The organism is Helicobacter sp. 13S00401-1 (genome assembly GCF_002272925.1).
GTDB lineage: Bacteria > Campylobacterota > Campylobacteria > Campylobacterales > Helicobacteraceae > Helicobacter_I.
The window spans coordinates 57672-115342 of the sequence record NZ_MLAR01000004.1; the positions used below are offsets into that span (position 1 = coordinate 57672).

Here is a 57671-nt window from a genome sequence, read left to right on the forward strand (position 1 = left end):
CTACACCTTTATATACATAAAGGTCACACAGAGATAGGGGAAGGTAGAAGGCTTGCTAAAAGTTTATCGATGAGGTTTTCTCAAGTTATGCCTGTTGAGTGGAAGGCGTTGCCAACTGATGAGTTGCCGCCTTGTTATAATATTTTAACACTTCCTTATGAGGTTTTTGCTAAAGAGAGGGGAAGCTGGTCTAAGTATATGTAGCTTATGCTTAAAAAGCATGCTTTGTGTTGTAAATAGAAATATTTAACTTTGCGTATATGATAAAATGGACGCTAACGTTTTTAGGTAAAAGGAGATTTAATGCCAAATAGTGAAAAAGAGCCAAATGACATTCTTATGAGTGGTAAAAATACAGAAGCCAAAAAGAGTAAAAAACTAGTTTTTTTGCTTATAGTGGCTATTGTTATCGTGGTGATTTTGATCATTGCTATTTGGACTTTAAGTAGGGAAGTGAATAAACCAGTAAGTAATATCATTCCAGTTGATAAGTCTATGGAAAAGCTACCTAGTCAGAGTATGGATACTACTAAGATGACAACAAACTCTAAAGATGACTTGCACTTAATGCCACTTGATAATCAAACTAAGTCAAATGGTGCAGATAGCAGTACAGATATATCTAAAACATCTATGGATTCTAATGCTTCATCTATGAATGCTACTCCACTTGGTGCTTCAAATCCTGAAAACACTCCAAGCCCAGTTGCTACTCCAACTAGTTCTAATGTGGAATCTAAAAATCCTCTAGATACTAAGTTTAGCAGTCTTGAAGATGATCCAAAGTTTAAAGCCTTGCTTAGTAAAGAAGAAGAAAAGAAAGCACACAACACAGCCAAGCATGAGTCTTTAAAGCCTCTTATATTAAAGCATGAAAATGACGTGCCTAAAGAAGTTGGTCTTATGAGCCAAAAAGCACATGAGCCAAAAGAACATAAAGCACATAATGCTATGCCTAAAAATGCAAAAGAGCAAAAAGCAAGCGATCTTATGCATAAACAAATGCATAAAAAGATAGCAGATGAGAAGCCTAAAGCCCAAGCGCACAAAGAAGCAAACAAACAAGAGGCAAACAAACAAGTAATTAAAGAGCCAAGTAAGCAAGTAAAACCAGTTAATGATATCCAAGCTAAAAAGCCTTTAAATGTAGTTAATGGAGTAGTGGCAACTCAGCCTGGAATCTATCTTCAAGTGGGTGTGTTTAGTCAAAAACCAAACGCTAAGTTCATAGAAAAGATCTCAAAGTATGGCTATAAAGTAAAACAAGGCACAGTTGAAGATAAACCAGTTACTAGATATTTACTAGGGCCTTATAAAAGTAAGCTTGATGCCACAAAAGATGTAGAAAAGATAGGACAAGAACTAGAGATAGGAAAACCAGTTTATTACGAAATAAAATAGATTAGCAAGGCTGATAACGATGAAACTAAAAGTACAAAATGCACCCTATGTAGCAAACCAAATCATACAAGATCTAAGCAGATCTCCTTTGGTTAGGCTAGGGGCTAGCAGCAAGCTTTCAAAGACGGCTGAGAATATAATCTTAGAAGATATGAGGCTAGAGCTAAGGATAGAAAATGAAACTAGAGATATCTTAGAAGAGTATCAAGATGATATAGATGATATGCAGCTAGATGAAAGAGATCTTTTTAACAAGATAAAAAGACAGCTTTCAGCAAAGTATCATTTTGAGCTAGATGAAAAAGATAGATACTCCAAACTAAGCCATGAGATACTAGATAAGTTGCTAGAAGAAGATGAGATAAGCTTTGTTGTTAGTTATAACGATATAAAAAATATCATACACGCTTCATTTGATAAGTTTATAACTTTTCAAAGCACAGCAAGAAATGCAGTGTTAGAAAAGCTAGAAAACTATAAGCGAAGGTTGATACCTGGAAGTGATGAGTATGAAGTGATATTTAATAGATTATATGAAGAAGAGATGGCAAAAAAAGGGCTTATATGAGTGAGTTAAAACCTATATATTTATATTTTTCTAATGGTTGTTTTTTAGAAGCAAGAAGTTTTGGAAGTGAGGGCACAAAAGTAGGTGAAGCAGTTTTTAACACTTCCATGACAGGCTATCAAGAAATAACTAGCGATCCAAGTTATGCTGGACAGTTTATAGTCTTTAGTATGCCAGAGATTGGTATAGTCGGCACTAATAGTTTTGATAATGAATCTTTTAAACCAAGATGCAAAGGCATCATAGTAAGAAATGAAAATGAGTTTCACTCATCTTTTAGAAGCGAAGAGGGACTAAGGGTCTATCTTAAAGAAAATGGAATCTTAGGCATAACTGATATAGATACTAGAGGTCTAGTTAAGATGCTAAGAAAATATGGTGCTTTAGAGATGATAGCTTCAACTACTATAAGTGATAAAGATGAGTTAAAAGCAAAACTAGATTCCTCTTTAAAGATAAGCGAGATAGACTACATCAAAGAAGTAAGCACAAAAGATCCTTACTCTCATACTAAAACTAACTTCAACTATGAAAGCTGGGACTATAAAGAAAAAGATGGGCTTAGTAAAACTATAGCTGCTATAGATTTTGGTATAAAGAAAAACATACTTCATGAGCTAGTAAACGTGGGCTTTAAGGTAGAAGTTTTTCCTCAAGACTATGATGAAAAAGCACTCATACAAGACTATAAAGATAAAAAACTACATGCTGTGTTTTTATCTAATGGCCCAGGTGACCCACTAATTTTAACTAATCAAGTAGAAAAGATAAGAGCTCTTATAGAAGCTAAAATCCCTATCTTTGGAATCTGTCTTGGTCACCAGCTTTTAAGCATAGCACATGGCTATCCAACTTATAAGCTAAAGTTTGGTCACCATGGGGCTAATCACCCAGTTAAAAACGAACTAGGTCTTGTAGAGATAACTTCTCAAAATCATAACTATAATGTCCCAGAAGAGATACAAGAAGTAGCCTTTGTAACCCACAGGAATCTTTTTGATAATACCATTGAAGGAGTGTGTTATAAAGATGGAAATATCTTTTCAGTCCAACACCACCCAGAAGCAAGCCCAGGACCTAAAGAAGCTAGTAATATCTTTGCAAAGTTTTTTGCACAAGTTTCACTTTAACATGCAAGTATTAAGCTAACTCCTATGTCAAAAGTACTAAGTTTTTTATACTCAAAGATTGCTTTTTTTGTCTTAGTGGTATTTATATCTAGTGTTTTTTGGCACACTTTATTTGGCGCTAGCACGGGCTTTGATTTAAGTCAGATCTCAGAGCTTTTAAATATAGCTAAAAATAAGGGCTTAAAAGCTATCCCTACAGGTAGTGAGCTTTCTAAGATCCAAGCAAGCCGTCTTTCAACTGATACAAAAATGAGCAAAGATCAAATAGAACTAGGAAAGATGCTTTACTTTGATCCACGCCTAAGTGGAAATAAAGAGCTTTCTTGTAATAGCTGTCACAACTTAAGTCTAGGCGCTACTTCACAGGTAAGAAAAGAAAACAACCCTGCCTTGTTAAATGCTCCTACACTTTATAATGTCGTTTTTAATAATATCATGCACTATAACGGCGATATAACCGATACCAGGTCTAATAACCCAGGGAAAAAAGATACCACTCTTAGTGCTTTAAGTAAGGCTATACTAGCTTCTTTTACTAGTAAGGATGAGTTAAATAACACTACTAAAGGCATGATGAAGTCTTTAGATGATATAAAAAACTATAAGTATCTATTTAATAGGGCCTATGGTAGTGATGTAAAAGTTACCCCAGCTTTAGTAGCAGATACTATAGCTAGCTTTGTAGCAACACTAACTACACCTTCACGCTTTGATGATTTTTTACATGGCAACTTAAAAGCACTTAGCCAAGATGAGCTAGAAGGACTAGTGCTTTTTATAAAACAAGGTTGTATCAGCTGTCACACTGGGGTTAATCTAGGTGGTACTATGCAACCTTTTGGAGTGCTTAAACCTTACAAGTTTGCAAGTCTTGGAGGCTTTAAAGGCGACGCACATGGCAACGTAAAAGTACCTACACTAAGAAATATAACTTTAAGTGAGCCTTATTTTCATAATGGTGGTTATAAAGAGCTTCATAAAGCCATAGATGAGATGGCAAGAATCCAAATAGGCATCAACTTATCTAGTAGGGAAACTAAGTTAATAGCTGACTTTTTAAGTTCACTTGATGGATATATAAAGCCAGTTAGGCTACCACTTTTACCTTCAAGCTATCATGATATAGATGAAAAAAGCTCTATAGATGATCTTAGATAATGCAGTTTTTCATACATAAAGATGCAGGTAGTGAGCATATAGTCTTGAAAGAAGAAGATTATCACTACATTTTTAGAGTGCGTAGGTTGCAAAAAGATTCTGTCTTTAAAGTTTTTAACTATGCAGATAGAATCTTTACTTATAAGGTAGTGGATGTTAAAAAGGGCCTTTTGGTTAAGATAGATGAAAGTGAGATCATAAAACAAGCACCTTTAGGAGCTCATATCATCCTAGCTTTAATAGACTTAAAAGATATATATGAGCTACTAAGCTTTTTAAATGAGATAAATGCAGCAAAACTTAGTATATTTCAAGCTAGCTTTTCACAAGGTAATAGGACTTTAAACCTTGAAAAAGCAAGCAAGATAGTAAATCTTTCATGCATGCAGTGCGGACGTTTTGTGCCTTTGGAGTTAGAAGTTTTAAAAGACTTAAAAGAGGTTTTAAACTTGTATCCAAACGCTTTAGGGCTTAATAAAGACACTAAGCTTTTAAGTGAGATTCCAGCCATTAAGCCTCCTTTAATCATAGGGCCAGAAGGTGGTTTTAGTAAAGATGAGTTAGAGCTTTTAAAAGATAGGCTTTACTCTTTAAACTCTCCTTTTATATTGCAAGCGCATAATGCAGCAAGGCTTGCAGCAAGTTTATTTTCATCTAGTTTATAAGAGCTTAACTTTATAGAATCTATTTTTTAGATTCTATAAAAAACTGTTTTAACGTTAGTAGTAGACGCAGTCCACAGTGTAGTAATCTTATAAGTTGCAAGCACTTAAGCTTTTTTATTAGATGTTAAGTTTACGGCAAGATTGTCACAGGGTGTTTTACACCCTTCGTAATAACAGATTGCAAAGATTACAAAAAAAAGTAATACTGCCTATGATATATCATTGTTTTTATTGCCTTAAGAGTTGCTACTTAGCTTGTAGATAAAAAACTTAGTGCTAGCTTAAAAAAAGAGAATTTAGCACTAAAAGTTTATAGTGCAAATGAATATATTTAATATAGCTATAAACTCATTCTTTATCTGTAGATATCCCAGTCCATGGCTTAAAGTTGGGTAAGTCTAAATCAAACTGCATAAGCACTTTTCCTAAAATATGCGTTATTTGCATATCCATAAGGTCTTTAGAAGAAGCATTAGATTCTATAAAATCTTGTTTTAGTTGATAGAAGCTTAAAAGTGGTGGGATTATTACGTAGCCTAGTTTTGAGCACTTATACATATTTTTAAGATGGATTTGAGATAAAGGCATCTCTCTAGGCACTAAAACTACTTTGCGTCCTTCTTTTATGCACACATCAGCCGCTCTAGTTATAAGCGAGTTTGAAAGGCCTACTCTAAGGCTTGCAAGTGTTTTCATGCTAGTAGGCACCACTATCATCCCAGCTGTTTTATAAGTCCCACTAGCAATGCAGGCTCCTAGATTACTATCATCATGGATATAAGTACTTAGTGGGTAGAGGTCTTTTTTAAGACTTAAACTAGTCTCAGCTTTAAAAGTAGTTTTTGCACTTTTAGAGACTATGAGATGGGTTTTAACCTCCTTAAACTCCTTTAAAAACTGTAGTAATTTGTAACTTAAATATACTCCACTAGCCCCTGTAACACCTACTATTAATTCCATTTTTACGCCTTTATATTTTTACACTAATAATTTATGCTTAAATGAGTAAAAATGTAAAAACTAAACTACTATATGTAACTATTAGTTACTACATATACTCTATGAACTCTTCGTGTAGGTAAAAATTATGAATTTTTCCTAACTTTTAAGTAAGGTAGAAATCATACCAACATAAAGGATAGCAAAAATGCATATAAACAAGAAGAAAGCACCGTTGTTTTTTGACTTTTTACGAGTCAGGCGAAATATTTCCATGGTCTTAACAATAGTGATATTTATAACTTACTATGGAATCATGATTTGTGTTGGCTTTTTCCCGGACTTTTTGGGCATACGCATAGGGGATAGTTCTGTTAGTTTGGGGATAATTTTTGGGCTAAGCTTTATAGTCTTAAGCATTATCTTAACTGGGGTTTACACCTATATAGCAAATACATTTTTTGATAGGGAGCTAAAAGAGGCACTAGATCAGATGAAGCAAAACCATCTTATAGATGATAAGGGTTTAATTATTGATGAAGTAAGGAGAAAAGATGTTAAAGCAACTACTTAGACTGGGGTTTTTTATAACACTAGGAGGGATATTTAGTGCCATGCAAGCAGCACCAGCCTTAGAAGGGGAGGTGGTTAGGGCACCTTTAAATGTAACAGCTATTGTTTTATTCTTCGTATTTGTTATAGCAACTTTATTTATTACTTACTACTCAGCAAGACAGACTAGATCAAGGGATAGTTTTTATACAGCAGGTGGGGATATAGGCGGCTTTAAAAATGGTCTTGCTATAGCTGGGGATTATATGAGTGCGGCTAGCTTGCTTGGAATCTCAGCCCTTGTTTTTACTAATGGCTTTGATGGACTAATCTATGCTATAGGATTTTTAGCTGGCTGGCCAGTAGTGCTATTTTTGATAGCTGAAAAGTTTAGGAATCTAGGAAAGTTTACTTTTACAGATATAGCAGCTTTTAGGTTACAGCAACGTCCTATTAGAACTGTAAGTGCGATATCTGCTTTAATCGTTGTTATTTTTTATCTAATCGCTCAGATGGTTGGAGCAGGTGAGCTTATAGAGCTACTTTTTGGCCTTCCTTACTCATGGGCTGTGATCATAGTTGGAATCTTAATGATAATCTATGTGACTTTTGGAGGCATGCACGCTACTACTTGGGTGCAAATCATTAAAGCAGTCTTACTTTTAATAGGTGTTAGCATACTAGCTTTCTTAGTTTTAAAAGTTAGTAAGTTTGACTTCACTGACTACTTTGCCAAAGCTGTGCAAGTGCATCCAAAAGGTGAGGCCATCATGCAGCCAGGTAGTTTTATAACTGACTGGGTATCAGCTATATCACTAGGGCTTGCTTTGATGTTTGGAACTGCTGGGCTTCCTCATATATTAATGAGATTTTTCACTGTAAAAAGTGCTAAAGAAGCTAGAAAGTCAGTCTTTTGGGCAACTACTTTTATAGGCTATTTTTACATAGTGGTCTTTATTATAGGTTTTGGTGCGATTGCTTTTTTAACTGGCAAGACTAAGGCTAGTAATATGATAGCTATAGAGTTAGCCCAGCTTTTAGGGGGAGATGCACTTTATGGCTTTATCTCAGCAGTAGCCTTTGCAACTATCTTAGCTGTTGTTGCAGGCCTTACTATAAGTGGGGCTAATGCCATAGCGCATGATTTATATGCTAATGTTATAAAAAATGGCAAAGCCGATCCTGCAAAAGAGCTAAAATATAGCAAGATAACAACTATAGTTCTAGGTATCATAGCTATCATACTAGGCATAGTTTTTAAAGGGCAAAATATAGCCTTTATGGTAGGACTTGCTTTTGCCATAGCTGCAAGTGTAAACTTTCCTATACTTATCATGTCTTTATACTTTAAAGGGCTTACTACAAGAGGCGCTTTTTGGGGTGGGATCATAGGACTTATAGTCGTTGTGGCTTTAACCGTACTAGGACCAGGTGTTTGGATAAAAAGCTTTGGCTTTGAAAGTGCTATCTTTCCTTATAGCACACCAGCAATCTTTTCTATGCCTATAACTTTTATCTTAGTTTACATACTTTCTAAACTAGATAGCTCAGATAGAGCTAGGATTGATAAAGCAGGTTTTGAAGCTCAAAAGTTTAGAGCAGATACTGGTATAGGCGCAAGCACTGAGATAACTCACTAGTTAAAATTAACCTAAAAGTTTTTAACTTTTAGGTTAAAACTAAGGTGTCTTTATGCTAGGTTATAGCTTAGATTCTATTAAGGAACTAAGCTTTTTGTAGCACCTAAGTGCTTATGTAAATAGAATCTATTTAATGTGTGCAAGCATATAAAGCCATAGTAAGTAGTCTATCTACATAGCCTATCTCATTATCATACCAGGCTAGGACTTTTACATTATTACCTAAGGCTATAGTTTTATCTGGAATGTAAATAGCATTAAATCTAGAGCCCAAAAAGTCACTACTTACTCTTTCGTCATTATCTATTTCTATGATTCCTTTCATAGAATCTTTTGAAGCCTTACTAAAAACTTCATTTAGCTCTTCTTTATTTGTGTCTTTTTTAAGCACTGCACTTACGTCTATTAGACTAACATCAGGTGTTGGCACACGCACGGCAAAGCCATCTAACTTGCCATTTAACTCAGGCAAGATCTTACCTATAGCTGAAGCTGCTCCAGTTGAAGTTGGAATCATATTTAGCGCACTTGCCCTTGCACGCCTTTTGTCTTTGTGCTTTACATCTAAGACGTTTTGGTCATTTGTGTAGCTATGAATTGTAGTCATTAGTGCTTTTTCTAGTCCAAAAGTATCATGAAGTACCTTTATAACTGGTGCTAGGGCGTTAGTAGTACAACTTGCATTAGATATAACGCTTTCTCCTTTATAGTTTTTATGATTTACTCCATAAACAAACATAGAAGTGTTTTTAGCAGGGGCTGAGATAACTACTTTTTTAACATTATGTTGTAAGTGAAGGCTGGCATTTTCAAGGTCATTAAACTTTCCAGTACACTCTAAAACACAAGTTGCCTCACCGAAGTTAAGGGCTTTTATATCTCTGTTGCTTAAAACCTTTACTTTTTTACTTTTTCCTATGCTTAAAGTTTCTTCATCTACTTTTTGTGCTTCATAGCTTCCATGCACTGAATCATACTTTATTAAGTGTAAAAGCATATCTATGCTTGCAGTCGTGTTTAAGGCAACCAACTCCATATCATCCCTCTGGCCTATAAGTCTTGCACAGCCTAGCCCTATCCTTCCAGTCCCATTTATCGCTACTTTGATCTTACTCATTTTTCACCTTTATGTTTAGTTTCTTCAAGGATGTGTGGTTTACATGCCTTGATTTTGAATAAAGATTATAGATAAAATGCTACCACTTTATATCAAAAGTTAAAAATACACAAGGAGAACCCTATGAATAAGGCAGATTTTATAGAATCTATGAAAGAGATAGGAGGCTATGATAAAAAAGTTGATGCAGAAAAAGCACTAAAGGCCTTTATTGGTGCAGTAGAAAAAGTGTTAGAATCTAATGAAAGCATAGAGTTAGCTGGATTTGGTAAGTTTGAAAACAACCTTCAAAAAGGCAAAACTGGAAAAGTCCCAGGAACTGATAAGACTTACAAAACAGAAGATAAGTTTGTTCCAAGATTTCGCCCAAGCAAAACTCTCAAAGATAAAATTTCCAAAGTAAAATAAATCATCATTCAACTTTGTATTATCTAGTCTAGCAACATAGATTAGGTAAAATGCGTCGTTTATATCTCCTACTATATATGAGATATAAAATCAAATACTTAAGGAATGGTATGGAATTTTACTCATATATTAAAGGCCTGCATCTGATATTTTTAATATCATGGATGGCGACACTTTTTTACTTGCCTAGACTTTTTGTGTATCACGTAGAAAATATAAATGTGTCAGACTACGTCAAGGTAGTGCGAATACAAGAGCATAAACTTTACTACTACATAGGATGGCCAGCACTTGTTTTAACTGTAATCACAGGTATAGTACTAATAGCAATGCAACCAAGCATCATGACTTCAGGTGGCTTTATGCACGTTAAGTTATTATGTGTTGTTTTGCTTATCATCTATCATTTTGTGTGCGGAAACTATGTGAAAAAATTTAAAACTAATAACGTCAAAAGAACTTCTAAGTTTTTTAGAATCTTTAATGAAATACCTACGATACTACTAATCATAATAATATATATGATAGTAGTTAGACCATTTTAAAGTTTTTAGCCTATGAAGTTATGGGGAACTAGATTTGCCAAAAGTCAATCAGAGCTTTTAGAGCTTTTTAACGCAAGCATAGATTTTGATAAAACGCTTTATAAACAAGATATAAAAGGATCTAAGGCGCATGCACTAGGCCTTTTTAAGATAAAAATCTTAACTAAGGAAGAGTTAGATTGCATAACTTCTGGTCTTGATGTCATACAAAAAGAGATAGAGGAAGGAAACTTTACTTTTAAACTAGCTCATGAAGATATACATATGAGTATAGAAACTAGGCTAACTGAGTTAATAGGCGAAGTTGGAAAAAAGCTTCATACTGCAAGATCTAGAAACGATCAAGTAGCCTTAGATTTTAGTCTTTACTGTAATGAAGAAAATATCAACTTACAACATTTAATCTTAGAGTTAATCACAACTCTAACTAATATAGCCAGCCTTCATACAAGCACTTTAATGCCAGGCATGACTCATCTCCAACATGCCCAACCTATAAGCTTTGGCTTTCATATGATGGCGTGGGTTGCTAGTCTTAAAAAAGACTATCTTCGTTTTAAAAGTGCCTTAGAGCGTAATGATGAGTGTCCTTTAGGAAGTGCAGCCCTAGCAGGCAGTGTTTATGGGAATGATAGAGATTTTGTAGCTAAAACGCTAGGCTACAAAAGAGCTAGTATGAATGCAATGGAAAGTGTTAGTAGTCGTGATTTTGCCCTAGATTTAGACTATGCTATAGCAGTTTTGATGATGCACATCTCAAGGATGGCAGAAGAGCTTATACTTTGGAGTAGTTATGAGTTTAAGTTTGTAACCTTTAGTGATGAGTACTCAACTGGAAGCTCTATTATGCCTCAAAAGAAAAACCCAGATGTTGCTGAGCTTTTACGTGGTAAAAGTGGACGAACTTTTGGGAATCTAATGGCACTTTTAACCATACTAAAAGGCTTGCCACTAGCTTATAATAAAGACATGCAAGAAGATAAAGAAGGAGTTTTTGATAGCGTAGAGACTGCAAAGATTAGTCTTTTAATCTTAGATGCTTCACTTAAAACTTTAAGTATACATAAAGAAAACATGCTTGCTATGTGTCAAAAAGGCCATTTAAACGCAACAGATCTAGCAGACTTTTTAGTAAAAACTCATGGCATAGCTTTTAGAGACGCACATCATATAGTAGGAAGATGTGTTTTAAGGGCTGAGAGTTTGGGTCTTGATTTAAGTAAGATAGATTTACATGAGTTAAAAGACCTACTTCCTAGTGATGTAGATTTAAAAGCTTTAAAAGAAACGCTAGATTTAAAAGCTTGCATGGAAAGACGTGATACTTTAGGTGGTACTGCCTCATCTCAAACTGCCTTACAGATAGATGAGATAAACTCATGGTTAAGATGTGAACAAGATTCTAAAAAGACACTTTGATGAAAAACGATAAGAAATCTACAAAACAGCAAGATATCATCAACATGTTTGATGATATAGCTCCAACTTATGATAAGGCTAATAGGCTTTTAAGTCTAGGTATAGATGTAAGTTGGAGAAAAGAGGCTTGCAAAGAGGCTTTTTTAGCTCTTGAAAGTAGACATGTAGATATAGCAGATGTAGCTTGTGGTACAGGTGATATGCTAGTTCACTGGCAAGAAAGTGCTAACTTGCATAATATAGAGATAAACTCTATTGCTGGTTTTGATCCTTCTTCTGGCATGCTTGAAGTTGCTAAGAAAAAGATTCCATCTATGAAGTCTAGTCTTTATATAGCAAGTGCTACTAATCTTCCTTTAAAAGATAACTCTGTAGATATAGTTTCAATCGCCTATGGTCTAAGAAACGTAGTAGATAGAAAAGAGGCCTTAAAAGAGTTTTATAGAGTTTTAAAGCCTAATGGGGTTGTGGTCATCTTAGAGTTTACTAGTCAAAAAAAATTTAATCTTCTAACTTATCCTATGCATCTTTATACAAAGTATGCTCTTCCTATTATAGGTGGGCTAATCTCTAAAAACTTCAAAGCTTATAAATATTTACCAGATTCTATAGATAGCTTTATAACTAAAGAAGGCTTAAGTGAGGAGCTTTTGGCAAGTGGACTAGAGAGTGTATTTGTGAAAAGCTATTCAGGTATTAGCGCCTTAGTTATTGCAAAGAAAATTTAAAACTTAAACCTTTTTTAAGTTTTTGCTTAATATTTGTTTAAGCTTCTATTTTTAATGTTATAATCCTACTAGATTGAATTTAACACTAAATAAAAGGTACTTTTGATGCGAATTTTGCTTATAGAAGATACATCTTCCCAACATAAAACTTTGCATGAATCTCTAACTAATAAATATCAACTAGACATCGCAGAAAATATGAAAGATGGAAAGTACTACATAGGTATAAGAAACTATGACTTAGTTTTAAGTGCGTGGGTTTTATCTGATGGCAGTGGAAATGATATCATAACAAGCGTTAGAGAAAGACATGGACAAGTGCCAGTGATCATTTTCTCAAACTCCGTTCAACACGAGCTTGAAGCGCTTAACTGCGGTGCTGATGACTATGTTAATACCCCTATTAATAATGAAATATTACTAGCAAGAATAGAAACTAGACTAAAACTTATAAAATCAAACATTATAGAGATAGAAGACCTTGTAATAATCCCCGATGAAGAAAGAATCCTCTTTAAAGGTAAAGAAGTTGAAGTTAAAGGCAAGCCTTTTGAAGTACTAACCCACCTTGCAAGACATAAAGATCAAATAGTTAGTAAGGAGCAACTTTTAAATGCTATATGGGAAGAGCCAGAGCTTGTAACTCCAAATGTCATAGAAGTAGCCATCAATCAAATCAGACAAAAGATGGACAAAATCTTAGGCATAGACACTATAGAAACAGTAAGGCGTAGAGGCTATCGTTTCTGTTATCCTAAAAAGTAACTTTTTTAAAGCTATCTATTACTTAGGCTTGCAAAGCAAGTCTCACTCTCTTTTTTACTAGCCTTTAATTACAACTTATAACTAACACTTTTTAATCTAACAAGCCCTTAAGGACAAAGATTTTATAATCTATCCCTTACTAAGATAGCAGAGGAACACACTTATGGAATTTATGCAATCAGATAGTGAAGTAAAAAATCTCCTAGAGTTAGAACGCTCAGTTCTAAGCTCCATACTATTAGATTCAAGTAGTTTGGAATCTATAGAAGATATATTACAAGAGGGTGACTTTTATGAACCCTTGCATGCTACTATCTACAAGGCCTTTACACACCTAAATATGGATAATAATCCCATAGATATATATTTTTTAAAAAAAGAGCTTAATAAACTTTTACCTAATCATAAGATAGATGATTCAGTACTTATGAACATCTTTTCACAAAGTCCAGTTGTTCCTTTAAGTGATTATGCAAAGCTTATAAAAAGATATAGTATGAAGCGTTCCATCGCTAAGCTTAGCTCTGAGCTTGGTAGTAAGGTACAAGATTCTAGTCTTGAAGCAAGTGATATCTTAGAGTATGCTGAAAGGCAGCTTTATACACTAGCAGTTGGAGATACTACAACTTTAAGTGAGTTTTCAACCCCTCAAGATAGCTATGAAACCATACTTAAAAGTTTGGTTAGAGCTAAGGAAAGAAGTGGGGTTACTGGAGTTGATACAGGCTTTTACTATCTTAATAAGATAACAACTGGCTTTAACCCAGGTGAGTTGATAATAATAGGTGCTAGGCCTGCTATGGGGAAAACATCATTTCTACTAAGCCTTGCTTTAAACATGATAGAAAAGGGTAATGAAGTAGCTATCTTTAGTCTAGAGATGCCTTCAGAGCAACTTATATTAAGAGCTATATCTATAATAAGTGGTGTTCCTTTGCAGGTGCTAAGGGCAGGGACTTTAGATGATGAACAAAACGTAAAGTTTCAAATGGCACTAACTAAACTAGAAAGTCAAAAACTTTTTATTAGTGAAAAAAGTAATGTAAATATAGCTAATGTAAGAAGCTCACTTCGCCGCTTAAAGATGCAAAATCCAAACTTAAGCATATGCTTTATAGACTATTTACAGCTAATGGAAGGAGATTCCAAACTTCAAAAGGTTGATATGATAGGCGAGATAAGTAGGAACTTAAAGCTTTTAAGTAAGGAGCTAAATATGCCCATAGTTGTACTTTCTCAGCTTAACCGTTCTTTGGAAGGTAGGGATGATAAACGCCCTATGCTTAGCGATCTTCGTGATAGTGGGGCTATAGAGCAAGATGCAGATGTCATTATATTTTTATATAGGGATGATATCTATAAAGAAAGGGAGTTTAACGCTAAGCGTAAAAAGCTAGAAGAAGCTGGCAAGAAAGAAAAGCTAGAACAGTTTATTAAAAAGCCTATAGAAGATGCAGAGCTAATAGTTGCCAAAAACAGAAATGGAGAAGTTGAAACTGTGTATGTTGAGTTTATAAAGCAACTTACACTTTTTAAAGATAAGCCTAGGAAAGATTATATAGAGCATCCAGAAGGTACTTTTAGTATAGATGATGGCAGTTTAGAAGTTGAGATATAAGATAGTTTTAAGCCCTAGGGCTTTATATCTTGCCTTTCACATGCAAGCTCTAAGCTTGTAAGTAAGCTAGTTATCTCACTTCCTAAACTAACTATATGTTCTTCATCTATATCATTAAATCCTAAGTCTAAAAAAAGCTTGATATTTTTAGGGGTGTAGGTTTCTTCTACTATATCTTTTAACTCTCTAGCATATTCACTTATAGCTAAAAGCTCCATAGTCTCGCACTTTCTTAAGCAAAAGGTGGTGTCTTTGTTTATGCTTATTAGATAGCCAAGCAAGTAAACTTCAAGTTTTTTTTCATAGAGGGCACTTTTTTGATGATGTTCTGAAAAAGAAAAGCGCCTACCAGTTCCTGATATAAGTTTTTTATCTAAGACGTTAGAGACTATAAAGCCTAAGACCTCATCTATGCTAGTTGGATAGATCTCATAGCTTGTCTTAATGGCACTAGAATCTCTTAATTCCTTAAAGTGCCAAAGGAGTTTAACCCAGGTAAACTTTTTTTTATAAATGCAGTAAGACAAGATTCCAAAAATCATATTTTTTAAGTTGTTAAAGTAAAAAGTTCTATATATAAAGGCATTAAAACACTCTAGTTTTAGGGTCATATTATCTTTTTCGTTTTTAGTAAGGCAGGCTTTTTCTAGCTCTACTTTTAGGGATTTTAGGGCTATTAAAGCAGTGCTTAGATCACTCATAGTTATGGTATTTTTTACTAGTTCGTGTATATTGCTAGCTTTGATGATTTCTTCTTTAGTGCTTTCTTTAAACTCTATACTAGATAAATCATAGTTTTTATTAAGCAGGTGTCTAAAACCTATACCATGGTGTAGCCAGTAGATTAGATCTTGAAATAGAGTAAATCTCTCCTCATCTATAATGCATCTTATATAGCTAAAAAGTTGATTATCAAACTGGTTGATATAGCCTCTATTAAAGTAGTGACGTGGATCAAAAGACTTATGCACATAAACAAAGTTTGTATACCACTCATAAAAAAAGTGCTGCTCATATTTGCTATTTGCCTTGATTGTGTAGTTAAATAAGCGTCTATGCACAGCTAAAAACTTATCTAAGTAGATTCCATTATTCTTACTTTCTGTTATAACTTCTAGTATTTTATAGATAGTAGTTTTTAACTTAAAGATTATATTTTGTTCACTCATTTCCATAGACTTTATGGTGATATCTCCTATGCCTTGCATTATGGTCTCAAAGTAGATCTTATTGTTTTCATTTATCTCTTGTGGGCTAAAGGTGTGCACTTTTTTTCTAAATGCTAAAGTTTTAGAAAAGTTTTTTTTGATATCAGCTAGTAAGGTGGATATGAGTAGAGATAGGATATTTTTAGGTTCTTGTTTGGTTAGGATTTGGCTGCTAAAACTTGCTTGAGATATAAAAGATATAGAAAGTTCTTCTATATCTTTAAGTAAGCTAAGGATAAAGCGTCTATCGCTAGTCTTACTCATCTCAGTGATAACAACTTCAGTGATAAACTTTAAAAAACTTATAGAATCATCTACATCCTTGCTTTCTCTTACATTCTTTTGAAAGTCATCAATTAGCCACTTTGTCACAGCCTTTCTGTTTGTATACTGAATAATTTTTCTAATGTAGAGATAAATGACTACTAAAGTTATGATTAAAAAAACTAAGATTAGACTATAAGCTATAGCTAAAAAGGCATGATTAGTAGTTTTTATCATGCTTATAATTAGTATAACGCCTATTTCAACTAGTAAGAGAACGGGCAAGATGATAAAGACTTTTTCACTCTTAAAGCGCTTTTCTATCTCATCTGTTGAGTAAGAATTTTTGATAGTTAGAATCATCTGCATACCAAGAGGAACCATGAAGGCTAGTATGCCAGTATAAAAGGTTGTTATAGATTCTATATATGTTTGTTGATTAGCTAGATTAAAAAACTCTACAAACCATGACCAAAACATTTATATGCCTCTAATATGTTTAAGATAAAAACAAAACAGCAAACCAAAACTACGCTAGAAAGCGTATCTAAAAGTCTATTAATTTTTGAGAAATTAAGTAGCTAGTATTTGTATATTTAGTCTTTTTGTATTCTAAGATTGCATCCTTTCTTTAAGCACTTTAGATTTAATAGCTACAACTATAAATATCACCATTCCAACTAAGGCTATAAGAGCAGTTACTAAGAACATATTAGAAAGACCTAGGTACTTAACTAAAGGTTCAGAGAAAAAAGGCGAGATAAACTGCCCCATAAACAAAAAGCTTGATAAAAAGCCATAAGCTCTAGCTTTAATCTTTTCTTCCGCTAAGGAAAAAAGCCAAGAGCTATTATTAACTAACATTATGCCTATACCTATGCCTGAAAGCACTAAGGCTAAAAGTAAGACTGGGTAGCTGTGGATTAAGCTTATAAGTAAAAAGCCTGTAAGCATAAAGAAAAAAGATATGGAGTATAAGATATAGATTCCAAAGATGCGTCTAAGTCTTGCATAAAAGAGTGCGATAAAGGCCATGGCAAAAGCTGACATAGCCATACTTTCTCCTACCCTCCCAGGCTTTTCATGCAAGATATCTACTATAAAAAATGGAAGCTGGGTAGGGATGGTGTAATACATCACCATATTAATCAAAGTTAGCGCATAAACTGGTGCAAAAGTTAAGAATCTAAATCCACTTTTTTTATCACTTACATGTTTATGTGTGTGATGTTCATACTTTACTTCAAAAAGATTAAGCGTGGCAAAGGCTAGGATAAAAAGACCTAAAAAGTACACTAAGAAGGGGAAGTGCCAGTTAAGGTGGGCTAGATACCCGCCAATTATTAACATAATAGCCCCACCAAAAGATCTAAAAAAACCTTGCTTTGAAAGGGCTTTTTCCCTCCTTGAGCCTTGAAAGTAGTCACTTAAAAGTACGCTTACTCCATCCATAACAAAAGAAGTAGATATACCAAGCACAGCACGAGAGATAAGAAGAGAATAGATGTCATTTAAAAAGTAGCCTATACCTCCACTTATAGACCATATAGCCATAGCGGGGAATATAAACTTTAAGCGGCCATATTTATCAAGTAAGATTCCAACAAAGGGTGCCATTATCATGATAAAAAGGGCAGGCAGGGTAAGTATAAGTTTTGAAAGCAAGTCTATATGAGGGACATAAGAGAAGTGCTTTTCTAGATCTGGCAAAGAAGGTGAGATGATAGCTCCACCTAAAACTGTCATGGTGGAGAGTAAAAAAAGTGATGTCTGAAATATGGCAGAATCTGTTTTTTTAATTAGTGCTGGAGTGAGTGACATTTGTTTAACCCTTAAGTAACACTGGATCTAAAAATATATATTAAGCATCAATCTTAAATGCACTTAGAGTACTTTTTATAAAGAGGAGTAGTTAAAGCTAAGATTAAGAAAACAAGTAAGAAAGAGTTGATAAGTATAAAAATATTTAACTTTTATAAGATTTTATAGGACTTTTTATACTCTTTTTATCATCTAGCTTTTATATTAGGATGCATATAAGGCTAAAAGATGCTTAAGAAAAACTTAAGATCATATAAGACTAAGGCTAGTTAGAGAACTATTTTTTCTTAGTGGGCAGGGGAGTTTGCTGTTCTAGTATCTCTATAGCTTTTTCTAAAATCTCATCATTTTCCACATCTAAGATATAACACTCTTTTGCGCCCTTATAAGGCACGCCAGTATCAGCACTTTTCATAATATCTTTTAAAGAATCTAGTTTTTTTATATAGACTGTATTATCACAGACTAGTAAAAGTGGCTTTTGGTTTATATAAATCATATATTCGCCAAACATCTTTCTAAAAGAAACTTCCCACCTAGAATCTATTTGCCCATAAACAAACTCTACATATTCTAGTGAACTTGCCATTTTTCATGCCTTTAATAAAAAAGATTCTTAGTTTATAGCATAACTAAAAATTAGCATTAGCTTTTATAAAGAAAAGTAGAGGGTGTTAATAAGAATATAAAAAATTAAAAAGAGATTTAAGATATTAAAGAAAGTAAAGAACTAAACTAATAAGATTTTGTAATCTTGCTAGTTTAGTAAAAAGCTTAAAAGTTAGAATCTTAAAAAGTTTCTAACTTTTAGCTAAGAAAGCAAGGGGGAAATACGTCTTTAAACTAAGACTACATCATACCGCCCATACCTCCCATTCCGCCCATACCACCCATATCTGGCATAGCAGGAGCTGCTTTTTCTTCTTTTATCTCACTGATTGTTGCTTCTGTAGTTAAAAGTAGGCTTGCAACTGAAACTGCATTTTGTAAAGCTATCCTTTCAACTTTTAATGGATCGATGATTCCAGCTGCAAACATATCTACGTACTCGCCATTGCTTGCATTAAAGCCAAAAGAATCTTGATTAGCTTCTCTAACTTTGTTTACAACTACGCCAGCATCAAAGCCTGCATTACTTGCGATTTGTGCCATAGGAGCGCTGATTGCACGTTTGATGATTTCATAGCCTATTAGCTCATCACCACTTAGTTTTAAGTCTACTTTGCTAGAAGCTCTAAGTAGTGCTACACCACCACCTACTACTATGCCTTCTTCAACAGCAGCTTTTGTAGCAGAAAGGGCGTCATCTACTCTATCTTTTTTCTCTTTCATCTCAACTTCAGATGCAGCACCTACTTTTATAACAGCAACCCCACCACTTAGTTTTGCTAGTCTTTCTTGTAGTTTTTCTCTGTCATAGTCACTAGTTGTAGAATCTATTTGATTTCTGATTTGGGCTACTCTTTCTTTTACGGCGTTTTTATCACCCTTACCATCAACTACAGTAGTGTTATCTTTATCTATAACTATGCGGCCAGCTTGACCAAGATGAGAAACTTCAGCACCTTCTAGAGTTAAGCCTAGCTCATCGCTTATAACTTCACCACCAGTTAGTAAAGCTATATCTTTTAGCATTTCTTTTCTTCTATCACCAAAGCCTGGAGCCTTAACAGCAGCTACATTTAAAACGCCTCTTAGTTTGTTTACAACTAGAGTAGTTAGTGCTTCACCTTCTACGTCTTCAGCTATGATTAAAAGTGGTTTGCCACTTTTCATAGTAGCTTCTAGTAGAGGTAGTATGTCTTTCATAGAAGCTATTTTTTTATCAGTGATAAGGATGTAAGGGTTTTCTAACTCTATAGTCATCTTTTCAGTATTAGTCACAAAGTAAGGACTTAGATAGCCTCTATCAAACTGCATACCTTCAACTACGTTTAGTTCATCTTGTATACCTTTTGCTTCTTCAACAGTTATAACACCATCTTTGCCTACTTTATCCATAGCATCAGCTATAAGCTTACCTATGTTTTCATCGCTGTTTGCAGAGATAGTAGCAACTTGTTCTATCTCTTTTTTGCCATCTACTTTTTTACCTAGCTTTTTAAGCTCAGCAACTATTGCTTCTACTGCTTTGTCCATACCTCTTTTAACTTCTATAGGATTGGCCCCTGCAGTTATATTTCTTAGGCCTTCTTTAAAGATAGAGTAGGCTAAAACTGTAGCAGTAGTTGTTCCATCACCTGCAGCATCTGCAGTTCTTGAAGCTACGTCTTTTACAAGTTGAGCACCCATGTTAGCTATAGGGCAAGCAAGTTCTATCTCTTTTGCAACTGAAACGCCATCTTTTGTGATAGCTGGAGCGCCATAGCTTTTTTGTATAAGTACGTTTCTACCACGTGGTCCCATGGTTACTTTTACTGCGTCATTTAGGGCTTTTACACCTTCATAAAGCTTATTTCTTGCTGAATCGCTAAATTTAATCTCTTTTGCCATATGGAATCCTTTTTATATTTTATGTTTATATGATTTTGTGCGTTATTTAAGTACGCCTAGAAGATCTTCTACATCTAAGACTATATAAGTTTCACCATCTAGTTTGATCTCATCACCTTTGTATTTTCCAAATAGTACTTTATCGCCTACTTTAAAGCATGAGCATTCATCACTGACTTTTTTGCTGATAGCTTTAACTACGCCTATTAAAGGTTTTTCTTTTGCACTATCAGGGATGATGATACCTGTGGCAGTTTTAGTTTCTTCTTCGATTCTTTGTACTAGAACCCTTTTACCTAATGGTTGAAAAGTCATTGTCAATCTCCTTGATTTAAGTTCAAAAATTAGCACTTAAAAAATTTAAGTGATAAAATCCTATCAATTTTAAGTAAATAAGTAAATACATTATAAGTATTTAATAAGATTTATTTAGTCTATAGCTATCAAGTTAGTTTAGTTTATATTGTATATATTTTAATTTTTAGGTGTTTAAAGGGATGGATTCTACTTACTTAATATGATTATAAAAATCATTTTTTGTAAGGTTTTTAAGAAAGTAACTTTACGTATCTTTTTGGTTAAAAAAGTCTACGTTTTCTAGATGATATATGAGTAATAACTACTCATTTTACACATAAATCATTACCTTTTGATACTAGCTTGCAAATAAATATAAATTATTTTGTCAATTTATCTTTAAAAAATTCCTTAGTTGCTAGAGTTATAGATATTTCACATATATATAAAAAGGAGAACTTATGAGCATATCAAGAAGAAACATTTTAAAACTAAGTGCTCTTTTTGCTTTAGCGCCTCTAGCGCCTAAGATGTTGAGTGCAACTCAAAGCAAGAAAATAATAGATAATGGAGAACATATGAAGTATCTAACTAGTCTAGTAAAAAATGGTGAAGTTATGACTGGTGCCCACTGGGGACCTATAAAAGTAACTGTAAAAGATGGCAAGATAATAAAAAGTGAAGCTGGCATAAAAAGAACTATGCCTAATCCTTTGCAAGACCATATAGGCGATTTAGTCTATGCTAAGTCTCGTGTAAAGTACCCTATGGTTAGAAAGTCTTATCTTGAAAATCCACTCTCGCCAAAGCCTGAACTTCGCGGTAATGATGAATGGGTAAGAGTAAGTTACGAACAAGCCCTAGACTTGATAGAAGCTGCTATGCGTCGTACTTATAAAGAAAAAGGTCCTACTGGAATTTTTGCAGGAAGCTATGGTTGGAGATCGGCAGGAAATATACATAATGCCCAGATAGTCTTACATCGTTTCATGGCAATGGCTGGAGGCTTTACAGGCATCATAGGTGACTACTCAACTGCAGCTTCTCAAGTGATCATGCCACGTGTAGTTGGGAATCTTGAAGTTTATGATCAACAAACTGTATGGCCTGTAGTACTAGATCACACCAAAGTTGTAATCATCTGGGGATCAAACTCGCTAATAACACTTAGAAACTCTCACGCCATAGGCGATGATATGGGAGCAGACTACCTAGCACAGCTAAAAGGTAAAGGCAAAAAGATAATAGTAATAGACCCAGTGCATAATGAAACTGCCCAGCTACTAGATGCGCAGTGGCTAGCACCAGTGCCTAATACTGATGTTGCTATGATGCTTGGAATCATGCATACTATGTACACTACAGGCAAGTATGATAAAAACTTTATTAGCACTTATACAGAAGGCTTTGATAAGTTCTTACCTTATCTTTTAGGCAAAAGTGATGGTAAGGTTAAAGATGCTAAGTGGGCAAGTGCGATTTGTGGGATTGATGAAGCTACTATAAAGGATCTAGCCAAAGTTATGTTTGAAAACAGGACTATGTTAATGTCAGGTTGGGGTATGCAGAGAGCGCATCATGGTGAGCAACCTCACTGGGCACTAGTAACACTAGCTTCTATGATAGGGCAAATTGGCCTTCCTGGTGGAGGCTTTGGTCTTTGTTATCACACACATAACTCAGGCGTACCTAGAAGAAATGCAGTGGTTATAGGCGGTATGAACACAGGAGGAAAGTCAGCTACTATGTCTATCCCTGCTGCACGCATAACAGATGCACTTTTGCATCCTGGTAAAACTATAGACTTTAATGGTAGAAAGATAACTTATCCAGATATAGATATGATTTATTGGTGTGGTGGGAATCCTATAGTGCACCAACAAGATATAAACAACAACTTAAAGGGCTGGAGAAAACCTCACACTATAGTTATTCATGATGCTTTTTGGACTTCAACAGCTAGGCAAGCAGATATAGTCATGCCAACTACTACTACTTATGAGCGTAATGATATATCTATGATAGGTCTTTTATCTAATATGTACATAGGGCCTATGAAGGCTTGTGTAGCCCCGCAGTTTGAAAGTAAGGATGACTATACTACATTTAGCGACCTTGCTAAAAGGTTTGGAATCTATAAAGAGTACACTTGGGGTGGAAAACGCGATATAGACTGGGTAGAAGCAGTCTATGAAGCTGCTTTAAAACAAGCTAAGCCTCAGCATATAGACTTGCCATCATTTAAAGAGTTTTGGGAGAAAAATAAGCCTTTTGAGTTCCAGCATTCAGAATTAGGCGATCACTATGTAAGATATGCAGAGTTTAGAGAAGATCCTATCTTAAATCCACTAGGCACTCCTAGTGGTAGGATAGAAATCTATTCTGAAAATATAGCTAGCTTTAAGTATGATGACTGTCCTCCTCATCCAACATGGATGGAGCCAATTGAGTGGCTAGGTATGAAAGATAAACCTGCAGAGTTCCACATGATAAGCCCTCATCCAAGAGATAGGCTTCACTCTCAGCTAGCTCAGACTAAACTTAGAGAAACTTATGCTATAAAAGGGCGCGAACCTATATGGATAAACACTGAAGATGCTAAAGAAAAAGGTATAGAAAATGGAGATATAGTCCGTGTCTTTAACGCTAGAGGAGAGACATTAGTAGGGGCTTATGTAACTAAAGATATAGCAAGGCATGTAGTGCGTCTTGAAGAGGGTGGTTGGTATGATCCAGTTCATCCTGGAAAGATAGGCTCTTTAGATAATAATGGCACGCCTAATGTACTAACTATAGATATGCCAACTTCAAAGCTTGCTTCAGGTAATATAGCGCATACTGCACTAGTTAATATAGAAAAATATCGTGGCAAGTTAGAGCCTATAGTGGTTTATGAAGAGCCTAAAAAGATGAAGGTTTGATTAAAAGTTTAGGCTTTAAGATGCAAATAGCTTAAGGCCTAAAAAAGCCTTAGTTTTAGAATCTAGTTTAGTTTTTTATCCATAAAAACTAGGCTAGATTTTTAGATTCTATAACTTTAGTTTTATCTTCTTTTTAGACTTTTTCTCTCATAAAAAAAAAGAAAACATTTTTATGTAACCTCACTCTTATGTAGTTAAATATATTTAACCTTATTTCATAAAAAATACAAATTTATGTTTTTTTATAGCAACTTAACAATTTAAATTATCACAAGTGTTAAAATTCCGCACATGCATTAAATATTTTCGATCAACTGAAAAAAGGGAGTACGAACTATGAGTATCTCAAGAAGAAGTGTTTTAAAAGCTAGTGCTTTGTTTGCACTAGTGCCTCTAGCACCTAAATTACTAAGTGCTAATGAAGCCAGTATGAGTGAACATGCAGATAAGATGGGCAAAGTGATGAGCAAAGCCTCTGAGATGAAGTATGTAACTAGTCTAGTTGAAAATGGTGAAGTTGTAACTGGAGCGCACTGGGGTATCTTAAAAGCTACTATTAAGCACGGTAAGATAGTTTCTTCAAATGGGTTAAATACATCCAAAGAAAAGATAAAAAATCCTCTTCAAACAGTAGTTGCTGATCAAGTTTACGCTAAGTCTAGAATCAAACATCCTATGGTTAGAAAGTCTTATCTTAAAGACCCTCACAACAGTAAGCCTGAGCTTAGAGGTAAAGATGAGTGGGTTAGGGTATCTTATAAAAAAGCTATAGAACTTATAGCTAATGCAGTAAAAGAAACTAGAGAGAAAAAAGGACCACAGGCTATATTTGCAGGAAGCTATGGCTGGAAAAGTAGTGGTAACATGCACAACTGTGTAGTCTTACTTCAAAGATATATGAGTATGGGTGGAGGCTTTACTGGAATCACGGCTGATTATTCAACTGGTGCTGCGCAAGTTATGCTTCCTCACGTTGTAGGAACCTTAGAAGTTTATAATCAACAAACTGTCTTCCCAGTAGTTATGGAAAACTCTAAAGTTATAGTTATCTGGGGCGCTAACCCTATGGTAACTTTAAGGATAGCTTACTCAGTTACTGAAGGAAGTGGCTTAGAGTTTTTTAATAACCTTAAAAAATCTGATAAAAAGATAATCTTAATAGACCCTATAAAAAGTGACACAGTACAGTTTTTGATGGATAGAAAAAACTCACAGTGGATAGCGCCAATACCTAACACCGATGTTGCCATGATGCTTGGTATCATGCATACTATGTACACTACAGGCAAGTATGATAAAAAGTTTCTTGATAACTACACTACTGGTTTTGATAAGTTTTTAGACTATATGTTAGGTAAAACTGATGGCGTTGTAAAAGATACTAAATGGGCAAGTTCGATTTGTGGTGTAGATGAAGCAACTATGAAAGATCTAGCCAAAACTATGTTTGAAAATAGAACTATGATAATGGCAGGTTGGGGTATGCAAAGGGCTCAACATGGAGAGCAACCTCACTGGATGCTAGTAACTCTAGCTTCTATGATAGGGCAAATCGGCCTTCCAGGTGGAGGATTTGGCTTTAGCTATCACTATGCAAATGGTGGGAATCCAACAGCAAAAGCTGCAGTTATAGGCGGTATGAATGTAGGAAAAGCTACAAGTGGAGGTGCTGCGTGGTTACAAAAAGCTTCTAGTGTTAACATCCCAGTTTCAAAGATAGCAGACTGTTTAGCAAACCCTGGCAAAGTTATAGATGCAAATGGCGGCAAAGTGAAATATCCTGATATAGATCTAATCTACTGGGTAGGTGGAAACACCATAGGCCACCACCAAAACATCAACAACTATCTAAAAGTTTGGCAAAAACCTAGCCACATTATAGTTCATGATGCTTTTTGGACAGCTAGCACAAGACATGCTGATATAGTTATGCCAACTACTACTAGTTATGAGAGAGATGATATCTCTATGAGTGGGGATTACTCTAACTTAAATATAGTCCCTATGAAAGCTCTTGTAAAAAGACAGTATGAAGCTAAAGATGACTATGAGATATTTAGCGACCTTGCAGAAAAAGCAGGATTCTATAAAGAATACACTGAAGGTAAAACTCCAAGAGAGTGGATAGAACAGTTTTATAACACAGCACTTAAATCTGGAAAGCCTCAAGGCATAAGCATGCCAGACTTTAAAACATTCTGGGATAAAAATATGCCTATAACTTTTGAAGTACCTGAAGAAGATAAAACTTATGTAAGATACTCTGATTTTAGAGATGATCCTATCTTAAACTCTTTAGGAACTCCTAGCGGTAAGATAGAGATTTACTCTGAAGTTGTAGCTAAGATGAACTATGATGACTGCCGTGGTTATCCATCTTGGTTTGAGCCAGTTGAGTGGTTAGGTATGAAAAACAAACCTGCAGAGTTCCACCTACTTAGCCCACACCCAGAGCTTAGACTTCACTCTCAGCTAGCTAATACAAGCTTACGTGATAAGTATGCAGTAAGTGATAGAGAGCCTATATGGATACATGAAGAAGATGCTAAAGCTAAAGGCATTAAAAATGGTGATATCGTAAGGGTATTTAATGCAAGAGGTGAAGTACTAGCTGGTGCTGTAGTTGGTAAACACGTTAGAAAAGGTGTTTTAAAACTAAGCGAAGGTGCGTGGTATAACCCAGATTCTAAAGGTCTATGCAAAAATGGCTGTGCTAATGTTTTAACACTTGATATCTCAACTTCAAAACTAGCTAATGGAAACTGTCCAAATACTGCCTTAGTTAATATAGAAAAGTACAAAGGCAAAGTAGAAAAAGTGGATATTTTTGAAGAACCAAAGAATATGAGAGACTTTAGAATCTAACTTTTTAAAACTACTAGCCTTAACTATATAAAAGCCGCTTTTTAAAGCGGCCTTTATATAGCATTACTACCTACCTTAGTCTTATTTTTTAACTTTTCAAATATTTTTATGAGTGCATCATTTTATATAGGCAATTCCATTCTCTTTACACCATTAACCAGCTCTTTATTCCAACAGTTTCTTTTTCGTATTATTTATTGTTTGTGTGTTTTTTTCTAACCAAAACGTAAGCTTCCTTGAAGCTGGTTTAGTTGACTATAAGCAACTAGGGCTTTCTTTTGAGAGAGCCTTTTTTATCGTGAGCCAAACATTATTGACCAAATATCTATTCTGACACTTTCTCTTTCTATTTTTTCTAACTTATATGTTTTATTTTAACAAAAAAAAGGGGTTTACCCCCTCCTCACTCCCCGCAAGCCCTCAAAAAAAGTGTTTTTCAGCGTGAGTCAAGGGGAGGGCCTTGGCTCATATCCATTTCTAGCAAAAATCACGCGTTCGCACTACTGCTCACTTTTTTCGTGATTTTTGTCAGCACGAAACGGGCGAGAATGCCACAGGCCTTAAAAAATTGCAATTATTGAAAACTTCATTGCCTATAGATAGCTGCTCATTAAATATGATCTCTTAATATTTTTAAAAGCTCTAAGTCTATAAAGCCAGATATATAAAGTGTAAAGCAAGTATGTGAGGGTAGATACATAAAAGCAGGGCTGGAAGCATAAAAACTTAGATTTATAGAATCTAAGTTTTTAGTAAGATTTTAGGCTATGTGAGCATTTATCCTTTTAGCAGCTTCTGCATCTTGCTTAGCTACAGTTTTTGCAAGTATGGCAGAGTAAAGTGGTTTACCACCTATGAACTGAGCTACTATGGTTGCACCAAGACAAGTTATGATCATAGGAAGGATTAACTGATAGTTAGCAGTCATCTCTAAAACTAGCACTATACCAGTTAAAGGTGCGCGCACAGAAGCTGCCATCAAAGCACCCATACCTGCTATAGCAAACACCCCAGCATCTAAGTGATAGCCTGGAAGTAAGTGAGCAGCTATCAAGCCATAAGCAGTGCCAAAGACTGTGCCTAAAGCTAGCATAGGAGCAAAGATCCCTCCTGGTGCACCAGAAGAAAAACATAGCACAGTGGTAAATACTCTAATGACAAAGATTAGTAGTAAAAACAAGATTCCATACTTTCCAGCTATGGCTAAAGGTACTATCTCAAAGCCACCACCTACTGCTGCAGGCAAGGCTAAAGTTAGCACTCCACAAAGCCCACCTATGAGCCCACCAAAGATAACCCACTTAGTGATATTACCCTTATGAATCTTAAAAAATAGATCTTGAGCCTTTAGTACTATAGTGTTAAATAGAGGGCCTATAAGACCAAAGATTATGCCAAGGATAAGATAAAGCCAGAGAGTATAAACAGGAGCATTTGAAAGCCTACCTACTTCTATGATAGGTGCTTCACCATTAAAGAATCTAAAAACTACGCTAGAAGTTATAACGCCTGCAAAAACAGCCCTTATAGATATGAAGTTATAGTGAAACTGAGGGCGCATCTCTTCTATGATAAAAAGTATGCCAGCTAGGGGTGCATCAAAAGCAGCTGAAAGACCAGCAGCAGCACCAGTGGCTAGCAAAGTGTGACGGTCTTCACTACCTTTTGCTTTAAAGATCTTTGATACCATGCGGCCTAGATTTCCACCTATTTGTACAGTTGGGCCCTCTTTTCCTAAAACCATACCTGAGCCTAAAGTCCCAAGCCCTCCTATGAACTTAACAGGTAAAACTCTCCACCATCTAACAGGGCGCAGCTCTGCTAGTGCCCCTTCTATCTCTGGTATCCCAGACCCTCCAGCTTCTTGCGCAAAGCGTCTAACTAAAAAGTAGCCTATCATAGCTAGTATGGCAGAGACTATAAAAGCCATGATCCATATGCCCACACTATCTTTTTCAAAGTGACTAACAGAATCTATACGAAAAACTTGTACTAAGTGTAAAAGCTTGTTAAAAGCAACTGATACTAGTCCAGTTAGTACTCCAACAACTGCAGCCATAAGTATGGTTATAATAGGTGTTTTACCGCGTTGTAGCATGCGGCGCATTAATACCTTTTTGCGAAGGTCAGATATGCTGTTTTCGTGTGGGCGAGATTTCATAAGCTTAGTACTCCAAGTAGCTTGAGTCATAGTCTCGCTAAAGGATTAAGAGTAGGGCTTTTTAGTTATAGAATCTAGATTCTACAAAGGCAGGACTTCTTTAACTCTTAGTAGCAAACTCAAGTCAAGTTAAATAATGCAGTTAATAAGTTAAGGCGTTATGCGTGCTATGTTACTAGCAAGTTTTTAAACTAGGCTTAAAGCAGATGATACTTTTTCTTTTTTGATAAAAAGTGCTTTTAAGTCTTTAAGTTTAAAATGCTAAATCACTATCTTTTAAGCTTACATCTAAGAAAGGCTTTAAAAGTTTTTATACCTTTTAAAACTCTTGGCTTTAGCGCTTTTACTTGCCTTAATCTTAGGCTTTTAGCGATTAGGAAAGCGATTGTATCATAGCTTTAAAAAGAGCTAGTTTGCTAAAGTCAAAACTTTTATATGAAGTGAAATTAAAAGCTTTTAAGGAAGGAAAATCTTAAAATTTGTAAAGCATCAGGGCGCTTTAAAGTAAGGCCTAGATTCTAAAATGAAATCTAGTCTTTACTTTTTATAAGCTTAAAGCTCTTACTTAGCTGTTAGTAGGCTGTATGCTAGCATTACTTGGAGTGACATCTTTCAAGAAGTTTATTAGCTTATCTGCTAAGCTCATATAGATTTTAGAAGCTAGTGAGTCTGGTTGAAAGTAGCTTATAGGCTTACCATCATCACTGCTAGTTACTATGCTTGGTTGAAGTGGGATTTTAGCTACTACTTCAGTATTAAAGTCGCTTGCTAGCTTATCACAGCCCCCACTTCCAAAGATATCATAGACTACATTTGTGTCAGGGCAGACAAAGCCACTCATGTTTTCAACTACACCAAAGATAGGGATATTTAACTTTTTAAACATATCTAGGGCCCTTCTTCCATCATCTATAGCTACAGCTTGAGGAGTGCTTACATTAATCCCAGCACTAACTGGCACACTTTGAGCTAAAGTAAGTTGGGCATCTCCAGTTCCTGGAGGCATATCTATAACTAAGACATCTAACTCACCCCAGATTACATCTTTTAACATCTGTTCAATCGCCCTCATAACCATAGGTCCACGCCATATAAGACTTTCAGCACTTTCATATAAAAGCCCTATACTCATAACTGAGATTCCAAGAGCTTGCAAAGGAAGTAAGTTTTTCCCATCTTCACTAACTCCAGGCTGTTTGTCTTGTATACCCATCATCCTAGGGATGTTAGGTCCATAAATATCAGCATCAAGAAGGCCAACTTTTAGTCCACTTTTAGCTAAAGAGATAGCTAGATTTGTGCTAGTTGTGCTTTTACCTACTCCTCCTTTTCCACTACTTACCATTACAAAGTGTTTTATAGTTGGGGCTATATTTTTAGCACTCATTGGCGCTTTTGTTTCTTGCTTTAAAGAAGGCATCTTTATATCTATGTTTATATTTTCTATGCCCAGGGTATCAAGCCCTGCTTTTATCTTATCTTCTAGTTCTTTTGCTACAGCAGGATTTGAAGAGGGGATCTCTACTCTTAAAGCAAGGCTAGAGCCTTGTAAGGTTACATCTTTTACAAAGCCAAAACTTACTATATCTTTTTGAAATCCCGGATATATAATAGTTTTTAGTACGGCAAGTACTTGATCTTGAGTTATCATTTAAGTCCTTTTATAACAAACTAAGTTGTTTTTTAAAAATTGTTTAATTTTAAGGTATTTTGTCAATAAAAATACAAAAAAGCATCACTAACTTAGCATAAAAATGAAAATAAGAAGGGATTTATGATCTATATTCTAAGACATGAAGGGCTAAAAGAGGAGGGAGTTTATACTTTTTCTCTACTTGGTATAAGGTATCTAAACGCTAGCCTTAAAGATGTTAAGGGGTGTGAGTTTTTAGTGCTTAGCTCAAAGTACGCACTTTCTTGGATACAAAAAACTAACAATCTAGATAGCCTTAAGCACTTAGAAGTTTTAAGTGTAGGTAAAAGCACTGCTAGGCTTTGTGAAAAAGCTGGTTTAAAAGTAGCCTTTGTAGGTAGTGGCGGTATAAAAGACTTAGCAAACAAGCTAGAAGATAGGCTTAAAGGTAGTTGCTTACTTTATCTTAAGGCTAAAAAAAGTGCCTTTAGTGCTAGGGAAGTTTTTTTAGATTCTATAACAAAAGAAGTAGTAGTTTATGAGACTTTTAAAAAGCCTTTTTTTTATGTGCCAGGCCTTAGAGCAAGGAGTGCTGTAGTTAAAAGCTTACTTAGCCTTTTTAGAGAAGAAAGTATATTTATATTCAGCGCACCAAGCCATTTTGAAAGTTTTTATCAAGCCTTTGGTTGGAGGAAAGACTTTTATGCCCTAGCTATAGGAAAAACTACCTTTGAAGCTATAAAAACTAGTCTTAAAACTAGTAAAAACATCTTTTGTGAAGATGGCCTAAAAGAGTGCTTACTTCTAGCCAAAAAGATGGAATCTAAGATTTTAACTTCAGCATAACCACTAATACAACCTAGCCTTAAACTAGCCTTTTAGTAAAACAAAGTTTCCTAAAGTACCCATGCAAGGGCTCTAAACTAGTCAAAATATATAAAAATAGATTCTATAAGAAAGCCTGAAGGTTAAAAAATACATTAATATACAAAAGGGCTAGCAGTCTTAAATCTTTGTCACTAATAAAGACTTAAAAGACACTAGCCCGGCGATCTTAAAAAAGGCAAAGAGTTTTAAGAGCTAAAAGCAAGCCTTAACATACAAATGGCTACTTTTTGTTCTCTTAAAACTTTTGTCCCACCCACCCAACCCAAATATTATGTTTTAATGCTAAGTTAAAACCTTAAGCATCACAAGTTAAAACTACAAAAAGATAGTTTAAAGTAAAGCTTACCATGACTTTTTAGCATAAGTCTTGTATATACTGCCTTAAAGTATGTGATCTCTAGTTACCTCCAAAATAGTAAACATAGTTAAGCGTGATATCACTACTTGCTAAGCCTTGATTAGTGTTTCTAAAGTAGTACTGATACTCTAAAGATACTGCTTGATGCTTTCCAAAAAAGGCTATTAACCCAGCTTTTGCAGTAGGAAGGATGATAGGCGAGCTATTTGCCTTTTTTGCGGCATCTTCTGCAGCTTGCTCTTCCTTGCTTTTTTGTGAAGCAGCAGCTATGGCTGCAGATAGTGCTTCTTGAGCTTTTTGATATTCACTATTTAAGTTTTCATAGTTAGCATTAGCTTGATCAAGTGCTGCTTTTGCATCATCTACTTTCTTTTGAGCTTCAGTTTTTTGAGCACTTAGAGCTGCAACGCTATTATCAGCATTTTGCTTTTTAAGTTCAGCCAAAGTATGATTAGTACTTATTGGAACAAAGGCACTTTGTGCCTGTGTAAGTTTGCTAGTTGCTTCAGTAAGACTAGAAGTTACACTAGGATCTATTCCAGTTGCAGCTGCTGTTAACTCATTTTGTATTTTTTGACGATTAGCGACTGCATTATTGTAAGTGTTTTGTGCTCCATCAAGTGCACTTGATGCCTCTCTATAGGCATTCTGAATTGCTGGTAGTGCAGCTTGAGCTGCTATATTATTCCTGCCAGCTACATTAGTACCATCACATCCATTTACGGTCATACCCATAACATAGTGTGGGGCACAAGCACCAGGTTGTTGTGTTGCAGCTTGTGCGGTTCTTGCATTATTCATGGCAGTGTTATATGCAGCATATACTTTTTGGAATTTTTGGCTTGTGGTATCAAGATAAGCTTTAGCTTGAGTTACTGAAGTTTGTGCACTTATAAGCTGTTGTTGTAAATCTGGAACTTTTGCATTTAAGCCACTGGTGTTACTTATAGCTTCATTGTATTTTTGCAATGCAGCGTTGTATTGAGACTGCGCATTATCAAGAGTAGCTTTTGCACTGTTATATTGTGTGGATGTAGTACTAAGGTTACTAGCAGCTGCATTTTGATCGCTTTGCGCAGAAGTTAGATTATTGACAATTCTTGTGAGGGCATTATTAGCAGTATCAAAACCAACTTGTGCTACTCCTTTAGTGTTGTTTGCAGAAGCTAGTGAAGATTCTAGACTTTGCACTCTCTTGGCTTGGGTTGCACCACCTAGTACATCTCCATTTCCATTAGCAAAGTTTCCGCTGCCATTACTTCCACTATCACGCGTTTTTATAGTAAGTCCACCACCTATGATATAACCTAGTTTTACATAGCCAGTAGCCCCTACCTTAAAGGCTTGTATAAAGTCTAGGTTTACTGAGTACTGAGGGTTAAGGTTTGAAACTGCTCCTATAGAGTTAGCACCTACCCCTAAGGTTGCTTGAAGTCCTAGAGTACTAGACCTAGTAGTGGTAAAGATTCCAGTCCCTAGTTTTAGTCTTGCATCAAGCCCTGCATTAGGAGCTAGTATAGTAAAGCTATTAGAACTAGCATTAGCACTTAGTCCAGTTCCTACTCCTGCTCCTAGTAAAAATTTAACTCCATTTATATCATTACTATTAGCATTCTTGCTAGCTATAGCGCGTGTGTTATGATGACTTCTTTTATGATTGGTAGCAGCTAGTGCTACACTACTAAAACTAGCTATTAATGTAGTAGCTAACATTATTTTTGTAACTTTTTTATAAGTTTGTTTGCTAACTTGGTTCATTTTAAATCCTTTTCTTTTTATTTTTGTTTTTAACTTTTTGTTTCATTCATGTATTTGTTAAATTTCATTCATCTCCCTAGTTGCCTCCAAAATAGTAGGTATAGTTAAGGCTGATATCACTAGTAGGTATAGAGTTAACCTTGCTAGTATTAAAGTAGTACTGATACTCTAAAGACACACTTTGCTTACTTCCTATAAAAGCTATAATCCCAACCTTTGCAGTAGGTAGTATGGTAGGCATAGCATTTTCTTTATTTTCTTGTTCTCTTGCAGCCTTAGCAGCAGCTATGGCTCTTTCTTCTTGTTCTTTTTTAGCTTTAGCTAGTTTTATCTTGGTTAGTTCATCTTGGGCTTTTTGTAAAGTGGCTATTTGGGTATTTAAGTTAGTGCTTAGTTCGCGCGCACTATCTTCAGTTTGCTCTCTACTTTTTTGAAGTTCTGATATCTTTGTTTTAGCATCGCTGATTTGTGATTCTAAGTCTTTATTTAAACCTTGAAGTGTAGAGATTTGTGAGCTTAGATTATCTTTATCTCCATTTAAGCTAGTGATAGTCTTACTTAAGTCATCTTTAGTTTTATTAAGACTTGATACTTCATCTACTAGTTTAGAGTTGTTATCAGTTAGAGTTTTTAAAGCAGCAGCTTGTTTTTGAGTGCTAGCTATGATGGCATCTGCTAGTTGATTAACTATATCTTTGTTGCTATCTTTTAAAGCAGTAGCACTAGAGCTTATGCTATCTGCTGTATCTCCTATATTACCAAGGGCTGTTTTTATTAAGTCATTATTTTTGGTTAGTTGGTTTTGCAAGCTTTCTAGAGAGCTTTGGGCTTCAGAATATTGAAGTTGGAGCTCTTTTACTTTAGCTGAGTTTTGTTCGTTAGCAAGGCTTAAAGCATCTTTAGCATTTTGCACTTCAGTTTGAAGCTTGCTAGCTTGTTTGTTAAGCTGTTCTATAGTAGCACTTTGAGAAGTAGCTAGGGCTTGAGACTTACTTAGCTCATCATTTATAGTTTTGTTGTTAGTTGTTAGCTTATCTATTTGCTCTTTTGAAGAAGCTTGAAGGGCACTTAAAGAAGCTGTTGTTGCATCTAAATCTGACTTAGTTTTATTAAGCTTAGCGATATTAGCTGCAAGGCTATCTTTAGTAGTATTAAGCTCCGCTATCTTTGCTGTTAGATTGCTTTGAGTTTGAGTTAGACTAGCAGTAGTAGTATCTAGTTCTCCTTGAAGCTTGTGACTATTAGTTATAGAATCTTGAAGCTGTTTATCTATATCTGCTTTTTGAGACTGCAAGGATGTGAGTTGAGAGTTTATAGATGCTAGCTCAGCTACCTTAGCTTGAAGCTGTGAATCTGTTAGGGCCTTAGCAGTATTTGCGTCACTTAGTTGTTGCTGTAAGGTTTTATTTTGTTGTGTTAGGGTGCTTATCTTAGTGTTTAAAGAGTTGTTATTACTAGTTAAACTACTAACTTGATTAAGTAAAGAGTTGTTGCTTGAGGTTAGGCTTGAGACACTGTTATTTAAACTATTAATTTGACCTAAGTAATTATTATTAGAATTACTAAATAATGGAAGCAGCTTGTTTGCAAAGTTAGATAAACTACTAACGGCTTGGCTATAGGCTGAATATGAATAAGGATTTGACACGAATTTATTGGCATTATTTAAGGCAGATAGTGCACTATTATAGTAGGAATAAGCGTTATTGAGCCCGCTTGTGTTTGCAGCTTGCATGCCAAGGTTTGTATTGTAATTAGCTAAATCAATGGCTTGATAAAAAGCAGTAGTATTGGTATTTGAATTATAATTATAAGTAGGTGATGGCGGAGTATAACCTCCCCCACCTGAACATCTTTGGCTGGCTCCTGCACCAAGTGTATTAGCACAGAGCATAGCTCCCCCAACCACAGTATTACTATCACCACTTCCACTATTATAAGCAGAGTTAGACCTTATAGCAGCTCCTATTCCTACTATATAACCTAGCTTAAAGTAACCACTACTAGTTACATTAAACACTTGCATAAAATCTAAGTTTATAAAATACTGTGGAGCATAATTAGAAGTACTTAAGACATTATTAGCCCCAGCTCCTATACTAGCTTTTAAACCTATAGTGCTTCCACTACTTAAAGTTTTAAAAAATGTAGTCCCTAAGCTTAATCTTGCATTTAATCTTTTATCACTTTTATAAAAATCTTTTAAGTTACTTCCTAGCCCACTTCCTACTCCTAGCCCTAAATTAAACCTAAGACCATTAATATCATACTTACTAGAGTTACTAGAACTTTCTTCACTACTAGAATCTTCTTTATTACCGCTACTAGATTTACTACTAGAACTATCTCCAAGCATCGCTAAAGTTCCTATAGACTTAGAACTTCCTATAGAGTTATCTTTATCATTAAGTGCAAATCTAGAGTTAAAAATATCACTATTTTTATTATTGCTTGCACTATTACTAAAAGCATTATTACTTTTACTTATAGAGCTTTCACTAGCTAGAGCTATAGTGCTTAGACTTATAACTAAGCTAGTAGCTAAGAGTATATGTTTAGCTTTGTATGCTTTTGTGGTTTTAACTTTAGCTTCTTCGTTTGTGTTTTCTAACTTATGTATATTTTTTATATCTTTTTTCATATCTTGCATCCCTAACCCTTTTTGTTTATCTTTTTAATTTTTATAGGGTTGGAATCTATATTTTTAGATTCCAACTTAGACTTTTTTAGATTTATAAAAAGGCAGTAGATCCCTTAGTGGGATCTAACCCACTTAGAATCTATGTCTAGTTAAAATCAAACTTTGCTTAGTTTTCATACTTATAGTTTTTGTAATCTCTTACTTCCCTCCAAAATAGTAGGTATAGTTAAGGCTGATATCACTACTTGCCATGCCTTGAACTGTGTTTCTAAAGTAGTACTGATACTCTAAAGACACTGCTTGGTGTTTTCCAAAGAAGGCTACTAATCCAACCTTGGCAGTAGGGAGGATAGTGGCTGCAGAGTTAGCTCTTCTTGCGGCTTCTTCAGCTGCTGCTTGTGCACTAGACTTGTTAGCAGCACCTGCAGCTATGGCAGATAGTGCATCTTTTGCATCTTGTAGCTCTTTGCTTAGTTTGTCTAAGTTAGTTTTAGTGGTTGCTACCTTAGTTTTAGCATCATCAAGTGCTTTTTGAGCTGCTTCTTTGTTGCCTTTAGCTTCATTAAAGCTTTGTTGCGCTGCTTGAAGTTGCCCTTGTGCTATTTGAAGTTGAGTTTGGGCTGTGGCTAACTGGCCATTTTGTAAGTTTGTAGCTTGAGTAGTTAAAGACTGTATTTGAGAGTTATTAGAAGCGATATCTTGCTGGGCCTTAGCTATAGCGTCATTTGCAGCCTTTTGTGCGCTATCCCATTTATTATATGCAGCCAATTGTTGAGCTGCTTGTTGTTTTATATTCTCTAGATTTTGTTGTGCAGCGATTGCTGCTTTAGTAGCAGCTTCGAAGTGTGGTCCAGAAGGGTTAGTAGAGCAGTTAGCAGTACAAGCATTTCCAAGTGCTTGCCAAGCATCACTATTTTGTTGAGTTGCTATGCGGATCTGATTATTAGAAATTGAGACAGTAGGTGCTGCTCCAAGACTACTAAGAATCCCTTTTTGTTGAGCTATAGTTGCATTATCATTATTAATAGCTGCTTTTGCAGTGTTGATATTTTGATTTAAAGTAGCTAGTTGAGATTGATAGTTGCTAACTGTATTTTGCACTGCTTGCACACTTGCTGTTTGAGTTTGATTAGTTTGATTAGCTAGGGTAAAGGCAGTGTTTGCTGTGGTAAAGCTGCTAGTAGCTGTAGTTTGTGCTCCTAGTGCGTTGTTATAATCAGTATTTGTTTTAGAGAGTAGATTTGCTAGACTATTTACTTGTGCTGTAGCTCCAGCTACACTAGTAGCTCCACTTAAAGTACCGCCATTTCCACTATTACTAAAGTTGCCACTACCACTATTAACATTATCATGAGTTCTTATAGCAAGTCCAGCTCCTAGTATATAACCTAGTTTTACATAGCCAGTAGCTCCAACTTTAAAGGCTTGTATAAAATCTAAGTTTATAAAGTATTGCGGGTTAAAACTTGAACTTGCGCCTAGAGAGTTAGCTCCTACTCCTATAGTTGCTTGCAAACCCAAAGTGCTAGCTTTTCCTGTAGTAAAGATTCCAGTACCTAGTTTTAACTTAGCGTCTACTCCTGCATTAGGCGCACTTAAAGTAAAGCCACCATTTGTAGTTTGTGCACTTAGTCCTGTACCTACTCCAGCTCCTAATAAAAACTTAACTCCACTTATGTCATTATTAGCTTCTGATCTTATTTCACTATGTCTTAATCTTTTATGCCCTTCTGCAGCTACTGCCATAGAACTAAAACTAGCTATTAATGTGGTAGCTAGGATGATTTTGCTAGCTTTTTTATAAGCTTGTTTAGTAACCTTCTTCATGTCTGTATCCTTTTACTTTCTTTGACTTAACACACTAATTACTAGTGAATGGGAAAATTCTAGTTGTTTTTTTTTTTTTTGTATTAAAGGAAACTTAAAGTGAAAATTTTTGAAGAGAAAATTTATTAAATTCGACTAAAAATGAAATAATTATTTACTTTTATCTCTTTTTCTTAGAATCTATACAAAACTGATAACACTTTTTAATGCTTAAATAAGGGGATAAGAAAAGATGATCTTGACTTTTAAGAAAGGATGTTTTATAGAGGCAATTCTGATCTTTCTACACTATTGGCTAGATCTTTATTCCAACACTTTCTTTTTCGCATTATTTATTATTTATGTGTCTTTTTAATAAAAAAGGGGTTTACCCCCTTCTCACTCCTCCTAGCCCCGAAAAAATTTTTTTTCGGCAATCAGGGGGAGGGCCTTGGCTCAATTCCATTTCTAGCAAAGCGAAGCTTCCTTGAAAAATCGTGCGGTCGCACTGTCTAGCTTCCTTTTCTCACGATTTTTGCACCACGAAACGGGCGAGAATGCCACAGGCCTTAAAAAATTATGATTATTGAAAAACTTCATTGTACGTAGATAGATGCATGCTAAAAAAGATCCTTGCCAAAGTTATAAAACTTCTTTTTACTAGTCTTTAGATGATGTTTTTTTAATCTTTAAAGGGTGGGGTAAGTAGTTTTAGGATTTAAAGTTCATAGTTCATTACTTATTTCGTCATAGCTTTATAGAATCTAGATTCCATATTACTTGCTTAGATTACTAAAATGCTTTTTTAAAAGTAGATTCTATGTCTACAAAATAAAGGGCTTTGAAAGAAGGTTTGTGTTAGTTAAAAGTTTTCTTATGTCTCAAAGGTAGATATATCAAAGAAGATGCAAGGCAACTAAATTAATAGATGGATTTGCAAGTATATAAATATTTATAATTTAGCGATATTTATTAAGGTGTGTTTATCCTTACTAGTTGCTATTAAGAACACATAACAGCTAGCAGGGAGAAGAAAAGGCTGTATCTTTAAGCTTGCTTAAAGCAAGTTTAAAGATAGATAATCAAAATGCAAATAACTAAAAGAACTAGTTTTTATCTTTATCTATAAGTTTACCTTTAGAGATGTGAGGCATGGACGCTCTTAGTTTTTTACCTACTTTTTCTATAGGGTGGTTTTCAAGCATATTGCGTTCTGCATTCATCCTGGCGTAGTTTGCTTTTTTCTCTAAGATGAAGTCTTTGGCAAACTTGCCATCTTGTATATCTTTTAAGATATCTTTCATAGCTTTTTTACTTTGAGAGTTTATAACTCTTGGTCCACTTACCATATCGCCATACTCTGCAGTATTAGATATAGAGTATCTCATATCAGCTAGGCCGCCTTGATAGATTAGATCTACTATAAGTTTTAGTTCATGTAAGCACTCAAAGTAAGCCATCTCTTCAGGGTAACCAGCTTCTACTAAAGTTTCAAATCCTGCTTTTACTAGACTAGTAAGCCCACCACAAAGCACAGCTTGCTCACCAAAAAGGTCAGTTTCAGTTTCATCTTTGAAAGTAGTTTCTATGATCCCACTTCTTCCACCGCCTATTGCTGAAGCATAGCTTAGTGCTACAGCTTTGGCGTTTCCTGCACTTACATCTTGATGCACTGCTATAAGGTCTGGTATACCGCTTCCGTTTACAAACTCATTTCTAACAGTGTGGCCTGGAGCTTTTGGAGCTATCATTATGACGCCTACACCTTTAGGAGCTTTAATCTGACCATAATGTACATTAAAGCCGTGTGCAAAGGCTATAAAGTTACCTTCACTTAGATTAGGAAGTATGTCTTTTTCAAAAACTTCAGCTTGAAGCTCATCAGGTATAAGCATCATAACTATGTCTGCGTACTTGCTAGCTTCAGCAACGCTTAGTACTTTAAAGCCTTTATCGCTTGCTTTTTTAGCACTTTTTGCACCAGCGTGAAGCCCAACTACTACATCTACGCCACTATCTCTTAAGTTTTCAGCGTGAGCGTGCCCTTGTGAGCCAAAACCTATGATGGCAACTTTTTTACCTTTGATGATGTCTAAGTTACAGTCTTTATCATAATATATTTGCATAAAAGAATCCTTTTTTCGAATGGAATGTTATATTATAATGAAGTTTCATGTGAAAATTAGAGGTAAACAATGCAAAAATATAATGATTTAAATGCATTATTGCTAGATGCTATAGAGATGTCAAACACCAAGCTTAGGGCGCAGTTTGAAGCTTTTAGCAAGGCTTTAAGCTTGCATAAAAATGATTCCTTAGAGTTACAAGATACTATAGCAAGTATAAGTAATGGCGATGATATGCTAGCTATCATCAAAGCTTTTTCTTTGCAAAATATACTTTTAAATACCTATGAAGAACTCAAGTTTTCAAAAGAAGACTGTATATCATCTTTTAAAGAAGTTTATGCGGGGTTAGAAAAAGATGGATTCCAAAAAAGTCACTGTGATAAGTTGCTAGAAAAGATTAAGTTTTATCCAGTTTTTACAGCCCACCCTACAGAATCTAGAAGGAGAACTTTTCTAGAAGCCCACCAAGAGATAAGTAAAGAGCTAGCAAATATAGAAGAGTATAAGCTTTTAGATAGCCCTAAGGCAAAAGAACTTTTAGAAAAAAGCTATAGAAATATTAAATATAGACTGCACCTACTTTGGAAAACCCACCTTGTAAGAAGTGAAAAACTTGAAGTGCTTTTTGAACTTGATAACCTCTTATATATAGTAGAAAGTAGTATCTTACCTTCAGCTTTGAAGGCTTTAAATGAAGTCTCTAACATACTTGAAGGGCAGCTTAGCTCTTCGCCTATAAAACTAGGAAGTTGGATAGGTGGAGATAGGGATGGGAATCCAACTGTGACTAATGAGCTTTTTACTAAAGTTATGAAAACCCAACATGAGCTAATAATCAACATCTATATAAAAGAGATAAACAAACTTATACGCGAGCTTTCTATATCAGTTGACTTTTGTAAGCCTAGTAAGGAGCTTTTAAAGTCTTTGCAAAAAGAAAGAGGCTATCTTGATACAGATTCTTTAAAGCTTTTTGATAGAGAGCCTTTTCGCGCTAAGCTTAGTCTTATAAAATTAAAGCTTAGAAATCACCTCTTAAAAGTTAATGTCCCTAACACTATAGACTTTACTTATGAAACTCCTAAAGAACTACTAGAGGATATAGACTTGCTTATAAACTCTCTTGATGACTTGGCTAATATGAGACTTAAAAGCTTTAGGAATCTAGTCTTACTTGGAGGATTCCACTTACTGGAGTTAGACTTTAGAGAGCATAGAGACTTATATATGGAAGCAGTAAGTGAGGTCTTTTGTATGCAAGGCTTTGCAGATAGTGACTTTTTAAACTTAAATGAAGCTAAGCGTCAAGAAGTTCTAAACATAGCTTTAAGAAAGCCTCCGGTTAATTTAAATATGATTTTATGGGAAGTAAGTCAGCCTACAAGACGCGTTTTGAATGCCTTCTTAAGGATAAGCTGGGCTAAACAAACTATAGGGAAGAATGTACTTAAATCAGTCATCATCTCCATGACTAAAGAGCCTAGTGACATGCTAGCTGTGCTTTGGCTAGCTTATGCAAGTGGGCTTTGGGAGAGAGGTAAAGTAAGGCATAGTGAAGATGGCGATGTGACTATAAAAAAAGGTAAGGCTAAGATTCATATAACTCCTCTTTTTGAAACTATAGATGACTTAGAGAGGGCACAAGATATCTTAGAAGTACTTTCTCAAAACCACCATTATGGTCAGTATCTAAAAGACTGTGATATGCAACAAGAGATAATGATAGGCTACTCAGATTCAAGTAAAGATGGCGGAATCTTTACTTCAAACTTTTCTTTAAATAAAGCTATTTATGATCTAATGAAGCTTGAAAGTAGGCTTGGAGTTAGATTCTTACTCTTCCATGGTAAAGGTGGGAGCATAAGTAGGGGAGGCGGGCAGTTAGAAAGTGCATTAATGGCTTTTCCAACTGGCAGTGTAGGAACTACTTTAAAGACTACTGAACAAGGAGAGGTTATAAGCTCAAAGTATCTAAATGAAAACATAGCCTATAACAACTTTGAATCTACTCTTTCAACCTTGCTAAAAAAAGTAGTTATAGATAACTACTGTAAAAGCGAGCATGAAAGAGATTCTATAAGTAGTATGAAGTCTTACTGTAGCGTTGATCCTTATATGGTAAGGCTTGAAGAGCTTTCTCGCATGTCTTATCTAGCTTATAGGAATCTAGTTTATGATACTGATGGTTTTGTAGAGTACTTTAATAGTGCAACACCTATAGAGTTTATACAAAAGCTTAATCTTGGATCACGCCCTTCAAAGCGCAAAAACTCTAAAAGCATAGAAGACTTGCGTGCCATCCCTTGGGTGTTTGCCTGGACGCAAAATCGCTGCATCATCCCTGCGTGGTATGGACTAGGTACAGCTTTAAATGGACTAAATGATAAAGCATTATTACAAGAGTGCTATGAAAACTCTATCTTTTTTAAAACCACCATTGATAATATCGCTCAAGGCTTTTTAAAAGTAGATATGGATATAGCTAAGCTTTATAATGACTTTGTAAGTGATATAGGTGCAAAAACTGTCATTTGGAACAAGATAAGTGAAGAGTACACTAAGACTAAAGAGTGGCTTTTATGTGTTAGAAATGAGTCTGAGTTACTAGAAAAGCAAGCTGATCTTCGTGAGACTATACTAATGAGGATGCCTAATCTAAGAGCACTTAACTTGCTTCAGATAGAACTTATAAAACGCTATAAGTCTGCTAAGTATGAAAGCCTAAAAACTAGCCTTATAGAACAAATCCATAGCACCATAGTTGGCATAGCCCAAGGCGTGAGAAATACTGGTTAACTTTAAATATACATAAGTGTTTTTATGCAGCATAATGTATGATAAAGTTACGTCTAGATTTAAAAAAAGGCGACACACATGCAAAAATCCGAGACAATAGGCTTCTTTGTAGACCTTCCCATGGTGTTTTCAGTTGTAAGTTTAAAAGATCTAATAAAGGCTGCTAATAGCTACTATAACACTAATATAGTAGCCCCAACCCAAGGTAGTTTTGTAGAAAAACTAACTTCAAGTGGTGATGAAAAAGATGAGCTTAAACCTTTATATCTTTATGAAATCATAGTTAAACGATCTACTAGCATGGCAAATATAGGCCTTAGTGAAAGCAAGATAGTAAGAGTAGGAGAGTATAAAAGTATATATGAAGTTTTAAATAGTGCTAAAACTACTACTATCTTTCAAGATGTAAAAGAAGCAGATATATTTTTAAATGCCATGTTAAAGTTTGATAAAGATTTGCTTGAAGCTAGGGCTTTTGTAGTAGTGCCTAGTGAGATAGAAGGAATCTTAGAGTAGCTTTTTAAGATTTTCAAAGTTTATTATAGAAGGATTTTTGTTTTTTGTAAGAAGAAAGGCTTTATTAGACATGTTTTACAAAAGCAAAATATTTTGGTTATAATTCTTCCAACCTTCTTAATTAGCCCACTGCAATTGGGTGTATAAACAACGCTTCAGGGTAGGAATACAGCAGAGCATTTATATACTTGGTGTGCCATTGGTCTCTGATTAAGGGGGCTTTTTACTACTTACTAACAAGACAAATCATGTATAAGCAAGATTTAGATAAATACCTCCAAACAAAGATTCCAAAAGCTATATTTTTATACGGTGAGAGTGAGTTCTACCTAAGCTACTACGCAGAGTTAATAGCCTCAAAGATAGGTGGGGAAGTAAATAGAATCTATTTTGAAGATAAGGATAATGACGCCTTAGGTCTACTTTCTAGTGCCTCACTTTTTGGTGGGAAAAATATAGTCTTAATAAAAACTTACAATACACTATCAGATAAGGTCTTAAAACCAGCCTTATCTAGCATGGATGAGAACTCTTTTTTGATAGTTGAGTTTTATAAAAACCCTAGCATCTCACCTACTGAGTATTCTAAGCGATGCAAAAGCATGGCTAATAGTTTTAAGCTTCATCCTAACTGCTTAGAAGTTCGCTTTTTTACACCAACTTTTAATGAAGGCTTATATCTTTTAAAAGAGAGGGCAAAAAAACTAGGGCTTGAAGTACATCCTAATGCTTTGGAGTTTTTGCTAGAGGTGCAAAATAGCGATGTAGGTATAGCTTTAAATGAACTAGAAAAATTTACCGTTTATAAAAAAATCTCAAAAGAGCTAGTAGAAAAGCTAAGCTATGGCATAGCATCCCTTAATATAGACGCCTTGATAGATGCTCTTTTTGATGGGGAAAATATAGCTTTAATCTTAGAGAAACTAGAAGAAGAAGGTGTTGAAGAGATGGATTTATTAAGAGAAGTTCAAAGACACTTTTACATACTTTTTAAACTCTATGCTTACTCTAAATCTTTTGGAAGATTAGAGTATAAAGAAGCCTTAGGTTACACTCCACCACCAAAGATTGCTGAAAGTTTAAGTAGGAGGGCTTTAAAGTTAAAAGATGTGCAGTATGTTAATATCTTAGATACTTTAAACCTTTGGCGTATAAATGCAATGAAGGGGATAGCAAACTCTAAGCTTATTAATTTATCAAATATTAAGTTTTGCATAGATAGAATGTGAGCTTACATCCTTGACTTAGGCTTAAGTAAAAGCAGAAGTTAAAATCCAGAAGGAGCAAAATGCGTCACTACGAGACTATGTTTATAGTAAAACCTACTTTAGTAGAAGAAGAACTTAAGGCAAAGATAGACTTTTTTAAAGAAGTCATCACAAAAAATGGCGGAGTTATAGAAACAACTCTTGATATGGGTGTTAGAACTCTAGCTTATGAGATAGAAAAAAACGTACGTGGTTACTACTATGTTATCTACTTTAAAGCTAAACCATCTTTAATAGCAGAGCTAGAAAGACTTTATAGGGTTAATGAAGATATTTTAAGATTTATAGTCATTAAGTATGAATCTAAAAAAGAGCAAAAAGCTTGGGCTTCATTAGTAGATAAGGCTAATAAAAAAGATACTAAAAAAAGAAGTGATAGAGTAGTTGGTGAAGAAGAAGTTAAGCTATCTGAACCAAAAAGCGAAGAAAGCCCAGCACAAAGCCAACCACAAGAATAAATCTTAAAGGTCACAAATGTATAACAAGGTCATAATAGTAGGAAACCTAACTAGAGATGTTGACTTTAAGCACCTTCCTAGCGGTACTGCCTTAGCTACTATAGGATTAGCTAGTAATAGAAGATATAAAAGAAGTGATGGCACTACACAAGATGAAGTTTTATACATAGATGCAAAACTTTTTGGAAGAAGTGCAGAAGTGGCTAATGAGTACCTTAAGAAAGGCTCAAAAGTGCTTATTGAAGGTAGACTTACACTAGAGACTTGGAAAGATCAAAATGGCAGTCCTAGATCAAAACACACTATAGCTGTTGAAACCATGCAGATGTTAGATTCTAAGTCTCAAAGTAGTGACTATCCTCAAGCTCAGTCTAATTCATCTGGAAACTATGCTAGTTCTAACTCTTATGGCCAGCCAAAAAGTGACCCTAAACCTCAGCAAGAAGAACAAATACCAGTTGTTGATATAGATGATGATATACCATTTTAAAGGAAAGATATGGAACGTAAAAAATATTCAAAAAGATACTGCAAATACACAGAAGCAAAGATAGAGTTTATAGACTATAAAGATATAGAGATGCTAAAACACTCTTTATCTGAGAGATATAAAATCATGCCAAGACGCCTTACAGGTAATACTAAAAAGTGGCAAGAAAGAGTAGAAGTAGCTATAAAAAGAGCTAGACACATGGCCTTAATCCCTTATGTTGTTGATAGCAAAAAAGTTGTAGAAAATCCTTTTAGACTTTCTTAAGACTTAGTAAGCAGACTTTAAAGCCTCTTAGTTCTCATATTATAAAAAGACTAAGAGGTTTTTAAGTCTTAGCTAACTCCTTCAATCCATCTTGATTTAACTTTTAAATCTTAAAACCTCTTTCTAGCCTCATCTCTTACGTAAACCTAAAACTAGATTCCATCGTTTTTGACAGACAGCTATCTACACACAAAACGATCTTTAACTCCTAGCTTAAAACTTTAGCTTCACGCAAGCTTTAAAGCTTTCATTTTTACTCTTTTAAAGCTTCATCTATTTTCTCTAAGATATTAGCACTATCTTCAAGTTGCAAGACTTTTACACCAAGTTTTAGTGCACTTTGCATCTTTGAGCTAGGAGTATTTCCTTTACTAGCGCCTTCTATTAAGAGGGTGGTGTCTTTATTTACTGCATTTTTCACTTCATAGCCTGCTTCTTCTAGTATCTGTGTTAGCTTGCTTCTACTTATATCAAGCGCACCTGTTAGGACGATACTCTTTTTTTCTGCATCTAAAGGCATTTTTTTTATTAAATCTATGTCGTCTTTGTTTATATTTAAAGTCTTATAAACTTCTTCTAAAATATGTAATGTATCACTTACTTTTAGTATCTTTTTGCCTAGTCTTAGTGCTTCTTGTTCTTGATTACTCCCTTTGGTGCTTTGGATTAAGAGGTTTGTTTGCTTGTTAACAGTTTTAGTGACTTTAAAGCCTTGAGAGCTTAAAAGTGCACTTAAGCTATCTTGAGATATATCAAAAGATCCGCTTAGGGCTATCTTAGTTAGATTTAAGCCTAGAGGTTTTGTGCTTAAAGCAACAAAAGGCTTAGTTATATCTAGTAAGTTTTCTATCTCTTGTTTATTGTCCTTGCAGTAGTTATAAAATGAAGTGCAAGTATCACTGCTTAGATCTGGCAGAGTTTCTAAGATTTCTAAGCTTGCTTCAAAGCATTTTAAGCCTAGATTAGATTCTAAGACTTTAGAGCTTTCTTTGCCAACATTTGCTATGCTTAGGGCGTTTATAAACTTCCAAAGATTTCTTGAAGCAATGCTAGCTTTTATAGAATCTATTATCTTTAGGGCTTTTTTATCCTTAAAGCCTTCAAGGCTTAGTAAGTCTTCTTTTTTTAAAAAGTAAAGATCTTTTATAGTTCTAACTAGTTTGGCATCTACTAGACTAGATATAGTACTACTTGCTAGATTTTCTATATCCATGCAGTCTTTGGTTGTATAAAAGCTAAGTTTGGCTTTTAAGATTCCAACACAAGTCTTATTAGTACACATTATCTTTGTGCTACCGCTTTTAAGATCTTTTATAAAGCTTACTTCTTCATGGCAGACTGGACAAGTAGTTGGCAAGATTATATCTTTAGTGTTACTGTCTCTTTTTTCTAGTATCACGCTTTCTATTTTAGGGATGACATCTCCACTTCTAGTGATTAAAACTGTGTCATTTAACTTTATATCTAGCCTTTTTATCTCATCTACATTATGCAAGCTTGCCCTAGATATAGTTGCTCCTTGAAGCATGACTGGTTCTAATAAGGCCACAGGAGTTAAAACTCCACTTCTTCCTAGCTGCCAAGAGACATCAAGCAGCTTAGTTTCTTCATAAGTTGCTTTAAACTTATAAGCACAAGCAAAGCGAGGCACTTTTACGCTAAAGCCTAGCTTAGCTTGCAAGGCTCTATCATCTAGTACTATCACAGCTCCATCTAGTTCACACTCATACTCCTCTCTTTGTTTTTGTATATCAAGATAGGCATCTTCTAAGGGCTTATGCATACTTTCATAGTCTTTTCTTAAAAGCCTTTTTTTCTCTTCTAATACGTTTATGTTTTGAAAAGTTGGCATAAGTGTAGATTCTAGTTTGTGTTTTGGGAGGATAAAGTGCTTCATAAAGTTATCCTTAAAGCCAAAACTTAAGACAAGTTGCATCAAGCTAAAAAGACTTTTAGAATCTTCTTCACTGTAGCCTATACCCCAAGGGATAAACTCTAGCTTTCTTTCAGCTACTACTTTTAAGTCTAGCTGTCTTAGGGTTGCATTAGCAAGATTTCTAGGATTAGCATAAGTTTTATATCCTAGGTCTAGTTGGGTTTTGTTATAAGCTTTGAAGTTTTCTTTAGAGATAACTACTTCACCTCTTATCTCTATAGTCTTATTAAAAGGTATATGTAAAGGCAGATCTTGTATAAGCTTTGCTTGTTCAGTTACTATCTCTCCTACTTCTCCATCCCCTCTAGTGCTTGCTACTACTAGCCTTCCTTCTTTATAAAGTAGATTAAGACTTAAGCCATCAAACTTAGGTGAGACACAAAAGCTATACTCTTCTAAGTTGTAGTTTAAGTCATTTATATTTTTAAGTAAGGTTTTTAGCCAGGTTGCAAACTCTTGTTTGTTAAATATATCATCTAAGCTCCACATCCTATGCATATGATTACTTTTTTTAAAGTCATTTAAGAGTTTATCGCCCACTCTTTGAGTAGGAGAGAGTGGGTCTATGGGATGATTTATCTCATAAGCTTTTACTTCTCTATAAAGTAAGTCATAGCTTTTATCATCGATTAAAGGTGTATGGCCTGTGTAGTAAGCCCTAGCATAGATGTTTAATCTATCTATGGCGTCTTTGTAGTCTTTTGTAGTTTTGATTTTTTGCATGAAAGTTAGCCCCTAATATCTATGTGGTAAATCCTAAGCTTATGCTAGAATCTTACTCAATTATTTACAAGAGAAAAAGGCTTGATGACATGACTGTTAATATGTTGTACTCAAAGATCCACCGTGCAACCATCACTGATAGCAATCTTAACTATATAGGCTCTATTAGCCTTGATATAAAGCTTATACAAGCAGCTAAGTTACTACCTGGCATAAAAGTTGATATAGTTAATGTTAATAATGGTGCTAGATTTAGTACCTATGTCATAGAAAGCGAAGTTCCTGGCACTGTATGTGTAAATGGTGCTGCAGCAAGGCTAGTACAAACTGGCGATGTGGTTATAATTATAGCTTACGCGCAGATGTCTTTAAATGAGGCAGAGAGTTTTGAGCCGCGTATAGTGCAAGTAGATTCTAAAAATCTAATAATTTAAAAAAAGGAAAATTATGCTTGATCCAAAGATGTTAGAAACCTTAATGGGCAGTATTGAAGAGCAGCTTGAAGGCTTTAAAAACGAAGGTAAAGATAAGATTTTTTCTGTTAAAAGTGGTGGTGGACTAGTAGAAGTTAAGATAAATGGTAGTGGCGAAGTTATAGATCTAATCATAGATGATGAACTTTTAGAAGATAAAAGTAGCCTTCAAGTGCTTTTAATAAGCGCTATAAATGAAGCTAACAAAGAAGCTGATAATTTTAAAAAAGAATCTGCTATGACTAAAATGAAAGATCTTAACCCTTTTAAATGAAGACTTCAACCTTTAGCAAAGTCGCACTAGGATGTTTGCTTGTAAGTGTGCTTAGCGCGCAAGATTCTAATACTTCAAATCCTGCTATATCCTCTACAAATATGGGTGCTAGTATGCAAAATGTAGATGCGCCTAATGCTAATGCTATAGATGAGTTTCAAAGTGGTAGCTTTAGTAGTGGAAAGTTTTATCCTAAAGAAACAGTGCTGCTAGATTCTATGACTAAAGAAGAGCTAAGTTTAAAGTCTAGTCCTACTGGTCCTAAGAAAAGTGCCAAGCTTATAAAAGTAGACGCACATGAGATGAATGTAACAAATGCACTACTAGATGGTAAACCTAGTCTAGATACAAACACTTACATGAGCAAAAACACTGAGGCAAACTCTAGTGCAGACCTTAGTTTAGATTCTAATAAAAACTCTAATGAAGCTTTAGATAAAGCTAGTGTGCAAGATGACGCGCTTGCTTTAAACTCTACTTCAGATGAAGATAAACATGAGATTAAAGAATCTAGCATGCAAGAGATGAAGGATGTAAAAAAAGATGCTTTAGCTCAAAAAGAGCCCATGCTTTCTGATAAGTCTTTTGGAGTGCAAAAAGTAGAAGGTCTTTATCCAGTTAGCGCTAGTGGGGAAAGGCTAGATTATGCAGCTTGTGGAGACTACTATCATCAAGCAAGTTTGCGCTTAGGTGATGGCACTTACGCAGTTTACTTAAAAGGAAAGGGCTTTGTTGGGTTTAGTAAGACTAGACCAAAGGACGCAAGAGTAGCAAAGTATGATCCTTTTAGCGGACTTTTTTTACTAGATTCTAATTTAAAATCAAAGCTAGGTTATACCTTAATGGACATAGATACTTATGCTAGAACTAGAGAGCTTGTAAGTGCAGATGCTAAAGGGGCAAGGGGAGTTAGACTTGCAAAAGCACAAGAGGGCTTTTTAGACTATGGACGTATAAATGGCCATATAGCACAAAATGGAGTACTTAGTAATATCTGCTATCAGATTTATGGCATAGGTGTTGGAGGGGATTCTTTTATAGAAAAGCCTTATATTATGCGCTTTTTAGATTCTAAAAGTGTGCACTATGGAGATATAGGAGTTAGATTTAAACTTAGTGATGCAGAAAATGCAAACTTTGAAGTACTTTATGTAGACCCATTTTTTAAAGATAACCCTTTTAGGAAAGGAGATGTTTTAATCTCTATTAATAACGTAGCACCTAGGTCTTTTAAAGACTTAAGTGAGCGCATACTAAACCTAAAACAAGGAAGCTTAGTTAAAGTTGATGTAAGACGAGATGGAAAGGTGCTAAGTTTTGAAGTAAGGGCTGGTAAAAGATATGGGGGACTTTTGCTGCCTGATAGCTTTTTAGAGCGTTTTAACTTAAAGCTAAGTGATGACTTTGTGGTCTTAAGCGCGCCAAGCAGTGGTAAGTTTAGTGAGCTAAAAAAAGGTGATAAGATACTTAAGATTAATAATCTAGATCTAAAAGAGTATATAAAACCTATGCATATTAATAGAGATAAGACCTTAAGAGAGCTTTTTACTAAGCTTTATATGATGAAGGTTAAATCTAATAAAGCTACTTTAATAAACTCTAGCCCAAAAAGTAAAGAAGATGAGCTAGCTAGCTACATAGCACAGTTTGCTAATAAACACTCTTCTAAAAAGCCTGTTAAAGAAAAAGCTAATTCCATGCAAAACTCTATGACTAAAGAAAGTATGGATAATGAACAAGGAGGCTTAAAAAGTGGGGCTGACTTAGAAGCTTTTTTAAATATGAACTCTCCTATGCTTGATTCTACACCTAATGCCATGGATACTAACTCTATGGGCTCTATCACTAAGGCTAATAAGCAAGAGACTAAAGATACAAAGCTTGATTTAGGAAGCCTTGATATGCTTATTAGCAGGGATGGGTTTGAGTTTAGGCTAGTTGTAAAGTAAGCTTGAAATGCTAGTTTAAAAATGTAAAACTATAAGGAAGTAAAAATTGATACAAGAGATAGATAAGGTTTGTGATGAGTTTGAAGTCTTTTTAAAAGATTCTAAACCAGTTATAAAAAGCTTTCATCCCTACTTTGAAGATGCTACTTGGGAGATGGTGATAAATGGTGGTAAACGTTTTCGCCCAAGACTACTTTTTGGTGTAGTGCTTGCTAATGCACCTGAACTACTTCCTAATAGCTTTAAAGTAGCCCTAGCCTTAGAAGTCTTTCATACTTACTCTTTAATCCATGATGACCTCCCTTGTATGGACAATGCAGACTTAAGAAGAGGGCATACTACTTTGCATAAAAAATATGGTGAGACCCTAGCTGTTTTAGTAGGAGATGCGCTTAATACTTATGCTTTTAACCTTCTAGCAAGAGCTGCTCTTAGTAGTGAAGTAAAGATTAGCTTAATTGAAGTTTTAAGTAGCTATGGAGGGATAGAGGGCATGGTGCTAGGACAAGCACTTGATTGCTACTTTGAAAACCAAAAGTTGCCTTTAGATAAGTTAGAACTTATACATCTAAACAAAACTGCAAGGCTTATAAGTGCTGCGCTTAAAATGGGAGGTCTTATCTCAGTATTAGATTCTAAAGCGCTACAAGCTTTAGAAAAGTTTGGCATGCTTTTAGGACTTTACTTTCAAGTTTTAGATGATGTGATGGATGTTAGTTTAAGTATGGAAGTAGCTGGAAAAACTACTAATAATGATGCTAATAAAAATAGCTATGTTAATCTACTAGGCTTGCAAGGAAGTATGAAAAAGCTAGAAGAGATAAAAAAAGCACTAGAAGTACACTTACAAGAGATACAAAGAGATATAAATCCAAAAACTAAGCAAGTTTTAGAATCTATATTCTTACAGTACAGCAAGGACTTTGATTCCAAACTTACCTTACAACAAAAATAAAAACTATCTTAAGGATAAACTATTGCAAAAAGTGATCTTACTTACTAATGATGATGGCTACTTTAGCCACGGTATACGTGCATTAAAAGAGGCCCTATCTCCGCTAGGAAGAGTAGTAGTTGTAGCACCAGCTACTGAAAAGTCAGCTTGTGGGCATGGGCTAAATATAACTAAGCCTTTAAGACTTATAGAAGTAGAAAAAGACTTTTATAAGCTTGATGATGGAAGTCCAACTGACTGCATATACATGGCATTAGCTACCCTTTTTAAAGATAAAAAGCCTGATCTTGTAGTCTCTGGCATCAACTTAGGCTCAAATGTAGGTGAAGATGTAACCTACTCTGGAACAGTAGCAGGAGCTATAGAAGGAGCGCTTCATGGTGTGCCAAGCATAGCTATCTCTCAGTACATACAAGATAAAGATCTTAATGCTGAAAGTCTTCCCTTAGATCTAAGTGTTGGACAAAACTTTATACATAAGCTAGTAGAAAAGATCTTTAAAGAGGGCTATATGCTTGAAACTAGAAGAGTTTTAAATATAAATATACCCCATGCTAGCGTTTATAATGGTGCTTCAAAAGTAACCCAACTAGGTTATAGACATTATCAACTAAGCTATGAAGAAAATATAAATCCGCGCAATGTCAAGTACTACTGGTTAGGAAACATGAGACTAGTTTTAAGCGAGAGAGAAGATGGCAGGGGCTTAGAATCTGACTACAAAGCCATAAAGGAAGGGTTTATATCCTTAACTCCTTTAAGTTTAGATCTAACAAGCTATGAAGATATACAAAAGATAAAAGACTTAAATCTCTAGCATGCCTATAGATAAAAAGCCTAAAGATCTTAGTCTTTTATATCTTGCCTTAGATGTACCAAAAAGATATATATCAACCTTTGAAGTTAGTAAGCCAGACTTTAACTCTGCTGCTACAGGGGCTTTTAGCGTAGAGATATTAGGTCTTAAAGACTTAAGAAAATATCTTTTAATCGAGGCTTACTTAACTAAGCTTAACTTGCCACTTAGCATTTATATTTTTAATCATAGACCTTTTCATAAAAGTATGTTTAAAGTAGGCACTACTTTAAATCTCTATGGCAAGTTAGAAAATAAGCTTAATCATCTTCAAGTTAGTAATCCTAAGCCTATAACCACTCTAGATACCATCACTCCTATCTTTAATGGCAAAAAAAATCCAGAAAGAGAAAAAATCACTGCCCAAGCTTTGAAAGCCTTAGGAGTAGATTCTAAAAGGGCTAGTTTGATAGAAGAAGTCTTTAAACCTAGCCTTTCTTTTTTTAAATCTTATAAGGTAAATAACACCTTGCCTAAGGCTAATATGGATGCTTTAAAGTATGTAGAAATTTGGCTTTATCTATATAGACTTAGCTTTAAAAAAAGAGACTTTAAAGCTAAAGTGACCCTGCCTCTTGAAGCTAGCACTAAGCAGTTAAAAGCCTTTTTATCTAGCCTTCCTTTTAGCCTAACTAGTGGCCAGATGCAGGCTATAAAGGATGTGCAGTTAGACTTATCTAGCACTTTGCAAGCTAGACGTATCATTATGGGTGATGTGGGCTGTGGTAAGACTATGGTTATTTTAAGTGTAGTTGCTATGAGTTTTCCTAAAAGAGTACTACTTATGGCCCCAACTACCATCCTTGCTACCCAGCTTTATGCTGAAGCATTAAAATTCTTGCCAAGTCATATACAAGTAGTGCTTAAAACTAGCCAGCAAGTGCAGTTTAGAGAAGATATTTTGTTTGCTAGTAGTCTTGAAAATGCCCATTTTGTTATAGGCACACAAGCTCTTTTGTTCTTAGAAGATGATGTTTTTAAAGACTTTAGTATAGTTATGAGTGATGAACAACATAGATTTGGGACCAAGCAAAGAAGTAAGCTTGAAGCACTTACATCTAAAAAAAGCGCTCTTAAATCCCATATTTTTCAGTTTTCAGCTACTCCTATACCACGTACTATGGCTATGATAAAAAGTAGTTATATAAACTTTAGCTTTATAAAAGATCTTCCTTTTAAAAAAGATATCACTACATCTATAGTTGATACTAAGGGTTTTTCTAAGGTGTTAGAGACTATAAGATCTGAGCTTGCTAAAGGGCATCAAGTAGCAGTTATTTACCCATTAGTACAAAAGATGGAATCTAAAAATGAAAGTTTTGGTACTAGATCAAGCTACCTTTCATTAGAAGAAGCAAAAGAGTACTGGATAAAAAACTTTGAAAAAGTCTATGTAACTCATGGCAAAGATAAAGAAAAAGATTCTGTTTTAGAGCAGTTTAGGGAAACTAAAGGGGCTATCTTGCTAGCTACTACCATGGTTGAAGTTGGATTATCACTGCCTCTTTTAAGTGTAGTTGTTATCATGGGAGCTGAGCTTTTAGGGCTTGCTAGCCTTCATCAGTTACGAGGTAGGGTTAGTAGAAATGGCCTTAAAGGCTACTGCTTTTTGTGCACTAAACTAGACTTTGCTAAAAGTGATCTTAAAGATGCAAACTCTAATATGCAAAAAGAAGCCCTTACTAGGCTAGAGCGTTTTTCTAAAACTCTAAGTGGTTTTGATATAGCTGAGCTTGACTTAGAGTATAGAAGTAGTGGAGACTTGATAGATGGCATAGCACAAAGTGGAGATGAGTTTAAATTCTTTGATATTAAAAGAGATATAGACTTACTTAAAGAAGCCCTTGCCAATATAGAAGCTTTATAAAATCTAGTCTATATCATCTTTTTTTAATGGATGGTTTTTACTTACATCACAGGCTAGTTTCTTACCTAGTATACTTTCTAGCTTTAAAGGGCTTAAGCCTAGATTAGGACGCACACAAGCTAGCAAATCCTTAGTTATAACTTCACCTTTTTTAGCATCGCGCACTATAAAAAGACTCCTTGCAAACTCACGCCCAGCCTTTATATCTACTTCCTTACTTGTAAGATCTTTACTTAAAGCCTTTTTTGCATCTTTAAGTACATCTACCATTTCTTTAAACTCACCTTCATCCATGCTAAATGCACTATCAACCCCACCCAGGCTTTTATCTAGTATGAAGTGTTTTTCTATAGTACTTGCCCCAAGACTTAAAGCTATCAAAGGTGCAGCATAGCCTAGTGTATGATCACTTAGTCCTATCTTGCAAGATGGATACTTAGCTTGCAAGTCTTTTATCTTATAAAGGGAGGATTTAGCCAGGGTTGCAGGATAAGATGAGGTACAGTGAAGCAAGGTTATATCAAGTCCTTTTAGTATACTTAGTGCATTTTCTAACTCATCATCATTACATACTCCAGTGCTTAAGATAACTGGTTTTTTAGTTTTAGCTATGGCTTTTAAAAGTGGTACATGACCTACTTCAAAGCTAGCTACTTTATATATAGGGTTATTTAATGTTTCTAAAAACTTAACTCCTTCTACACTAAAAGGACTACTAAAGGCTACTAGTTTTAACTCTTTTGCTAGTTTATATAACTCTTCATGCCACTCCCAAGGCATATAAGCTTCTTCATAAAGCTCCCATAAAGTTTTATCCTTCCAAAGTCCACTTTTAATCTTGAAGTACTCTAAGTTAGAATCTAGAGTTAAGCAGCTTGGTTTATAGGTCTGAAACTTCACTGCATTTGCCCCACTTCTAGCTATGGCATGTAAGGTTTTTTTTGCTAAGTCTAAGTCTTGGTTGTGATTAGCACTTAGCTCAGCTATTATAAAGGGCATGAAAATCCTTATTTGAGAAAGATAAAAGTATGATAAAAGAAAATCTTAAAAATATCACCTTAAAGATAGAAAAAGCAGCTAAAAACTATTCACCAAATCACAAAGTAGAACTTCTAGCAGTAAGCAAGTATACTGATATAGATTCCATAAAAGAGGCCTTTGCTTGTGGACAAATGCGTTTTGGGGAAAATAAGATTCAAGATTTAAAGCTTAAAGCCCTAGAGTTGCCTAAAGCAAAGTGGCATATGATAGGTCATTTACAAACTAACAAGATTAATGGCATGTTAGAGCTTCATAGTGAAGTTGGCTTAGAGCTTTTTGAAAGCCTTGATAGCTTAAAGCTAGCTAGACTTTTACAAAAACACTTAGAATTTAAAAATGAAACTTTAAACTGTCTTTTGCAAGTTAATAGCGCCAGGGAAGAGAGTAAAAGTGGCTTTTTAGAAGAAGAACTTTTAGAGGCTTTTGAAGTTATAAGTAAAGAGTGTAAGAACTTAAAAATACTAGGTCTTATGTGCATAGGAGCCCATGTAGAAGATAGGGCAGTTATAGAAAAAAGTTTTAAAAAAACTAAGGATTTATTTGATGAGATAGGTGTTTTAAGTGTGCTTTCTATGGGTATGAGTAGTGATTATGAACTAGCTATAGCTAATGGGTCTAATCTAGTTAGGATAGGAAGTGCTATCTTTAAAAAATGACATAAAAAGCTTTTTTTAAAGATAAATGGGATTATTTGTACTAAAATTACGAAATCTAAAATAGATTATCTAGATTAAATTTTTATGCAGTTAATACAGCTAACTTGTAGATATAACTTAAAGCCTTATGCAAGAATTGATTGATTTTAGAGCGATTAAGTGTATTAAAATTATCAAACCCAAAAGCTAAAATAAGGAAATTTGTAATGACCCCTATGTTAGAGCACCCATACTTTGGTGCATTTTTAATCTTCGCATTTACGGTTATAGTATTTCAACTTACACTTAGAGGTCAGAGGATAATCTCTAGATCTCTTGCTAGCAAACGCACAGAAAAGTTAAAAAATGCTCCTTATGAGTGTGGACCCATCCCAGTAAAGCAGCCTAATAAGATCTCTAACCAGTTTTACATCATAGCCCTTTTATTTATACTTTTTGATGTGGAAGTAGTTTTTATGATCCCTTGGGCATTAGAGTATAGACATCTTGGAATCTTAGGTTTTGTAGAAATGATATGTTTTATAGTTTTACTTGCTATAGGCTTTTTTTACGCGTGGAAAAGAGGAGCGCTTTCATGGCAAGACATCAAGTAGACTATACCAAGGGCTTACCTGTAGCTTTAAGCACTGTTGATAAGCTATTAAACTGGGGGAGAAGCAACTCTCTTTGGCCTTTAACTTATGGACTAGCATGCTGTGCTATAGAGATGATGGCAACTGGTGGATCACGTTTTGACTTTGATAGATTTGGGATAATCTTTCGTGCTTCCCCACGTCAAAGTGATGTGATGATAATAGCGGGCACGCTTACTAAAAAGCATGCTGAGTTTACAAGGCGTCTTTATGATCAGATGCCTGAGCCTAAGTGGGTAGTATCTATGGGAAGTTGTGCTAATACTGGCGGTATGTTTAATACCTATGCGACAGTTCAAGGAGTAGATAGGATAATCCCAGTTGATATCTATCTCCCAGGTTGTGCCCCACGTCCAGAGACCTTGCAGTATGCCATGATGGTTTTACAGCAAAAAATAAGAAAACAAAGAGCCTTTACACCAGAAGCAAAAAAACGACTTTTGTAAATTTATAAAGTTATCAAATGCATATGAACTAAAGGAAGTTTAAAGAATGATAAGAAGAAAATCGCCGTCTTTAGACGTGCAAAAAAAACCCTACCATACAGATAGATTCTATGAGCCTATACTTTCGCACAGAGTGGCTTTTGAAGATAGCCCTTTTTTAGAAGTTTATGAA

Annotated in this window: 47 protein-coding genes, 1 other RNA gene and 1 pseudogene (2 of these 49 cut by a window edge); 34 read left to right on the plus strand and 15 right to left on the minus strand. The window is 35.0% G+C overall.

Annotated elements, in window-relative coordinates; genetic code table 11:
• From BKH43_RS03420 to BKH43_RS03445, 6 genes are all read left to right on the plus strand, one after another.
• On the plus strand, nt 1-204 hold the final stretch of the coding sequence (locus BKH43_RS03420; RefSeq protein ID WP_095228589.1) for a DUF1882 domain-containing protein. The gene continues 339 nt to the left of window position 1, outside the view; 204 of the gene's 543 nt are visible here — the last part of the coding sequence; the start codon falls outside the window, past its left edge; its stop codon occupies nt 202-204.
• Between the two features lie 99 nt (nt 205-303).
• On the plus strand, nt 304-1401 hold the full coding sequence (locus BKH43_RS03425; RefSeq protein WP_095228591.1) for an SPOR domain-containing protein: 1098 nt from the start codon (nt 304-306) through the stop codon (nt 1399-1401).
• Nucleotides 1402-1420: 19 nt separating this feature from the next.
• Nucleotides 1421-1969, plus strand: coding sequence for a DUF507 family protein (locus BKH43_RS03430; protein WP_095228593.1), 549 nt, complete (start codon nt 1421-1423; stop codon nt 1967-1969).
• On the plus strand, nt 1966-3099 hold the full coding sequence (carA, locus tag BKH43_RS03435) for a glutamine-hydrolyzing carbamoyl-phosphate synthase small subunit (protein WP_095228595.1): 1134 nt from the start codon (nt 1966-1968) through the stop codon (nt 3097-3099). Before BKH43_RS03430 ends, carA begins: the two co-directional genes overlap by 4 nt.
• Before the next feature lie 24 nt (nt 3100-3123).
• The gene (locus tag BKH43_RS03440; RefSeq protein WP_095228597.1) at nt 3124-4257 is read left to right on the plus strand and encodes a cytochrome c peroxidase; all 1134 of its coding nucleotides are present in this window, start codon (nt 3124-3126) and stop codon (nt 4255-4257) included.
• Nucleotides 4257-4922 carry an RsmE family RNA methyltransferase gene (locus tag BKH43_RS03445; RefSeq protein ID WP_095228599.1) on the plus strand — a complete coding sequence of 222 codons (666 nt, stop codon included), beginning with the start codon at nt 4257-4259 and terminating at the stop codon, nt 4920-4922. The genes BKH43_RS03440 and BKH43_RS03445 overlap by 1 nt, the downstream gene beginning before the upstream one ends.
• Before the next feature lie 348 nt (nt 4923-5270).
• On the opposite strand, the gene BKH43_RS03450 is transcribed toward BKH43_RS03445, so the two are convergent.
• On the minus strand, nt 5271-5882 hold the full coding sequence (locus BKH43_RS03450; protein WP_095228601.1) for a UbiX family flavin prenyltransferase: 612 nt from the start codon (nt 5880-5882) through the stop codon (nt 5271-5273).
• Between the two features lie 187 nt (nt 5883-6069).
• On the opposite strand from BKH43_RS03450, the gene BKH43_RS03455 reads away from it, so the two are divergent.
• A complete protein-coding gene (locus BKH43_RS03455; RefSeq protein WP_095228603.1) occupies nt 6070-6435 on the plus strand; it encodes a DUF485 domain-containing protein in 366 nt (121 codons plus the stop codon).
• 40 nt (nt 6436-6475) lie between these two features.
• Complete coding sequence (locus BKH43_RS03460; RefSeq protein WP_095228748.1) at nt 6476-8053, plus strand: cation acetate symporter; 1578 nt, start codon at nt 6476-6478, stop codon at nt 8051-8053.
• 130 nt (nt 8054-8183) lie between these two features.
• Here BKH43_RS03460 and gap read toward each other — a convergent pair whose 3' ends face one another.
• On the minus strand, nt 8184-9170 hold the full coding sequence (gene gap / locus BKH43_RS03465; protein WP_095228605.1) for a type I glyceraldehyde-3-phosphate dehydrogenase: 987 nt from the start codon (nt 9168-9170) through the stop codon (nt 8184-8186).
• Between the two features lie 123 nt (nt 9171-9293).
• Between gap and BKH43_RS03470 the strand changes: the two genes are divergently transcribed.
• The 6 genes from BKH43_RS03470 to dnaB all read left to right on the plus strand — a co-directional run bounded on the left by BKH43_RS03470 (nt 9294) and on the right by dnaB (nt 14653).
• Entirely contained in the window at nt 9294-9578 is a 285-nt protein-coding gene (locus tag BKH43_RS03470) for an HU family DNA-binding protein (protein WP_095228607.1), read from the plus strand.
• A gap of 110 nt (nt 9579-9688) precedes the next feature.
• On the plus strand, nt 9689-10123 hold the full coding sequence (gene hemJ / locus BKH43_RS03475) for a protoporphyrinogen oxidase HemJ (RefSeq protein WP_095228609.1): 435 nt from the start codon (nt 9689-9691) through the stop codon (nt 10121-10123).
• 12 nt (nt 10124-10135) lie between these two features.
• The gene (argH, locus tag BKH43_RS03480) at nt 10136-11542 is read left to right on the plus strand and encodes an argininosuccinate lyase (RefSeq protein WP_095228611.1); all 1407 of its coding nucleotides are present in this window, start codon (nt 10136-10138) and stop codon (nt 11540-11542) included.
• Nucleotides 11542-12270: a bifunctional demethylmenaquinone methyltransferase/2-methoxy-6-polyprenyl-1,4-benzoquinol methylase UbiE gene (gene ubiE, locus BKH43_RS03485; RefSeq protein WP_095228613.1), complete on the plus strand. Its 729-nt coding sequence runs from the start codon at nt 11542-11544 to the stop codon at nt 12268-12270. Before argH ends, ubiE begins: the two co-directional genes overlap by 1 nt.
• A 105-nt stretch (nt 12271-12375) precedes the next feature.
• The gene (hsrA, locus tag BKH43_RS03490; protein ID WP_095228615.1) at nt 12376-13035 is read left to right on the plus strand and encodes a homeostatic response regulator transcription factor HsrA; all 660 of its coding nucleotides are present in this window, start codon (nt 12376-12378) and stop codon (nt 13033-13035) included.
• A 163-nt stretch (nt 13036-13198) separates the two neighbouring features.
• Nucleotides 13199-14653 (plus strand): replicative DNA helicase, encoded by a 1455-nt coding sequence (gene dnaB / locus BKH43_RS03495; RefSeq protein ID WP_095228617.1) that lies wholly within the window; start codon nt 13199-13201, stop codon nt 14651-14653.
• A 14-nt stretch (nt 14654-14667) separates the two neighbouring features.
• Here dnaB and BKH43_RS03500 read toward each other — a convergent pair whose 3' ends face one another.
• From BKH43_RS03500 to groES, 5 genes and pseudogenes are all read right to left on the minus strand, one after another.
• Nucleotides 14668-16605 (minus strand): hypothetical protein, encoded by a 1938-nt coding sequence (locus BKH43_RS03500; RefSeq protein WP_095228619.1) that lies wholly within the window; start codon nt 16603-16605, stop codon nt 14668-14670.
• Between the two features lie 132 nt (nt 16606-16737).
• Entirely contained in the window at nt 16738-17946 is a 1209-nt protein-coding gene (locus BKH43_RS03505) for an MFS transporter (protein ID WP_095228621.1), read from the minus strand.
• A 277-nt stretch (nt 17947-18223) separates the two neighbouring features.
• The gene (locus tag BKH43_RS03510; protein WP_095228623.1) at nt 18224-18535 is read right to left on the minus strand and encodes a transcriptional regulator; all 312 of its coding nucleotides are present in this window, start codon (nt 18533-18535) and stop codon (nt 18224-18226) included.
• Between the two features lie 260 nt (nt 18536-18795).
• The gene (groL, locus tag BKH43_RS03515) at nt 18796-20439 is read right to left on the minus strand and encodes a chaperonin GroEL (RefSeq protein WP_095228625.1); all 1644 of its coding nucleotides are present in this window, start codon (nt 20437-20439) and stop codon (nt 18796-18798) included.
• 48 nt (nt 20440-20487) lie between these two features.
• Nucleotides 20488-20754: pseudogene (gene groES / locus BKH43_RS03520) on the minus strand (co-chaperone GroES); the annotation flags it as partial.
• A gap of 443 nt (nt 20755-21197) precedes the next feature.
• On the opposite strand from groES, the gene BKH43_RS03525 reads away from it, so the two are divergent.
• Both BKH43_RS03525 and BKH43_RS03530 read left to right on the plus strand, forming a co-directional pair.
• Nucleotides 21198-23657 carry a molybdopterin guanine dinucleotide-containing S/N-oxide reductase gene (locus tag BKH43_RS03525; protein ID WP_095228629.1) on the plus strand — a complete coding sequence of 820 codons (2460 nt, stop codon included), beginning with the start codon at nt 21198-21200 and terminating at the stop codon, nt 23655-23657.
• Nucleotides 23658-23993: 336 nt separating this feature from the next.
• Nucleotides 23994-26522, plus strand: coding sequence for a molybdopterin guanine dinucleotide-containing S/N-oxide reductase (locus BKH43_RS03530; protein ID WP_095228631.1), 2529 nt, complete (start codon nt 23994-23996; stop codon nt 26520-26522).
• Between the two features lie 760 nt (nt 26523-27282).
• Here BKH43_RS03530 and clcA read toward each other — a convergent pair.
• Together clcA and BKH43_RS03540 are read right to left on the minus strand one after the other, a co-directional pair.
• Nucleotides 27283-28713 carry a H(+)/Cl(-) exchange transporter ClcA gene (gene clcA, locus BKH43_RS03535; protein WP_095228633.1) on the minus strand — a complete coding sequence of 477 codons (1431 nt, stop codon included), beginning with the start codon at nt 28711-28713 and terminating at the stop codon, nt 27283-27285.
• 535 nt (nt 28714-29248) lie between these two features.
• Complete coding sequence (locus BKH43_RS03540) at nt 29249-30334, minus strand: Mrp/NBP35 family ATP-binding protein (protein WP_095228635.1); 1086 nt, start codon at nt 30332-30334, stop codon at nt 29249-29251.
• A gap of 123 nt (nt 30335-30457) precedes the next feature.
• On the opposite strand from BKH43_RS03540, the gene BKH43_RS03545 reads away from it, so the two are divergent.
• Nucleotides 30458-31162: a uroporphyrinogen-III synthase gene (locus BKH43_RS03545; protein ID WP_095228637.1), complete on the plus strand. Its 705-nt coding sequence runs from the start codon at nt 30458-30460 to the stop codon at nt 31160-31162.
• A gap of 439 nt (nt 31163-31601) precedes the next feature.
• Here the strand turns inward: BKH43_RS03545 and BKH43_RS03550 are convergent, their stop codons facing one another.
• The 4 genes from BKH43_RS03550 to ilvC form a co-directional block, all read right to left on the minus strand.
• Nucleotides 31602-33320, minus strand: a complete 1719-nt coding sequence (locus BKH43_RS03550; RefSeq protein WP_095228639.1) for a hypothetical protein — start codon at nt 33318-33320, stop codon at nt 31602-31604.
• Nucleotides 33321-33396: 76 nt separating this feature from the next.
• A complete protein-coding gene (locus BKH43_RS03555) occupies nt 33397-35970 on the minus strand; it encodes a hypothetical protein (protein ID WP_095228641.1) in 2574 nt (857 codons plus the stop codon).
• Between the two features lie 189 nt (nt 35971-36159).
• The gene (locus BKH43_RS03560; protein ID WP_095228643.1) at nt 36160-37788 is read right to left on the minus strand and encodes a hypothetical protein; all 1629 of its coding nucleotides are present in this window, start codon (nt 37786-37788) and stop codon (nt 36160-36162) included.
• 1085 nt (nt 37789-38873) lie between these two features.
• A complete protein-coding gene (gene ilvC, locus BKH43_RS03565; protein WP_095228645.1) occupies nt 38874-39893 on the minus strand; it encodes a ketol-acid reductoisomerase in 1020 nt (339 codons plus the stop codon).
• Between the two features lie 69 nt (nt 39894-39962).
• On the opposite strand from ilvC, the gene BKH43_RS03570 reads away from it, so the two are divergent.
• The 7 genes from BKH43_RS03570 (at nt 39963) to rpsR (ending at nt 45691) form a co-directional block, all read left to right on the plus strand.
• Nucleotides 39963-42692: a phosphoenolpyruvate carboxylase gene (locus BKH43_RS03570; RefSeq protein ID WP_095228647.1), complete on the plus strand. Its 2730-nt coding sequence runs from the start codon at nt 39963-39965 to the stop codon at nt 42690-42692.
• Between the two features lie 78 nt (nt 42693-42770).
• Nucleotides 42771-43208 (plus strand): hypothetical protein, encoded by a 438-nt coding sequence (locus BKH43_RS03575; RefSeq protein ID WP_095228649.1) that lies wholly within the window; start codon nt 42771-42773, stop codon nt 43206-43208.
• A 118-nt stretch (nt 43209-43326) separates the two neighbouring features.
• An RNA gene (ffs, locus tag BKH43_RS03580) (signal recognition particle sRNA small type) lies at nt 43327-43424 on the plus strand.
• A gap of 32 nt (nt 43425-43456) precedes the next feature.
• Nucleotides 43457-44437, plus strand: a complete 981-nt coding sequence (gene holA / locus BKH43_RS03585; protein ID WP_095228651.1) for a DNA polymerase III subunit delta — start codon at nt 43457-43459, stop codon at nt 44435-44437.
• A 59-nt stretch (nt 44438-44496) separates the two neighbouring features.
• Nucleotides 44497-44934, plus strand: coding sequence for a 30S ribosomal protein S6 (gene rpsF, locus BKH43_RS03590; RefSeq protein ID WP_095228653.1), 438 nt, complete (start codon nt 44497-44499; stop codon nt 44932-44934).
• Between the two features lie 16 nt (nt 44935-44950).
• Complete coding sequence (gene ssb, locus BKH43_RS03595) at nt 44951-45424, plus strand: single-stranded DNA-binding protein (RefSeq protein ID WP_095228655.1); 474 nt, start codon at nt 44951-44953, stop codon at nt 45422-45424.
• A 9-nt stretch (nt 45425-45433) separates the two neighbouring features.
• On the plus strand, nt 45434-45691 hold the full coding sequence (rpsR, locus tag BKH43_RS03600; RefSeq protein ID WP_095228657.1) for a 30S ribosomal protein S18: 258 nt from the start codon (nt 45434-45436) through the stop codon (nt 45689-45691).
• A 253-nt stretch (nt 45692-45944) separates the two neighbouring features.
• Here the strand turns inward: rpsR and BKH43_RS03605 are convergent, their stop codons facing one another.
• Entirely contained in the window at nt 45945-48350 is a 2406-nt protein-coding gene (locus BKH43_RS03605; RefSeq protein ID WP_095228659.1) for a BRCT domain-containing protein, read from the minus strand.
• 89 nt (nt 48351-48439) lie between these two features.
• On the opposite strand from BKH43_RS03605, the gene panD reads away from it, so the two are divergent.
• The 6 genes from panD to recG are packed head-to-tail and all read left to right on the plus strand — an operon-like array spanning nt 48440 to nt 54724.
• Nucleotides 48440-48784, plus strand: coding sequence for an aspartate 1-decarboxylase (panD, locus tag BKH43_RS03610; RefSeq protein WP_095228661.1), 345 nt, complete (start codon nt 48440-48442; stop codon nt 48782-48784).
• Nucleotides 48785-48797: 13 nt separating this feature from the next.
• A complete protein-coding gene (locus tag BKH43_RS03615; RefSeq protein ID WP_095228663.1) occupies nt 48798-49097 on the plus strand; it encodes a YbaB/EbfC family nucleoid-associated protein in 300 nt (99 codons plus the stop codon).
• Complete coding sequence (locus BKH43_RS03620; RefSeq protein ID WP_095228665.1) at nt 49094-51046, plus strand: PDZ domain-containing protein; 1953 nt, start codon at nt 49094-49096, stop codon at nt 51044-51046. Before BKH43_RS03615 ends, BKH43_RS03620 begins: the two co-directional genes overlap by 4 nt.
• A gap of 46 nt (nt 51047-51092) precedes the next feature.
• Nucleotides 51093-52001, plus strand: coding sequence for a polyprenyl synthetase family protein (locus tag BKH43_RS03625; protein WP_095228667.1), 909 nt, complete (start codon nt 51093-51095; stop codon nt 51999-52001).
• 22 nt (nt 52002-52023) lie between these two features.
• Nucleotides 52024-52818 (plus strand): 5'/3'-nucleotidase SurE, encoded by a 795-nt coding sequence (gene surE, locus BKH43_RS03630; protein WP_095228669.1) that lies wholly within the window; start codon nt 52024-52026, stop codon nt 52816-52818.
• Between the two features lies 1 nt (nt 52819).
• Nucleotides 52820-54724 carry an ATP-dependent DNA helicase RecG gene (gene recG / locus BKH43_RS03635; protein WP_095228671.1) on the plus strand — a complete coding sequence of 635 codons (1905 nt, stop codon included), beginning with the start codon at nt 52820-52822 and terminating at the stop codon, nt 54722-54724.
• Between the two features lie 3 nt (nt 54725-54727).
• On the opposite strand, the gene pseI is transcribed toward recG, so the two are convergent.
• Nucleotides 54728-55723 carry a pseudaminic acid synthase gene (pseI, locus tag BKH43_RS03640; protein ID WP_095228673.1) on the minus strand — a complete coding sequence of 332 codons (996 nt, stop codon included), beginning with the start codon at nt 55721-55723 and terminating at the stop codon, nt 54728-54730.
• Between the two features lie 29 nt (nt 55724-55752).
• On the opposite strand from pseI, the gene BKH43_RS03645 reads away from it, so the two are divergent.
• The 4 genes from BKH43_RS03645 to BKH43_RS03660 form a co-directional block, all read left to right on the plus strand.
• Complete coding sequence (locus BKH43_RS03645) at nt 55753-56421, plus strand: YggS family pyridoxal phosphate-dependent enzyme (RefSeq protein WP_095228675.1); 669 nt, start codon at nt 55753-55755, stop codon at nt 56419-56421.
• Between the two features lie 206 nt (nt 56422-56627).
• Nucleotides 56628-57014 carry an NAD(P)H-quinone oxidoreductase subunit 3 gene (locus BKH43_RS03650; RefSeq protein ID WP_095228676.1) on the plus strand — a complete coding sequence of 129 codons (387 nt, stop codon included), beginning with the start codon at nt 56628-56630 and terminating at the stop codon, nt 57012-57014.
• Nucleotides 56996-57499, plus strand: coding sequence for an NADH-quinone oxidoreductase subunit B (locus BKH43_RS03655; protein ID WP_095228678.1), 504 nt, complete (start codon nt 56996-56998; stop codon nt 57497-57499). Before BKH43_RS03650 ends, BKH43_RS03655 begins: the two co-directional genes overlap by 19 nt.
• A 46-nt stretch (nt 57500-57545) precedes the next feature.
• Nucleotides 57546-57671, plus strand: partial view of an NADH-quinone oxidoreductase subunit C gene (locus BKH43_RS03660; RefSeq protein ID WP_095228680.1) — the 5' end (the start) only. The gene runs 678 nt beyond the window's last position; the window shows 126 of its 804 coding nt (coding positions 1-126); it begins with the start codon at nt 57546-57548; its stop codon lies off the right edge, out of view.

Excerpts from the sequence above, each read along its gene's own strand:
- BKH43_RS03615 (WP_095228663.1), top strand. The coding sequence starts at position 48,798 with ATGCTTGATCCAAAGATGTTAGAAACCTTAATGGGCAGTATTGAAGAG.
- BKH43_RS03470 (WP_095228607.1), top strand. The coding sequence starts at position 9,294 with ATGAATAAGGCAGATTTTATAGAATCTATGAAAGAGATAGGAGGCTAT.
- ubiE (WP_095228613.1), top strand. The coding sequence starts at position 11,542 with ATGAAAAACGATAAGAAATCTACAAAACAGCAAGATATCATCAACATG.
- BKH43_RS03570 (WP_095228647.1), top strand. The coding sequence starts at position 39,963 with ATGCAAAAATATAATGATTTAAATGCATTATTGCTAGATGCTATAGAG.
- rpsF (WP_095228653.1), top strand. The coding sequence starts at position 44,497 with ATGCGTCACTACGAGACTATGTTTATAGTAAAACCTACTTTAGTAGAA.
- BKH43_RS03500 (WP_095228619.1), bottom strand. The coding sequence starts at position 16,605 with ATGTTTTGGTCATGGTTTGTAGAGTTTTTTAATCTAGCTAATCAACAA.
- dnaB (WP_095228617.1), top strand. The coding sequence starts at position 13,199 with ATGGAATTTATGCAATCAGATAGTGAAGTAAAAAATCTCCTAGAGTTA.
- BKH43_RS03620 (WP_095228665.1), top strand. The coding sequence starts at position 49,094 with ATGAAGACTTCAACCTTTAGCAAAGTCGCACTAGGATGTTTGCTTGTA.
- BKH43_RS03455 (WP_095228603.1), top strand. The coding sequence starts at position 6,070 with ATGCATATAAACAAGAAGAAAGCACCGTTGTTTTTTGACTTTTTACGA.
- BKH43_RS03550 (WP_095228639.1), bottom strand. The coding sequence starts at position 33,320 with ATGAACCAAGTTAGCAAACAAACTTATAAAAAAGTTACAAAAATAATG.
- BKH43_RS03525 (WP_095228629.1), top strand. The coding sequence starts at position 21,198 with ATGAGCATATCAAGAAGAAACATTTTAAAACTAAGTGCTCTTTTTGCT.
- recG (WP_095228671.1), top strand. The coding sequence starts at position 52,820 with ATGCCTATAGATAAAAAGCCTAAAGATCTTAGTCTTTTATATCTTGCC.
- BKH43_RS03530 (WP_095228631.1), top strand. The coding sequence starts at position 23,994 with ATGAGTATCTCAAGAAGAAGTGTTTTAAAAGCTAGTGCTTTGTTTGCA.
- BKH43_RS03645 (WP_095228675.1), top strand. The coding sequence starts at position 55,753 with ATGATAAAAGAAAATCTTAAAAATATCACCTTAAAGATAGAAAAAGCA.
- BKH43_RS03425 (WP_095228591.1), top strand. The coding sequence starts at position 304 with ATGCCAAATAGTGAAAAAGAGCCAAATGACATTCTTATGAGTGGTAAA.
- groL (WP_095228625.1), bottom strand. The coding sequence starts at position 20,439 with ATGGCAAAAGAGATTAAATTTAGCGATTCAGCAAGAAATAAGCTTTAT.
- rpsR (WP_095228657.1), top strand. The coding sequence starts at position 45,434 with ATGGAACGTAAAAAATATTCAAAAAGATACTGCAAATACACAGAAGCA.
- hsrA (WP_095228615.1), top strand. The coding sequence starts at position 12,376 with ATGCGAATTTTGCTTATAGAAGATACATCTTCCCAACATAAAACTTTG.
- gap (WP_095228605.1), bottom strand. The coding sequence starts at position 9,170 with ATGAGTAAGATCAAAGTAGCGATAAATGGGACTGGAAGGATAGGGCTA.
- pseI (WP_095228673.1), bottom strand. The coding sequence starts at position 55,723 with ATGCCCTTTATAATAGCTGAGCTAAGTGCTAATCACAACCAAGACTTA.
- ssb (WP_095228655.1), top strand. The coding sequence starts at position 44,951 with ATGTATAACAAGGTCATAATAGTAGGAAACCTAACTAGAGATGTTGAC.
- hemJ (WP_095228609.1), top strand. The coding sequence starts at position 9,689 with ATGGAATTTTACTCATATATTAAAGGCCTGCATCTGATATTTTTAATA.
- BKH43_RS03445 (WP_095228599.1), top strand. The coding sequence starts at position 4,257 with ATGCAGTTTTTCATACATAAAGATGCAGGTAGTGAGCATATAGTCTTG.
- carA (WP_095228595.1), top strand. The coding sequence starts at position 1,966 with ATGAGTGAGTTAAAACCTATATATTTATATTTTTCTAATGGTTGTTTT.
- BKH43_RS03460 (WP_095228748.1), top strand. The coding sequence starts at position 6,476 with ATGCAAGCAGCACCAGCCTTAGAAGGGGAGGTGGTTAGGGCACCTTTA.
- BKH43_RS03430 (WP_095228593.1), top strand. The coding sequence starts at position 1,421 with ATGAAACTAAAAGTACAAAATGCACCCTATGTAGCAAACCAAATCATA.
- BKH43_RS03505 (WP_095228621.1), bottom strand. The coding sequence starts at position 17,946 with ATGTCACTCACTCCAGCACTAATTAAAAAAACAGATTCTGCCATATTT.
- BKH43_RS03560 (WP_095228643.1), bottom strand. The coding sequence starts at position 37,788 with ATGAAGAAGGTTACTAAACAAGCTTATAAAAAAGCTAGCAAAATCATC.
- clcA (WP_095228633.1), bottom strand. The coding sequence starts at position 28,713 with ATGACTCAAGCTACTTGGAGTACTAAGCTTATGAAATCTCGCCCACAC.
- BKH43_RS03605 (WP_095228659.1), bottom strand. The coding sequence starts at position 48,350 with ATGCAAAAAATCAAAACTACAAAAGACTACAAAGACGCCATAGATAGA.
- BKH43_RS03545 (WP_095228637.1), top strand. The coding sequence starts at position 30,458 with ATGATCTATATTCTAAGACATGAAGGGCTAAAAGAGGAGGGAGTTTAT.
- BKH43_RS03510 (WP_095228623.1), bottom strand. The coding sequence starts at position 18,535 with ATGGCAAGTTCACTAGAATATGTAGAGTTTGTTTATGGGCAAATAGAT.
- BKH43_RS03575 (WP_095228649.1), top strand. The coding sequence starts at position 42,771 with ATGCAAAAATCCGAGACAATAGGCTTCTTTGTAGACCTTCCCATGGTG.
- BKH43_RS03440 (WP_095228597.1), top strand. The coding sequence starts at position 3,124 with ATGTCAAAAGTACTAAGTTTTTTATACTCAAAGATTGCTTTTTTTGTC.
- argH (WP_095228611.1), top strand. The coding sequence starts at position 10,136 with ATGAAGTTATGGGGAACTAGATTTGCCAAAAGTCAATCAGAGCTTTTA.
- BKH43_RS03540 (WP_095228635.1), bottom strand. The coding sequence starts at position 30,334 with ATGATAACTCAAGATCAAGTACTTGCCGTACTAAAAACTATTATATAT.
- BKH43_RS03655 (WP_095228678.1), top strand. The coding sequence starts at position 56,996 with ATGGCAAGACATCAAGTAGACTATACCAAGGGCTTACCTGTAGCTTTA.
- BKH43_RS03555 (WP_095228641.1), bottom strand. The coding sequence starts at position 35,970 with ATGCAAGATATGAAAAAAGATATAAAAAATATACATAAGTTAGAAAAC.
- BKH43_RS03450 (WP_095228601.1), bottom strand. The coding sequence starts at position 5,882 with ATGGAATTAATAGTAGGTGTTACAGGGGCTAGTGGAGTATATTTAAGT.
- ilvC (WP_095228645.1), bottom strand. The coding sequence starts at position 39,893 with ATGCAAATATATTATGATAAAGACTGTAACTTAGACATCATCAAAGGT.
- holA (WP_095228651.1), top strand. The coding sequence starts at position 43,457 with ATGTATAAGCAAGATTTAGATAAATACCTCCAAACAAAGATTCCAAAA.
- BKH43_RS03650 (WP_095228676.1), top strand. The coding sequence starts at position 56,628 with ATGACCCCTATGTTAGAGCACCCATACTTTGGTGCATTTTTAATCTTC.
- panD (WP_095228661.1), top strand. The coding sequence starts at position 48,440 with ATGACTGTTAATATGTTGTACTCAAAGATCCACCGTGCAACCATCACT.